This is a genomic window from Pseudomonas sp. OG7 (assembly GCF_014192825.1).
Taxonomy (GTDB): Bacteria; Pseudomonadota; Gammaproteobacteria; order Pseudomonadales; family Pseudomonadaceae; genus Aquipseudomonas; species Aquipseudomonas monteilii.
This window is the reverse complement of sequence record NZ_JACHYK010000006.1, coordinates 337,586-391,602: the sequence shown is the minus strand read 5'-3', so window position 1 is coordinate 391,602 and position 54,017 is coordinate 337,586. Positions and strand designations below refer to the sequence as shown.

Sequence of the window (54,017 nt, the reverse complement as noted above, 5' to 3'; positions counted from 1 at the left end):
TGGCAACGCTGCCGAATTCTGGCGAGGCGCTGTTGCCACCCATTACCCATCGTGCGGCCACCGGCATCAGGGTCAGGCCGATGGTGGTGATGACGATACCGGTCACCAGTGGCGGGAAGAACTTGGTGATGCGCGAGAACACCGGCGTGATCAGAAAGCCGATCAGCGATGCAGCCATGACCGCGCCAAGCACGCCCGGCAAGCCACCGCCACCCTCGCTGCTGAGGATCGCGCCCATGGTCGCCACACCGGCGAACGACACGCCCTGCACCAGCGGCAACTGGCAGCCAAAAAACGGCAGCCCCAAGGTCTGTAGCAGGGTGGCCAGGCCACCGGCAAACAGCGAGGCCGCGATCAGCATGCCGATTTCGGCACCGTTCAGGCCAGCGGCCTGCCCCAGGATCAGGGGTACCGCGACGATCCCCCCGTACATGGTCAACACATGCTGCAGACCATAGGCCAGGTTGGCACCAAGCCCGAGGTTTTCATCCTCGGGGCGCTTGGTGGGAGACGTGCTAGGGGACGTAGTCATGGAGCAGGCTCTCTGTTTATTGTTGTGTCGCTACTGTAGACATTTCCTGCAAATTATTGCCACAAAAATTGTATACAATATTTTGATCGGAGCGCGTACACGAGCGACCGCAGGGTGTGCGAAAACCCAATGCAGAAGGCGTACCAACTCATCGAAAACGGTGCTAGAGGGGTGTGTACAAAGTACTGCTACCCAGGCTTAAAGCTGTCTGGGTAGACAGGAAACATCATGTGGGAAAGCTATTAGCTAGCTAAGAGATTTCATTATTCGATGAGTTCGCGCAGCTCACGCATCATTTCGGTGCTGTCAGCCACGTTCAATTCCACAAGACGGTGCAAATGGGTCATCGAATCGACGTCGATGTAGAGGCAGATGAAGCCCAGGCGATCGGGTTCTTCGTGGCGCAACTCGACCTGCATCTGCACCTCGGTCACTTCATCGTTGAGCAGGATGTACGCTTCGAAGTCCTGGGTCAGGTCGGCATCCCACGGTTGCGGGCATTCGACCAGCAGCCCTTTGAGGGACAGGTCGAGCAGTTTCACCTCCCAGCAGCGTTCGCCCTGGCACAGCCGGGTCGGGGCGTCGAACTGGATACGCTGGAAGCGGCGGCGTTCGTCGTGATCGCTCATGGCATGGGTCCTCGGGTAGGTCCTAAGGTGACATCCTGACTATAGTTAGCGTGGTATGTGCATCAGGTACCGCAATCTGGCCGCAGAGGCTCTAGACCAAAGCAAGTGTGGCAATGCGCGATGACTGGCCCTAGACTCGGTGGGCGGTCTTTCCAATCCACCAGCTGGAAGCAAACCATGAACAACAATAATAGCCTGCTACGCCACCTTCCGTGGCTGGCGCTGGCAGTCATAGGGGCCTGCGCGCTGGGTGTGGTAGCCCTGCGTCGCGGTGAGGCGATCAACGCCTTGTGGATCGTGGTCGCGGCAGTGGCCATCTACCTGGTTGCCTACCGTTACTACAGCCTGTTTATCGCCACCAAGGTGATGCAACTCGACCCGCGGCGGGCCACGCCGGCGGTGCTCAACAACGACGGCCTGGACTACGTCCCGACCAACAAACACATTCTGTTCGGTCACCACTTCGCCGCCATTGCTGGCGCAGGCCCCCTGGTCGGCCCGGTGCTTGCCGCGCAAATGGGCTACCTGCCCGGCACGCTTTGGCTGATTGCCGGTGTGGTGCTGGCCGGTGCGGTGCAGGACTTCATGGTCCTGTTCCTTTCTACCCGCCGCAACGGCCGCTCGCTGGGCGACATGGTGCGCGAGGAGATGGGCCGCATTCCGGGCACCATTGCCCTGTTTGGCTGCTTCCTGATCATGATCATCATCCTGGCGGTGCTGGCGCTGATCGTGGTCAAGGCCCTGGCCGAAAGCCCGTGGGGCATGTTCACGGTGATGGCCACCATCCCGATCGCGATGTTCATGGGCATCTACATGCGCTACATCCGCCCGGGCCGCATCGGCGAAATCTCGGTGGTCGGTGTTGTATTGCTGCTGGCCTCGATCTGGCTGGGCGGTGTAATCGCTGCGGACCCGGTGTGGGGCCCGGCCTTCACCTTCACCGGCGTGCAGATCACCTGGATGCTGGTGGGCTACGGCTTCGTTGCCGCCGTGCTGCCGGTATGGCTGGTGCTGGCGCCGCGTGACTACCTGTCCACCTTCCTCAAGATCGGCACTATCGTTGGCCTGGCCATCGGTATCCTGATCATCGCGCCCGAGCTGAAAATGCCGGCGCTGACCCAGTTCACCGACGGCACCGGCCCGGTGTGGAAGGGCACCCTGTTCCCGTTCCTGTTCATCACCATCGCCTGCGGTGCGGTGTCCGGCTTCCATGCGCTGATCTCCTCGGGAACAACGCCCAAGCTGCTGGACAACGAAACCAACGCCCGCTACATCGGCTACGGCGGCATGCTGATGGAGTCGTTCGTCGCCATCATGGCCATGGTCGCCGCTTCGGTGATCGAGCCGGGTGTGTACTTCGCCATGAACAGCCCGGCTGCGGTGGTTGGCGCCGACGTGGCATCGGTGGCGCAGACGGTCAGCAGCTGGGGCTTCCTGATTACGCCTGAGCAGCTTGAAGCCGTCGCCCGTGACATCGGCGAGCACACCATCCTGGCCCGTGCCGGCGGTGCGCCGACCCTGGCGGTCGGTATCGCGCAGATCCTGCACCAGGTGTTGCCGGGTGAGAACACCATGGCCTTCTGGTACCACTTCGCGATCCTGTTCGAGGCGCTGTTCATCCTCACCGCGGTGGACGCCGGTACCCGTGCCGGTCGCTTCATGCTGCAAGACCTGCTGGGCAGCTTCGTGCCGGCCCTCAAACGCACCGAATCGTGGGGAGCCAACCTGCTCGCTACCGCGGGTTGCGTGGCACTCTGGGGCTATCTGCTGTACCAAGGTGTGATCGACCCGCTGGGCGGCATCAACACCCTGTGGCCGCTGTTCGGCATCTCCAACCAGATGCTGGCCGGTATCGCCCTGATGCTCGGCACCGTGGTGCTGATCAAGATGAAGCGTCAGCGCTACATCTGGGTCACCCTGGTGCCGGCGGTCTGGCTGCTGATCTGCACCACGGCTGCAGGCCTGATCAAGCTGTTCGACCCGAACCCGGCAGTTGGCTTCCTGGCCCTGGCCAAGAAATACAGCACCGCGCTGGACGCCGGCCAGGTACTGGCCCCGGCCAAGGACATCGGGCAGATGCAGCATGTGATCTTCAACGCCTACACCAACGCGGGCCTGACGATTCTGTTCCTGCTGGTGGTGTTCAGCATCCTGTTCTTCGCCATCAAGGTTGGCTATGCCGCCCTGGGCCGCAAGGAGCGTACCGACAAGGAAACCCCGTTCCAGGCACTGCCTGACGCGTAATCGAGAGGAATGCAGTCATGTTCAACGACCTGGGTCGACTGGGTAAATACCTGGGGCAGGCAGCCCGCCTGATGGTCGGCATGCCCGACTACGACAACTATGTCGAGCACATGCAGAAGACGCACCCGGACAAGCCGGTGATGACGTACGAGGAATTTTTCCGCGAACGTCAGGAAGCGCGTTACGGTGGCAAGTCCGGGCCCAAGTGCTGTTGAGCCTGCGACACGTGTGAACCTGTGGGAGCCTGGGTAACCGGCTCCCACAGTCATTTCAGCTTCAGGAGATTTACTGCGTGCAGACGCCTATTCCCGTAACTGTGCTCACTGGCTTCCTCGGTGCCGGCAAGACCACCTTGCTCAAGCACATGCTCAAGGCCGAGCACGGCCTGAAACTCGCCGTGATCGAAAACGAGTTCAGCGAGGCTGGCATTGACAGCCAACTGCTGGGCGACGAACCGGTGCAGGTGATGACCCTGGCCAACGGCTGCGTATGCTGCAGCATCCACGGCGACCTCACGCGCGCGCTGTACCTGCTGCTTGAGCGCCTGGACGCAGGCGAAATCGCCTTCGACCGCCTGGTAATCGAATGCACAGGCCTGGCCGATCCGGCGCCGGTGGCGCAAACCTTTTTCATCGACGAGGAACTGCGTGAGCGCTACATCCTCGACGGCATCATCACCCTGGTAGACGCGGCTCATGCGGAACTGCACCTGACCCAAACCATTGCCCAGGCCCAGGTCGGCTTTGCCGATCGCTTGCTGTTGAGCAAGACCGACCTGGTCGACGCGGCTGCGGTAGAAGCCCTGCGCGAACGCCTGGCCCGCATCAATGGTCGTGCCGCAATCCGAGTGGTCGAACACGGTCGCATCGACCTGGCTGAGCTACTGGATGTGCGTGGATTCAACCTCAACCCCGACCTGGGTGCGAACCTGAAACCCACCCTGCGCCCGGTGCTCAAGCCTGCTATATCGGACCGTATCTCCACGCTGGTGCTGCGCACGGAAACCGCGCTGGATATCGACCGCCTCAGCGACTTCATGAACGAACTGCTGGAAACCCACGGCAAGCAGCTGTTGCGCTACAAAGGCGTGCTGAACATTGCCGGCGAGGACCGCAAGCTGGTGTTCCAGGGCGTGCTCAAGCTCTACGGCTTTGACTGGGACGCCGAGTGGGCCGAAGGCGAGGCTCGTGAGAGCGTGATGGTGTTCATCGCCGATGAATTGCCCGAGGCTACGATTCGGGCTGGCTTCGAGGCGCTGGCTGCGGGCTGAGCCGGCGCGGCGTCGCTGCCTGGAACCACTGCGGCCATGAGCTGCGGTGGCGGGTTTCGACTTCGATGCAGGGGATCAGGCGCTCGGTGAGCACTGCAGTTTGCCGCACGGCCTTGGCCGTGCGGTACTTGATGCTGTGTATGCATTCACGGTCGCCGAACTCGCAGCGGTTCAGTGCGGTACCGCCGCAGGGGCCGTTGGCCAAGCCCTTGGGGCATGTTTCCGGGCAGATGTACAACGTGTCTTCCAGGCGGCAGCGGCCACAGGTGTCGCAGCCCACCAATGGCCGTTTCACTGCGCGCTCCACCTTGTGCAACACCTGTGCGCCAACGGGCGTGGACCACAGCCGCTGGCGCACCGCCCAGCCAAATGCCTTGCTCAGGCTATTGCGACGGCTGAACAGCAATGAATGCATGCCGTGCATCAGGTGATAGCGCGCTTTTTCTTTGAGTGAAGCATCGACCCTTGACTCGCCCTGGCGCCAACCCGCCTGCGGCGGATGGAAGGTGACTGCCGGCAGGCCGGGCATCTGCCAGCTGGCGCGCCACGCCGGCGCCCATTGATCCAGGGTGTGGATCCGGGCTTGCCAGTGTTCGATGCGGGCCTCAAGGGCCAGCAGTTGTTTGAGTTCGTGAACCCCTGACAGATGCACGCCGGCGTAACCCATCAGCTTCACGCCGATGATCTGCAAGGCCAGGCGGTCAACGCTGCGTGCCTGGGCAAAGGCCTTGGACTGCACGGTCTCCGCTTCGAGCATGTCGCGCATGGACGGTGTGACGGTAACACCAGCCACGTGGTCGAGCATCGCAGCGCGCCCGTGGGTAAGGCTCATCAGGCACGCCAGCATGGGCTTGGGCGTGGCCTGGCGGCGCATCCAGTGCATGGCTTCCTGGTGTTTATCCCCATCGAACCCCAGTTGCAGGGTGAGGAAGTCGGCGCCCGCTGCCAGCTTTTTCTCGGCCTTGAAATACTGGGCGCCGCCTTCTTCCTCGTGGTACTTGAACGGGTTCAGTGCAGCGCCCAGCAGCGAGTGTGGGCAAGCCTGGCGAGCGATTTGCAGGGCGGCGACCGACTCCAGATAACGCACCGGGCGCTGGCCAGGCTCGTGGCCGGGCAGGCGGTCGCCGGTCAGCAGTAACAGCTGGTCGAGGCCGGCGGCGTCCATGCGTTGCAACTGGGCGAGCAGGTGGTGGCGTTCGCGGTCCTTGCCGGAAAAGTGCGGCAGGGCAGGCACCGGGTTGCTGAACGAGGCGAGGGCGTCCAGCGGCGACATGTCCAGCGGGCTGCCAACACGATCGCCGATGGCCACGGTCATCGGCCAGCCACACAGGTGCGCACGGGCCATGATCGCTTCCATGGCGGCGAAGCGTTCTGTGGAAGGCTTGGGGACGAATTCCATCACGCAGACGAAGTTCTGTTCGCGCAGCGCGGTTTTCAGCAGGCTCATGTGGCCGGGTACCTGGTGTGGTCAGGGTGCCATTGTGCGGCACAAGGCGGACCGGGTCATGTCCGGATGCGCAGGATGGTGCTCTGATTGAGACATGAACATGATCATGAAGAAATCTTGAGTTCATCTCAAATTTAATGAGTTTGTCTCAGCGGTCCGCGAACCGGAAAATCCCCTCAATCATTTATGCATGCTGAAGGGACAAGACATGGCACTGGCACACAACCTGGGCTTTCCACACACCGGCTGCGACCATGAGCTGTGGCAGGTGCAGAAAGACGCCGGCATTGAACTGCTGCCAGTCGGCGACATTGCCTGGTACGGCCAGGTGTTGGCCGGTGACCACCAGCAGTTTGCCCCGAACTGGGAACAGCTTTTCGAGGCAGTAGCCCAAGCCACAGCCCTTGGCCATGCGGTCAAGCCGGTGTTGCTGGGCCCGTTGAGCTACCTGTGGCAGGCCAAAGCCAAGGCCGGTGATGTCGACAAGCTGGAGCTGCTCGACAGCCTGCTGCCACTGTATGACCAAGCTCTCAACCGCCTGGCTGCCCTGGGCGTTGAATGGGTGCAGATCGACGAACCGATCCTCGCCCTTGAGTTGCCGCAAGATTGGAAAAACGCCTACGAGCGCGCCTACAACATTCTTCAGCGCGCACCTTTGAAGAAGTTGATCGCCACTTACGCGGGTGGCCTTGAAGGCAACCTTGGCCTGGCCGCGAACCTGCCGGTCGATGGCTTGCACATCGACCTGGTGCAGGCGCCCGACCAGTACACCGCCATGCTCGACCGCCTGCCGGCCTACAAGGTGCTGTCGCTGGGCCTGGTCGACGGCCGCAATGCTTCGCCGTGCGACCTGGAAAAGACCTTGGACCTGCTGCGCGATGCCCACGAGCGTCTGGGTGAGCGGCTGTGGGTGGCGCCATCTTGCGCGTTGCTGCACAGCCCATTGGACCTGGCTGTGCAGAAGTGCCAGGAAGTGGCTGTACTGGTCAGGGCCCTGAATAACGCGCTGAAACAGGTCGCTATCGCCGCTTGATCCTCAATCCCCCTTGAATGTACTCCGATTCAAATCGACAGGGAGTGATGCGATGAGAGTTCTGGTAGTCGGCGCCAGCAAGGGCCTGTTCAACTCAGGCTGTGATCAACGTTCGATCGCCAGCGCCACCCCTTGCCCACCGCCAATGCACAAGGTGGCCAGGCCTTTCTTCGCATCCCGCTTGATCATCTCGTGCAACAGGGTCACCAGCACCCGGCAGCCGGATGCACCAATCGGGTGGCCCAACGCAATCGCCCCGCCATTCACGTTGACCCGTGCCGCATCCCATTCCAGTGCCTTGCCCACCGCCAGCGCCTGTGCGGCAAACGCTTCGTTGGCTTCGATCAGGTCCAGTTCGGCCAACTGCCAGCCGGCCTTTTCCAGGCAACGTTGGGTCGCGGAAACCGGCCCGATACCCATGATTGCAGGGTCTACGCCGGCACTGGCATAGGCTGCGATCTTCGCCAGTACCGGCAGTCCAAGGGCCTTGGCCTTGGCGGCGCTCATCAGCAGCACGGCGGCTGCCCCGTCGTTCAGGCTGGAGGCGTTGCCCGCAGTGACGCTGCCGTCTTTCTTGAACGCCGGGCGCAGTTTGGCCAGGGATTCAGCAGTGGTGTCCGGGCGTGGCTGTTCGTCGCGCGCAAACACTTTGGGCTCACCCTTTTTCTGCGGCATCACGATCGGCGTGATTTCGTCATCGAAACGCCCGGCCTCGATAGCCGCCACCGCCTTGCGCTGCGATTCTGCGGCAAAGGCGTCCTGCTGCTCTCGGCTCAGGCTGTACGTGTCCACAAGGTTCTCGGCGGTGATCCCCATGTGGTAGTCGTTGAAGGCATCCCACAAGCCGTCGGTGATCATGCTGTCGATCAGCTGGCCATGGCCCATGCGCTGGCCGGTACGTGCCGAAGGCATCACGTAAGGGGCAAGGCTCATGTTTTCCTGGCCGCCGGCAATCACCACCTCGGCGTCACCGCAGCGAATGGCCTGGGCCCCCAGGTGCAGGGCCTTGAGGCCCGAGCCGCAGACCTTGTTCAGGGTCAGTGCCGGAACACTGTAGGGCAGGCCAGCCTTGATCGCGGCTTGGCGCGCCGGGTTCTGCCCGGCACCTGCGGTGAGTACCTGGCCAAGGATCACTTCGTCGACCTGCGCCGGGTCCAGCCCGGTCTGTTCCAGCAGGCGCTTGATCACGGCGGCACCGAGGTCGACCGCAGGCACCGTAGCCAGGGCGCCCTGGAAGCTGCCGATGGCGGTACGGGTTGCGGCGACAATGACCACGTCGTTCATGTTGTTGTTCTCCGTGCGATGGGCGTAATGCCCAAGCATCGGTGGCTTTGGCTTATTTGTTAAGTTTGTTTTTCTTTCTGATTGATGTGAAAAGCAAATCAATGAGCACCAGGCGCGCTATCCAACTAAGCTGTTTCCCGTGCTGTTTTCACCCAACTGAATGGAGCTCATTCCCATGCGCATCCTGATAGCCCTGTTTATCCTGATCGGCAGCAGCACAGCATTCGCCGCCACCCAATGCACCACCGCTGACAAAAGCACCTGGCAAGACCAGGAAAAATTCCAGGCGCAGCTCAAGGAACAGGGCTACAAGATCAACAAGTTCAAGGTGACCGAGGGCAACTGCTACGAGATCTACGGTTTCGACAAGGACGGCCGCAAGGTCGAGATCTACCATGACCCGGTGACCGGCAAGGCGGTCAAGTCCGAGTACCACGATTGAACAGCAACGGCACGGTGCAGCTGTGGGACCCGCTCCTGCGGCTGTGCCATCTCTCGATCGCCGGTGTGTTCTTCGCTGATTACTTTTTCAACGAAGAAGGTGACGACTGGCACCAGTGGCTGGGCTACTACGCATTGGCCTGCGTGGTGTTGCGCCTGGTGTGGGGCTTTGTCGGGCCACGTAGCGCGCGCTGGGCTGACTTCTGGCCAACCCCGTCGCGTCTGGCGGGGCATGCCCGCAAGCTGCTGCGGGGGGAGCCTTGTCATCGCCTGGGGCATTCGCCGATTGGCGCCTTGGTGATGTTGCTGATGCTGACCGGCATTGTCGGCCTGGTCCTGACCGGATGGGCGTCGCAGGAGGTGGATGCCTTGTGGGGCGAGGACTGGCCGACTGATCTGCACAGCGGGTTGGCCGATGCCGTGCTGGTGCTGGTTTGCGTGCATGTGCTGGCGGCCGTTTACGAGAGCGTGCGCCTGCGGGAAAACCTGCCTTGGTCGATGATTACCGGGCGCCGTCGGCGCCGCGATTGAGTATGCCGGTGCCGGCCTTTTCGCAGCTAAAGCCGCTCCCACAGGAATTGCACAGACCTTGTGGGCGGCGCGGTCTCTGTGGGAGCGGATTTACCCTCGAAGATGCCGGGATAGAAGAACCCCGGTTTTGCATCCCCATGATCACCCCGTAATATGTGTCGGATAACCTGCGGGGGTAGTCTCACCCTCTGATCAATCGGAATCGCCTCAAACGGCGCTTCCCCGGCATAAACCTGACGAGGTACAGACATTGGCCATCATTCATCCTAAGGTTCGCGGTTTCATCTGCACCACGACTCACCCGAAGGGCTGCGAGCTCAACGTCCGTGACCAGATCGAAGCCACCCGCAAGCTGGGCGTGCGCGAGGATGGCCCGAAGAAGGTCCTGGTCATCGGTGCTTCCAGCGGCTATGGCCTGGCGGCCCGCATCACCGCAGCGTTCGGCTTCAAGGCCGACACCCTGGGCGTGTTCTTCGAGAAACCAGGCACCGAAACCAAGGCCGGCACTGCTGGTTGGTACAACGCCGCTGCCTTCGACAAGTTTGCCAAGGCCGAGGGCCTGTACAGCAAGTCGATCAACGGTGACGCCTTCTCTGACGAGGCCCGTACCAAAGTCATCGAACTGATCAAGAACGAAATGGGTGGCAAGGTTGACCTGGTCATCTACTCGCTGGCTTCGCCTGTGCGCAAGCTGCCGCAGACCGGTGAACTGGTGCGTTCGGCACTGAAGCCAATTGGCCAACCGTACAAGTCGACCGCCATCGACACCAACAAGGACACCATCATCGAGGCCAGCATCGAGCCGGCCACCGAGCAGGAAATCGCCGACACCGTCACCGTCATGGGCGGCCAGGACTGGCAGCTGTGGATCGACGCCCTGGCGGGCGCCGACGTGCTGGCCGAAGGTGCTCGTACCGTAGCCTTCAGCTACATCGGCAGCGACATTACCTGGCCGATCTACTGGCACGGGGCGCTGGGCCAGGCCAAGCAGGATCTGGACGAAACCGCCCTGCGCCTGGACCAGAAACTGGCCGGCGAACTCAAGGGTGGCGCCAACGTGGCGGTGCTGAAGTCGGTGGTCACCCAGGCCAGCTCGGCCATCCCGGTGATGCCGCTGTACCTGTCGATGGTCTTCAAGATCATGCAGGAGAAGGGCGTTCACGAAGGCACCCAGGACCAGCTGGACCGCATGTACCGCGACCGCATGTACCGTGCCGACGGTGCGCCGGCCGAAGTCGACGAGAAGGGCCGCCTGCGTCTGGACGACTGGGAACTGCGTGACGACGTGCAGAGCGCCTGCAAGGCCCTGTGGCCACAGGTGACCACCGAGAACCTGTTCGAGCTGACCGACTATGCCGGTTACAAGAAGCAGTTCCTCAACCTGTTCGGCTTCGAGCGTGCTGACGTCAACTACGACGAAGACGTGGCTACCGATGTGAAGTTCGACTGCGTCGAGCTGTAATCGGCGATAGCCTGTACCGGGCCGTTCGTGGGTTCACCTGCGAACGGGCCGGTACAGGCTATAAAATCTTTGCTAGCTTTGGCGCACAACAACAGGGAATGCGCCATGAGCAGCCTCACCCAACCCGCCACAGCCTTTCGCCACCCCGCAGCCGACGGTTACAGCCTCGGCGGTTTCTGCTGGCGCCACGCCCAGCCAGACCCCCAGCGCCCGCTGGTGATCATCAACGCTGCCACTTCGGTACGCTGCCGCTATTACTCACGTTTTGCCGACTTCCTGTTTGCCCAGGGCTGCGATGTGCTGACCTACGATTACCGGGGCATCGGCGAATCCCGCCCGGCTTCGTTGCGCGGTTTTCAGGCTTCATGGAGCGACTGGGGCAGGCTCGATTTCGAAGCCATGCTGGCGCATGCTGCAGCGCATTTCCCTGGCCAGCCGGTGGATGTGGTGGGGCACAGTTTCGGCGGCTGCGCAGTGGGCCTGGCGCCATCTGCCAGCCGGGTGCGCCGGGTGGTGATGGTGGGCGCGCAGTTCGCCTATTGGCGCGATTATGCGGCTGAGCAGCGCTGGCAGCTGTTTGGAAAATGGCATGTGGTTATGCCGCTGTTGACTCGGGTATTCGGTTACTTCCCCGGCAAGCGACTGGGTTGGCTGGAGGATACGCCATCTGGCGTGGTGCACGACTGGACCACACGAACCCCGCGTTACGAACACCGGCCCAGCGGCCGTGAACTGAAAACACCGCCGTTCGCCCAGGTGCGGGCAGCAACCTTGGCCATCAGCCTGACCGATGACCCCTTCGGCACCGTCGCGGCCACCGAGCGTTTGCTGAGTTATATACAGGGTGCCCGGCACCTGCGCATCGCGCCTGTGGATATCTCGGTCGAGGAAATTGGCCACTTCGCGTTCTTCCATGACCGCTTTCGCGAAAGCCTGTGGCCGGTGGCCTTGCAGTGGTTGCAGCAGGGAGGGCTGGAAGAAGGAGGGCCTGGCACCATCATGGATTGATGGTGGGCTCAAAATTTTGGGGCCGCATGGCGGCCCCGGCTATCTCAGCCCTTGCGCGCCAGAGGCTGCGCAGCAAACTTCACCCCAGCCAGCCCATGCTGGATCAGCGCACGGATATTGCCATGGTCACTGCCCTCAGGCGTGGCCAGCACATCCCGGTAGTGCTCGCCAAAGGCCAGCAGCGCTTCCTGGTCGCTCAGCCCTTCCAGCAGTGCCAGGCCCAAAGTCTTGCACGAACCTTCGTTCTGCCCAGCGGCATTTTCCACGCCACCATTGTTGAAGGCCTGAGGCTGGTAGCTGTAGTGGTCGGCAATGAACGCCAGGGTATCGGCAAATACATGCTGGCCGCTGGCCAGGCTGGCGCGCAGGGTGTTCAGATCAGTCACGAGGTTTTCCTTTTTCGAACGCCGCTTGTTGTTCGGCGCTGGCTTCTTTCTGGTGTTGGGCTTTCCAGTCGGCGTAGGGCATGCCGTACACCGCTTCGCGGGCGTCATCCAGGCTCAAGTCGAGCTGGCGCTCGTCCGCTGCGGCCTTGTACCACTTGGACAGGCAGTTGCGGCAGAAACCGGACAGGTTCATCAGGTCGATGTTCTGCACGTCGGTGCGCTTTTGCAGGTGTTCGACCAAGCGCCGGAACGCGGCGGCTTCGAGTTCGAGCTGTTGCTGTGGGGTCATGGGCTTCTCTCAAGTCATGCGGTTTTTCAGGTGGCGGCCACCGTTGATGACCACCTGGCTGCCGGTGCTGTACTGGCTGGCGAGCAGGTACTTGACGGTCTCGACCAGCGGGCCGGCGCCGGGTTCGAATTCCAGCAAGGCCTTTTTCAGGGTTTGCTGGCGGTAGGCTTCATCGCCCCCTTCCTTGAGGATCAGCAGCCCGGGCAGGATACCGTTCACATGCACCTTGGGCGCATATTTTTCGGCGAACGACAGCACCATGTTCTGCAGCGCGGCCTTGGTGGCGGCGTAGCCGATGTGGCTCTTGCTGCCGCGTGAGGACGTTTCGTCGCAGATGTGGATGATGTCGGCCTTGTCCACCTTGGCCAGCAGGTCGCCCAGGGCCAGGTTGAGGTGGTAGGGCGCTTCGACGTGCAGGCGGAACATGGTTTCGAGGTTGTCGAGCCCGTCATCCAGCCACAGCGAGGCATTGTGGATGATGGCCCGCAGGCCGTCGTAATGGCTGTGCAGGTGATCGATCAGGGCCTGGCGGTCGGCCGCCTGGCACAGGTCGGCCTGGAACTGCACGATGTTCGGGTGGGCCGTCTGTGGCTGGACACTGCGGCTGGCACTGACCACCGTATGGCCGGCCTGTGCCAGTTCAAGGGCCAAGGCCAGCCCGACGCGCTGGCTGGCTCCGGTAACGAGAATGGGGCTGTTCATGTTCGGGCGGTCAACTTGTCTGTCCTTTGGTTGCCCCCAGCATACCCGAACTGTTTCCCTATTGTATGGCCTGCCCTCAGCGGCTGCGCAGGGCGCCAGAGGGCGTTGGGGTGGCATGCAGCCAACCGGCCAGCAGGCGGGTGGACAGGGGGATGAACAGGTAGACCATCACGGGTGTCAGCGCCAAGGTGCTGAGCAGTACCCGGGGCACCAGGTCCAACGCTGCCAACCAGTGGCCGAATAGCAGGTTGAACAGCAACGAGACCGGGAAGAATGCCAGCCAGATCGCCACAGCCTGTTTCCAACGGGGTGGTTTTTGCACCATGTTGGTGCCAAACCAGTCGTCGATACCACTTACGCGCGCCTCTTTGGGGCGTTCGAACAGGCCGTTGCCGCGTTGCAACCAGGCCCGGCGCGAGGCGGAGTGCTCCCAGGCATGCAGGGTCGGCTCGTCGCTGAAGCGAAAGATGATCTGGAATTCGTCGCCATCGCGGGGCGGCGCAAGGATGCCCGAGCCAAGGTAGCCGGGAAAGTCGGTGGCCAGCTGCTCGCCTTCATGCAACCAGGCCAGCAAGTCCTGGTAGCGGCCATGGGCGGCGCGGCGAGACACCATCAGGGTGACGGGTGGGGTAGACATCGTGTATCTCCTGGCAACGGGGCTGGCGGGTAGCTGGCCCCTTTGGCTGTGTGGCCCGGGGTGGTGGGCAACACAGGCGTGCATGCAAGAATCGGGCACGGATTATCGCGTATCTGCAATATTCGGCAAACCCCGGGCGGCAAACGGTTGCACCCTGCGACTCGCGCCGTCGTAGTAGAATACCTGTTCAACTTCCGCACGCAGGGTACCCCTTGCAGATGAACGAACAGGGACGTAATCCAGTGATCGATGCGAGTTTTGAACAGCAGGAGCTGTTTCCAATTCGTGAAGTTTCCCGTCTGACCGGTGTCAACGCTGTGACCCTGCGGGCCTGGGAGCGTCGTTATGGCCTGATCCAGCCAATCCGTACCGACAGTGGCCACCGCCTGTATTCCCAGGCCGATATCGATGAGATCCGCCGTATCCTCGGGTGGCTGGAGCGCGGTGTGGCAATCAGCAAAGTGGGCAGTATTCTTGCGCGTGGCCATGCCCTTGCCGGCCAGGCCGGTGATGCGACGGACGCCTGGCTAAGCTGGCAGCACCAGATCCGCCTGGCGGTGCAGCGTTTCGACGTGGCGGGCCTTGATCTGCTTTTCCAGGAGGTTTTTGCCGCCAGCACCCTGGACCAGGTTTTCAGCGAAGTGTTCATGCCTGTGTGGCACGACATGGCTGTCCGCCAGGGCGGCTATGGGCAGGCCAGTGAATGGCTGTTCTTTGACCAGTTCCTGCGCGGCCGGGTCTTCGCTCGCTTGCAGCTTGCCCATGTGCCGCGTAGCCGCACCGTGCTGTTGGCGCCATTACCGGGGCAGTGCCATGAGCTCGAGCTGCTGGTCACCAGCTTGATCCTGGGCAGCGACGAAACAGGTGTGACCCCGTTGGCGAACGGGCAGCCACTGCAGGAGTTGGCGCTGGTTTGCGAGCGCCTGAAGCCGGATGCCCTGGTGCTGTTTTCCCATCAGCCGCTTACCGCAGAGCTCACTCGGCACCTGGCTCGCCTGGCGGCGGTATTGGACTGCCCGTTGTTACTGGCCGGTGAGGCGGCGGAAGTGGCACAGGCCAGCCTGGCTGGCAGTGCTATCGCCTGCCTGGGAGCGCAGGGTAGTGTCATGCGCCAGCGGTTGCGGCAGTTTCTGGCAGGTCAGCTAGATACCTGAGTGTGCAGGTCGGGGTGGGCCTGGAGGATGTAGTCGCGCAGACGCTCGATTTCTTCGGGCGGGCTTTGGCTGAGGTCATAAGCCGCCAGGTCCGGGCCAATACGCCGGCCCAGTACGCCGTGCAGTTCGATCGGGCTGATGCCGCCGGGGGCGAAGCGCAGTTCGAAGCGTGCGGGTGGCGAGGGCAGGTCACGGACTTCCAGCAGCACACCTTTGAAGGAAATATCACGTACCCACAGACCGCTGATCTCGTCATGGGCATCGAGCAGTGCGCTCGGCTGCTCCATCGACAGGCGCCAAGGGCGCAGCATGGGGCCGTCTTCGTAGATTTCCGGTGAACCCAGTTGCAGGTGCAGGGCGTGGAACTCGTCTTCTACCAATTGCAGGGGGAAGCTGATCTGTTGGTTGTTGAACTGGGCCTGCAAGGTAACCTGTTCGTTCGCCACCAGCCGGGTAAGCAGGCTCTGTATGCGGCGGTCGCCATTGACCAGCAGGCTCGACATGGAGTCGGCCACGTTCAAATGCGGCGAATGTTGCATGTTCTGGATGAAATCCAGCTCGTCCTGGGTCAGGAGCACGTCTGCTTGCATGATCGAACTCGGTGGTGGCGATTTCTTCATCGGGATTGACCGTGCATGGCGTACTTGGTTCAAGCGCGTTCGTCGGGTTTCGGACGAGCGCACAGTTCCGCCAGTTGCCGTTCCAGTTCGACCTGGCGGCTGACGTCTTTCTGGATACCGATGAAGTAGGTGCGCTGGTCAGCGGCGTGCCTTACCGGGGTAATCGACAGCTCGTTCCAGAAGGCGCTGCCATCCTTGCGGTAGTTGCGCAGCACTTCGCGACAGGGGCGGCCTTCGGCCAAGGCCCTGCGGATACGTGCGCGGCCAAGCTGGTCACGGTCGTCAGCCTGCAGAAAGCGGCAATCCTGATAGAGGATTTCATCGCGGCTGTAGCCGGTCAGGCGTTCGAAGGCGGCGTTCACGTAGATCAGGATGGTGTCGTCGCCTTCCTGTTCGGCAACCACGATCCCGTCATTGGACGCATCGACCATCGATTGCAGCAATTGCGCATTGATCATGTTCGGGCCATTGGGCAAGGAGGGGCTGAGGACGGCGACTTTGGTAGAGGCGGCCTTTTGCCAGCGCTGGATGCTAGTATCCTACGTTTTCACTCAGTTTCGGAATCCTCTACCCGATGAAAGTCGCCATTATTTCCGGATCGGTCTATGGCACCGCCGAAGAAGTCGCCCGTCACGCTGAAACGCTGCTCAAGGCAGCGGGCCTGGAGGCCTGGCATGCGGCACGTGCCACCCAGCAGGATCTTGAAGGTTTTGCCCCCGACGCCTTGCTGGCCGTGACCTCGACCACCGGCATGGGCGAACTGCCGGACAACCTCATGCCGCTGTACAGCACCCTTCGCGATACCTTGCCTGCGGCCTGGCGTGGTCTGCCGGGGGCGGTGATTGCACTGGGTGACTCCAGCTACGGTGATACCTATTGCGGCGGTGGCGAGCAGATGCGCGAGCTGTTTGCCGAATTGGGTGTGCGTGAGGTGCAGCCGATGCTGCGCCTGGACGCCAGCGAGACGGTGACCCCGGAGGCGGATGCCGAACCGTGGTTGGCTGAATTGGCAATCGCACTGAAAGCCTGACCCTAAGGCCGCATAAAAAAGCGCGTCAGGCGTGAGGTTCGCGCAACAATGCCAACCACGCCTGCGCCGCCCGTGACAGGTAGGCCCCACGTCGCCAGATAAAGGCGATGTCCCAGCGTAAATCCCCCGGCGAACGGAGCGGCAAACGCACCACCCCGGGGCGCTCCAGCGCTTTTGCCACCACTCGGGGCAGCAACACCACACCCTGGCCTGCCGCCACCAACGCCGCCAAAAAGTCTGCCTGGCCACTGCGGCCGCCTTCCTTCGGGGTAAAGCCCTGTTGCTGGCACGCCTTCAGCAGCCGGTCGTTGAGCACGAAACTGCGTTGATACAACAGGAACGGCGTATCGGCCAGTTGCCCCAGGTCCACCCCGTCCAGGCTCGCCAATGGATGCCCCGCCGGCAGCAGGGCATCCATTGGCTCGTTGCAGAACGGCTGGTAGTCGAACGTCTCATCGCTGGGTGTCAGGCTACCACCCAGTTCCAGCTCGCCACTCTTGACCGCCTGTTCGACACTGCGGCTACCGCCCTCCAGCAACTGGATCGCGATGTTTGGGTGACGTCGCCGGTATTCGGCAAAAAGCCCGGCGAACAAGGCGTCACTGCCCAACATCGGCAGACCCAGGCGTAGTTCGCCACGCTCCATCTGGTTGAGGTCGTCCAGTTCGTTGAGCAGCGCCTGGCGTTGGCGCAGCAGGGCTTCGCCGCGCTCCAGCACAATGTGCCCGGCCGCTGTCAGGTGCAGCTGGGAGGCCTGGCGTTCCAGCAGCGGCTGGCCCACATCTTGCTCCAGCTGCGCCACCTGCTTGCTCACGGCCGATTGACTGATGTGCAGGGTTTGCGCGGCCTGGGTAAAACCACCGCGGTGGACCACTTCGATAAAGCTGCGCAGCTGTTTGAATTCCATGCTCTGAATTCCATTCTGGAATGGCTATCAGTCTAACAATTCGCTTCTGGCCTAGGCAGCCAAATCTTAAAATGAGGGCCTGTCGAGGAACCCCCGTCATGAAACCCGCATTGTTGAAAAAAGCCCTGCGCCTGCTTGTCGAGCTGGCGATTCTTTGTGCCTTGTTTCTGCTGGGCGGCCAGCTTGCGACCTGGTTGGGTTGGCCGATCCCAGGTGGTGTGATGGGCCTGGCACTGTTGCTGATACTGTTCGCGTCCGGTGTGCTCAAGCCGGCCATGCTGCAACTCGGCGCCGGCTGGCTGATGGCCGAGATGCTGCTGTTCTTCATTCCGGCGTTGATGAGCCTGCTGGACTACGGCTCGTTGATCCGTGAGGAGGGCTGGCGCATCTTGCTGGTGATCGCCGTGAGCACGCTGATGGTGATGGTGGTGACCGCGCTCACCGTAGAACTGGTGTGCCGCTGGAGGTTGCGCCATGAGCCTTGAACCCATGCCGCTGTTCTGGCTGGCCCTGACCTTGCTGGCCTACCTGGGCAGCCGCTGGCTGTACCGGCGCAGCGGGCGCTACCTGCTGTCGCCGTTGATCCTGGTACCGGTGCTGTTGCTGGCGGTGGCGGTGCCGCTGCACACCGCGTATGCCGAATATGCGCGCAATACCCATTGGTTGATGAGCGTGCTTGGCCCGGTGACCGTCGCCTTCGCGGTGCCCATCTGGCAGCAGCGGGCGATGCTGGCGCGCCATTGGCCGGCGCTGATGGTGGGCATGGTCGCCGGCAGCAGTGCTTCGATCGCCAGTTCCTGGGGGCTGGCGCACCTGCTGGCGCTGGACAGCGCGACCAGCCTGTCGCTGGTGCCGCGTTCGATTACCACACCGTTTGCCATGCCGTTGGCCCATGACCTGGGGGGCGTACCAGAGCTGACAGCGGTGTTCGTGATGTTCACCGGTGTACTCGGCGCCATGTTCGGCGGCGCGCTACTGCGTTTGTTGCCGTTGCGCACGCCGCTGGCACGGGGTGCGTTGTTTGGTGTCGGTGCGCATGGCGCCGGGGTCAGCCGGGCACAGGAGGTGGGCCGCGAGGAAGGCTCGGTGGCCGGCCTGGTCATGGTGCTGACCGGCTTGCTGAACCTGTTCGCGGCACCGTTGCTGGCCCTGTTGCTCTGACCGTTCGTGCCACTGACTCGCACAGTCATCAAGCTGGCTGGCAACGCAAGTTCCAGCCAGTGGGCTGCTGGCTAGACTTTGCCTCGACATAGAGAGCACATGTATGTGCCGAGGTGACATGCAATGACCGCAGCCTTGCCCTATCCCGTCCCTATCACTTCACCGGGTTACTTCTGATGCCTATGGCCGAAATTCCATTGTGCGTCTGGCGTACCCGGGGACAAAGCTTCAACTTCCGGGGCCAGAGCATCCGCTACTGGACCGCAGGGCAAGGAGAGCCCCTGCTTCTGTTACACGGCTTCCCCACGGCCAGCTGGGACTGGCACTACTTGTGGGGGCCTTTGACCCAACGCTTTCGGGTGATCGCTTGCGACATGCTCGGTTTTGGCGACTCGGCCAAGCCGGTCGACCACGCGTACAGCCTGATGGAGCAAGCCGACCTGCAGCAGGCATTGCTCGGCCATCTGCAGGTCGACCAGCCGGTACACCTGTTGGCCCATGACTACGGCGGCAGCGTGGCCCAGGAACTGCTGGCGCGGCACCACGAACAGCGTGCCGAGATAGCCAGCTGCGTGTTCCTCAACAGTGGGCTGTTCCCCGAAAGCTGCCGCATGCTGCTGATCCAGAAACTGCTGCTTAGCCGGTTCGGCTGGCTGGTCGGGCGCTCGTTCGGGCGTGACGACCTGGTGCGCAACGTGACCCAGGTCTACGGCCCCTGCACCCACCCCAGCGAAAGTGCCCTGGATGATTTTTGGAGCCTGATCGCCGCCAACCGGGGCACGCGCATCCTGCACAAGCTGGTGAGCTATATCCCCGAGCGCAGGTTGCATCGCGAACGCTGGGTCGGGGCGATGCAGCGCAAAGGCGTACCCCTGCGCTTCATCAATGGCGTGGTTGACCCACTTTCCGGTGGGCACATGCTGGAGCGTTATCGGCAACTGGTGCCGGAGCCGGATACCGTGCAGTTGCAGGGCATCGGCCATTACCCGCACACCGAGGCGCCTGTGCAGGTCCTGCGCCACTACCTGGCTTTTCGTGAACAGCGGCTGAGCTATTACCCACAGAAAGTGGCGTGGTCCTGACCGGGCCTCATCGCCCTGCGTTATTGCCAGGCATTCAGCCTGCGTGAGCTTGATTGTCCGCCTGCCGTTGGCGGCGGACACTTGGCTGACCTGAACCTGCCTGGAGCCATGAGCATGAGCGAGCCTGTCCGTCTGCAAGATCGCGTGGTGATCGTCACCGGAGCCGGCGGTGGGCTGGGCCGCGCCCATGCGCTGCTGTTCGCCGCGCGGGGTGCCAGGGTCGTGGTCAACGACCTCGGCGGCTCTACCCACGGTGAAGGTGCCAGCGCTTCGGCCGCCGACCGGGTGGTGGAGGAGATCCGGGCCGCCGGTGGCACCGCCATCGCCAACCATGACTCGGTCAGCCAGGGCGCGCGTATCGTCGAGCAGGCCCTCGACAGCTTCGGCCGGGTCGATGTGCTGGTGAACAATGCCGGCATCCTGCGTGACAAGACGTTCCACAAGATGGACGACAGCGACTGGGAGCAGGTTTATCAGGTGCATGTGGAAGGGGCCTTCAAGGTCACCCGCGCCGCCTGGCCACACCTGCGCGAACAGAACTGGGGGCGGGTGATCTTCACCGCTTCTACCTCTGGCATCTACGGCAACTTCGGCCAGGCCAACTACGGTATGGCCAAGCTAGGCTTGTATGGGCTGACCCGCACTTTGGCAATCGAAGGGCGCAAGCACGGCATTCTGGTGAACGCCATCGCCCCTACCGGCGGCACCCGCATGACCGAAGGGCTGATCCCGCCTCAGGTCTTCGAGCGGCTCAAGCCGGAACTGGTCAGCCCGCTGGTGGTGTACCTGGGCAGTGAGCAGTGCCAGGGTACGGGCGAATTGTTCGAGGTGGGTGGCGGCTGGGTGGGCAAAGTGCGCTGGGAGCGCAGCCTGGGGGTAGGCTTTGATCCGCGCGAAGGCTTTACCCCGGAGCAGGTGGCGGAAAACTGGGCACGGATTGGCGACTTTGACGGGGCCGTGCACCCGCAGGACAGCTTGCAGGCGCTGCAGCAGATGATGGCGAACCTGCAGAAGTACCCACTCTAGAGCGCTTGCTGGGCACTTAGTGGGAGCGCATCAGCCAGCGAGAGCGCAGGTTCTTTCGGGGCAAAAAAAAAGGCCGCTGCAAGCCACAGCGGCCAATCGAGACGTTAGATCAAGGAGCTTCAAAATCTACGTCGGTGAACCTCGCAGACCTGAAAGGCGGGGGGGAAGAGCCCTTCATGCCGGCCAGTGAGTTAAGAATAAGCGCTTGATCCTGTGGGAAAAATAGCGGCTTATGACATTCACCTTTACGTATCGGGCAATAGTGCTGCAGGCGCTCACGCGGCCGGTGAATAGCCCATGCGCCAGCTGGTCTCGCGCGCAGCCGCCAGCAGCCTTTGCGCCGCCGGCCCATGTTCGTCGGCATGAAAAATCGACGTTGGCCCGACCACGGTCATCACGGCCACAACCTGCCCCAAGGCATTGAACACCGGTGCCGACAACGCATCCACACCTGGCATCAGCAGGCCGTGCACATGGTGCAACCCACGGTCGCGAATGCCGGCCAAGACTGCCTGGTAGTCTTCTGCAGTGTGTTGCAGGGCGGCCAGCTCGCGGTCGCGCAAGTCCACGGTCTCGCGCTCGGGCAGATAGGCGGCGAACACCAGGCCGGTAGAGGATGTAAGCAGCGGTAGCACCGAGCCGATTTGTGTGACCACGGTGACCGCCCGCACTGCCGGTTCAATGCTGACCACGGTCGCGCCCTGGTTACCCCACACGGCAATGAAGCAGCTCTCGTTCAGTTCATCGCGCAATTGCGACAGCGGCAGGGCGGCAATCTTCAACACATCGATGCTGCCCAGCGCCGCCAACCCCACCCGCAATGCTTCGCGACCCAAACCGTAGTGGTTGGTGGCGCTGTCCTGCTCTGCAAAACCACTGGCAATCAACGCCTGCAGGTAACGGTGCACCTTGCTCGCCGGCATTTGCACATGTTCCGCCAGGCGTGACAGCGACGTGGAAGGGGAGAGCTCTGCAAGCGCCTTCAGGATGTCGGTGCCGACCTCCGCCGAGCGGACTTTCTGCTTGCCGTTGTCGGCGGGGGAGCTGGCTTTGGTCATGGGCATCTGCTTCCGGATTCTTCAAGTCGGGCCTTTATAGCTTGACGCCAAGCGCGGGGCAAATTACGTTATTCGTAATCTGATTACGATAAAAACAATGCAGACGTGCTGCCACCCCACACCGGGCCAGCAGCCAGCTGCCCGCAACGGCTCGGCCAGAGCCCGGAGGCATCGATGAATCGCGACACCTCACCCGACCTTCACTACCTCAGCGGCTTCGGCAACGAATTTGCCAGCGAAGCACTGCCAGGGGCTTTGCCGGTCGGGCAGAACTCGCCGCAGAAGGCGCCCTATGGGCTGTATGCCGAATTGCTCTCGGGCACGGCGTTCACCATGGCCCGCAGTGAGCTACGCCGTACCTGGCTTTATCGTATTCGCCCGTCTGCACTGCACACACGTTTCGAGCGCCTGGCGCGCCAGCCGTTGAGCGGGCCGTTGGGTGGGATCAACCCCAACCGCCTGCGCTGGAGCCCGCAGCCGATCCCTGCCGAACCGACCGACTTCATCGAGGGCTGGCTGCCGATGGTGGCCAACGCGGCGGCGGAAAAACCGGCCGGTGTGAGTATCTACATCTACCGCGCCAACCGTTCCATGGAGCGTGTTTTCTTCAACGCCGACGGTGAACTGCTGCTGGTGCCGGAAATGGGCCGCCTGCGCATTGCCACCGAACTGGGCGTGATGGAAGTTGAACCGCTGGAGATCGCGGTGATTCCACGCGGCATGAAGTTCCGTGTCGAACTGCTCGATGGCCAGGCCCGCGGCTACATCGCCGAAAACCATGGGGCGCCGCTGCGCATCCCGGACCTGGGCCCGATCGGCAGCAATGGCCTGGCCAACCCGCGTGACTTTCTCACTCCGGTGGCGCACTACGAAGAGGCCGAAGGGCCAGTGCAACTGGTGCAGAAGTTCCTGGGCGAGCACTGGGCTTGCGAACTGCAACATTCGCCGCTGGATGTGGTGGCCTGGCACGGCAGCAACGTGCCTTACAAATACGACCTGCGCCGCTTCAACACCATCGGTACCGTCAGCTTCGACCACCCGGACCCGTCGATCTTCACCGTGCTGACTTCGCCGACCAGCGTACATGGCCTGGCCAACATGGACTTCGTGATCTTCCCGCCACGCTGGATGGTGGCCGAGAACACCTTCCGTCCGCCATGGTTCCACCGCAACCTGATGAACGAGTTCATGGGCCTGATCAACGGTGCCTACGATGCCAAGGCCGAAGGCTTCCTGCCGGGTGGCGCCTCGTTGCACGGGGTGATGAGCGCCCATGGCCCCGACGCCGAAACCTGCGAAAAGGCCATTGCCGCCGACCTGGCGCCGCACAAGATCGACAACACCATGGCTTTCATGTTCGAGACCAGCCAAGTGCTGCGCCCGAGCCAGCAAGCCCTTGAATGCCCGCAATTGCAGGCCGACTACGATAGTTGCTGGGCCACCTTGCCGAGCACCTTCAACCCGAACCGGAGATAACCCATGAACCACACTGCCAATGCCCGTAGCTGGGTCGAGCACGCCAACGGGCACAGCGACTTTCCGCTGCAGAACCTGCCGATGGGTATTTTCAGCCGGCCGGGTGAAGCCAAACGCTGTGGCGTGGCCATCGGTGACGCGATCCTCGACCTGGAAGCGGTGCTGGCCGCCGGCCTGTTCGACGGTGCTGCCAAGGCTGCCGTCGAAGCCACCCGCGGTGGCGCGCTGAATGCATTCTTCGCCTTGGGCCGCAGCGCCCGTGTGGCCCTGCGCGAGCGTTTGCAGGCCCTGCTTGGCGAGCACAGCGAACACCAGTCGGCATTGAAGCCGGCGCTGATCCCGGCCAGCGACTGCCAACTGCATGTGCCCGCGCAGATCGGTGACTACACCGACTTCTACGTCGGCATCGAGCACGCCAAGAACGTGGGCAAGCTGTTCCGCCCCGATAATCCGCTGCTGCCCAACTACAAGTACGTGCCGATCGGTTATCACGGCCGCGCCTCCACCATCCGCCCATCGGGCACCGATGTGCGCCGGCCCAAGGGCCAGACCTTGCCGGCCGGGCACACCGAGCCGAGCTTCGGCCCTTGCGCACGCCTGGACTACGAACTGGAGCTGGGCATCTGGATTGGCCAGGGCAATGACATGGGCCAGGCGATCCCGGTAGGCGACGCCGCCGAGCATGTGGCCGGCTTGTGCCTGCTCAACGACTGGTCGGCGCGCGATATCCAGGCCTGGGAATACCAGCCACTGGGGCCGTTCCTGTCCAAGAGCTTCATCACCACCATTTCCCCCTGGGTGGTCACTGCCGAGGCGCTGGAGCCGTTCCGCTGCGCCCAGCCGGCGCGCCCGGAAGGCGACCCGCAGCCACTGTCGTACCTGCTGGACAAGCGCGACCAGGCCGCCGGTGCCTACGATATCGAGCTTGAAGTGCTGCTGCTGACCCAGCGCATGCGTGAGCAGGGCGTTGCTCCACACCGCCTGACCCTGAGCAACACCCGCAGCATGTACTGGACCGTGGCGCAGCTGGTGGCGCACCACAGCGTCAACGGCTGCCAGCTGCAACCAGGCGACCTGTTCGGTTCGGGCACCTTGTCGGGGGCCACGCCGGGGTCGTTCGGCAGCCTGCTGGAGATCACCGAGGGCGGCAAGCTGCCGGTGGAACTGGCCAGCGGCGAGGTGCGCAAGTTCCTCGAAGACGGTGACGAAATCATCCTGCGTGCCCGCTGCACGCGCGACGGCGTGGCCAGCATCGGCTTCGGCGAATGCCGTGGCACGGTCATCGCGGCCAACTGAGGAGGGGCGGGCATGGAGCTGTACACCTATTACCGTTCCACCTCGTCCTACCGGGTGCGCATTGCCCTGGCACTGAAGGGGCTGGCTTACCAGTCCCTGCCGGTCAACCTGCTGCAGGGTGAGCAGCGTGGGGCGGACTATGTCGCCATCAACCCGCAGGGCCGCGTACCGGCCTTGCGCACCGATGGCGGTGAATTGCTGGTGCAGTCACCGGCAATCATCGAGTACCTGGAAGAGCTTTATCCACAGCCCGCGTTGCTGCCGGCCACGGCCGAGGCGCGTGCCAAGGTGCGTGGTGTAGCGGCAATCATTGGCTGCGACATCCACCCGCTGCACAACGTGAGCGTGCTCAACCGGCTGCGCCAGGCCGGGCAGGACGAGGGGCAGGTCAATCAATGGATCGGCCACTGGATCAGCCAAGGGTTGGCGGCAGTGGAGCAACTGATTGGTGATCAAGGCTTCTGTTTCGGTGATCGACCGGGGCTGGCGGATGTGTACTTGATCCCGCAGCTGTATGCCGCCGAACGCTTCAACATCGACCTGAGCAGCTTCCCGCGTATCCTGCGGGTTGCCGCAATGGCCGCCGGGCATCCGGCGTTCACCCAGGCCCACCCCGCCCAGCAGCCGGACAGCCCGGCTCAGTGAAGCGAACGGTTCGCCGCCGGAAGCTTGCCGATGCGTTCGGACAGCTTCAGGCGCTGGGCCGGATCTTCAGTCAGTAGCAGCGCATGCTCCAGGTCGAAGCGCTCGGCCTGTGGGCAATCCAGGTGCTGGTACAACGAGGCGCGGGTCATGTAGTCACTGACCTGCACCGGCCCCAACTGCATGACCCGTTCGGCATCGATCAACGCCGCCAGGTGGTTGTCGTTGCTGATGTGCAGCTGGCGCAGGTTGCGTGACAGGCGTTGCAGCATCTGCAGCGGGGTGGCACTGCGCATGTGCTCGGCCGTCAGCGCAACATGCGGCCCGAACTGGCGGGCCAGCAGCTCACGGCAATCGTTGGGGTACAGGCGCCGGCCACCGCAGGGATCCAGCAGGTGGTCGGCACCCGGTACACGCAGCAGGAAATGGCCAGGAAAGCCCACACCCTCCAGCGGAATGGACAGGCGCCCGGCCAGTTCCAGGGCGAGTATGGCCAGGGTCAGCGGTTGGCCACGGCGGCGTTGCAGCACTTTGTCCATCATCGCCGCCTGCGGGCGCAGGGGGTGGTACTCATCCTGCTGGAAGCCCAGCGCATTGAGCTGGCGCAGCAGCGGCTGGGCCAGTTCGCACAGTGGCAGCATCGGCAGGTGGGTGCTGATATCGCGCTGCAGGTCTTGCAGCACGGCAAGGCTGGCTGCGGGCTCGACACTCCGGTCGTGCTCGGCGGCAATCCACAATGCGGCTTCCAGCAGGGCGACAGGCTCGCGTTCCAGGCAGGCCAGGCAGGCTTGACGTGGCTTCATGGGGCTTCTCCACACACGCTTGAGTATTAGCCGTGGCGCGGGGTTTCGTCCAGTGGTCCGGCGGCGGCACCAGCTTCAGGGCGGTGCCTATACTGGAGGGAGCACCTCATGGGGGGCCTGTCGATGTTCGCTCTGATGCAAAGCACCCGTACCCAGTCCTTGCACCTGTTCAACGACCCGCCTACGGGTCTGAAAGCGGTTGTGGCGATCCACAGTGAGCAACTGGGCCCGGCCATGGGCGGGTGCCGGTACCTGCCTTATGCCGATGACGAAAGCGCCATGACCGATGCCATTCGCCTGGCCCAGGGCATGAGCTACAAGGCGGCGTTGGCGGGCTTGCCACTGGGCGGTGGCAAGGCGGTGATCATGCACAACCCGCATGTGGAAAACCGCGCCGCACTGTTCGAGGCCTTTGGCCGCTTCATCGATACCTTGCACGGACGCTTCATCATCGCCGTGGACAGCGGCACCTCGACCCTGGACATGGACTGCATTGCTCAGAGCACACCCCATGTGACCAGTACCACCGCATCGGGTGATCCCTCGCCACATGCGGCGATGGGGGTGTTCGCGGGTATTCGCGCCACCACCTCGTTCCGGCTGGGCAGTGATGACCTCAGAGGCCTGCGAGTGGCGGTGCAGGGCTTGGGCAATGTCGGTTTTGCGTTGGCGGAGCAACTGCATGCAGTGGGCGCGGAGTTGCTGGTCAGCGACCTGGACCCAGGACGTGTGCGGCTGGCGATGGAGCAGTTCGATGCCAAGCCTGTAACCAACGATGCGTTGATCAGCACCCCTTGCGACATCTTCGCCCCTTGCGGCGTGGGGCCGGTGCTGAACGGGCAAAGCGTGATGCAGTTGCGTTGCGCGGCGGTGGCGGGGGCGGCGAACAACCAGCTGACCACCTTGCAGGTGGCCGACCAGCTGGAGTCGCGCGGGATATTGTATGCGCCTGACTACGTGATCAATGCCGGTGGGTTGATCTACGTGGCGCTGACCCATCGTGGCGAGGATTTGGGCACCATCACCGCGCACCTGGCGCGGATACCGTCACGGCTGACCGAAGTGTTCGGCCATGCCCAGGCGGAGAAGCGTTCGCCGGCGCGGGTGGCGCAGATGTTGGCAGAGCGGTTGCTCTACGGCTGAATGCTGATGCTGGCGTTACTGGCCTCTTCGCGGGCTTGCCCGCGAAGCAGGCGCTGCCGATCTCACTCGGCAGCACCTCCTTCCAGCAACTCGGCCAACGCATCCGGCTGGCTCTTGAACGCCCGGGCAAACACATCGCGGTTCTTGGCCATGTAGATACCGGCTTCCTCAACCTGCTGCTCAGTCAGCGACGGCACCGCCTTGTGCAGCACTTCGGCCAGGCGCTCGGCCAGTTCGAGCATCTTGTCGTGACGGTCTGCTTCGGCCTTATCCATGAACAAGCGCTCCGGGTCGCGGCTGCTGCGGTACACCACTTCGACGGCCATTCATCACCTCTATGCCTTTTTTGCTGTTTGTGTTGCAGTTTACTGTATGCGCATACAGTAATGGCATTGCCATCATCGCGCAACCTGATTCTTCAGCCTGCCCACACGTGCCTTGCGGCAATCGGTCGCCTTCCAAGCCAAGGGCCTGGCCCTTTAACTGCATGGCACAAGCGTCACACCGGTGACGCATCATCCTTAAAGACGTATCGGGGAATGGAACATCGTGAACATCAAATGGGCAGACAAGCTACGCAAAGGCCTGCATGGTTCGGCCGACTCGCTGGGTAACCTGTGCGTCGAGGCCTTCCATTACCTGGCGCTGTTTGGCATTGGCGCGATTACCGCCTATGCGGCGGTGGTCACCTTCCTGGACATGCTCGGCAAGGGTGGGGTCAGTGTCGATGACATCCTGCTGCTGTTCATCTACCTGGAGTTGGGGGCGATGGTCGGCATTTACTTCAAGACCAACCACATGCCAATCCGCTTCCTGCTGTACGTGGCCATTACCGCGCTGACTCGCCTGCTGATCGGCGATGTCTCGCACCACAAGGCGCCGGACGAAGGGCTGCTGTACCTGTGCGGCGGCATCCTGTTGCTGGCGTTCTCGATTCTGGTGGTGCGCTACGCTTCGTATCGCTACCCCTCGACCAAGGTGCTGGATGCCAACGGCAAGGAAGTGGACGAGGGCAAGTAACCCTCAGTTGGCAACGACGTGGCGCGGCGCGTGACGAGCGTCGCGGGTTAGCGCGGCCAGCACTTGCATGGGGTTTTGACTGAATTCGATGGCCAGGCCCAGGCGAATGCTGTCGATCACCCGTTGCAGGCGCGCCGGGTCGTTGCGCTGGGCCTGGGTGATGAGGCGCTTGGCGACAACGCCGGCGTCGTCGGACAGGGTCAGCATGATGCTGCCGTCGAGGTTTGTGATGCTCAGGTTGACCCGGTATTCGGGGGCGAATGCAGCACTGATTTTTTCGAACGGGTTGTCCATGGTCGTGCTTCTGCAGTGGATGAGTGCAGAGGTTGACTGGCAACGCGGCGGCTTGGTTCAGTGCCGTTGATCGCTACAAACAAAAACGCCCGGCTTCAGGCCGGGCGTTTTGCTTTGACGATCAGGCGTCTGGGTCACTCAGCTCCAGGGCGCCGCGCTTGCTGCGCAACTTGCCGTAGAAGTGTTCCAGCGCGTGGGTGAGCTTGGTGGCGGCACCGTCGACTGCCTGGTCCAGCGAAGTGGCGGTGTGGGTCACGGAAATCGGTTGGTGGCCTTTTGGGCGAGCCTCCATCTGGCAGCGTTTGTCATGCGGTCCGGGCTTGGCGCCGTTCTCGTCGCGCAGGTGAACCTCGATGCGGGTGAGGTCTTCTTCGTAACGTTCCAGCGAGTTCTGCAGGGTACTGCGGACCCACTGATCGAGCCGGGCGTTGCCTTCGAAATGGTTGCTGCTGTTGACCTGGATTTGCATGATTCAATCCTTATTCAGCTTGCTCGCATGGAGGCGCGCCTAGGCCCTTGAGACCCTTGGAATTTCTGCGCCTCTTGACTCTAAGGTCAGGCAACTGCTGGATGAATTCAAGCCCTTTCTGAAAATAAATTTCTTGTTGCAAAAGGGGGCTACAAAGCGGCCCCCCATTTGCTACAGGTCAGAACTCCACCGACGTCTGCCCAGTGCACGGCCTGCTCGGCCACTTGCGGGGAAAACGAGGCGTTCACAGGGCGAAGTAGCAGCAGGCTTTGCTTATGAGAATTGAAATCATTAGTATTGCACCCCCGAAAATGCCCGGACCTTCGCCATGACGCGCAAAACCGCCGGCCTCCCGCTCAGTTACCGGCTGGGCGTTGCCTCACGTAGCCTTGCCGCGCTGCTGGGCGGCTACTTGCTGGCGTCGATGGCCAGCGTCTGTATTGCCTTGGTGGCGCCGTTGCCCAAGGTCGATGCCACGCTCACCGGCCTGCTGCTGTCGTTCGTCTTCTACCTGCTGGCGTTCATCTGGTGCTTCGCCTGCCGCAACGCCTGGCGTGCCTGGCTGGGTGTACTGGCGCCAAGCCTGTTGTTGGGCCTGATCAGCGGCGTCGCCTACTGGATGAAAAACCCATGAAAGAAGGCTTTCGCCAGGCGATGGCCTGGCTGCACACCTGGACCGGCCTGATCTTCGGCTGGCTGTTGTTCGCCATCTTCCTCACCGGCACACTGTCGTATTTCAAGGAAGAAATCACCCACTGGGCGCAGCCCGAAGTGCGCAGCCATGCTCTGGATCCGCTCAACAGCCTGGGTGTGGCCCAACGTTACCTGCAGGACAATGCCGGGCATTCTGGCACCTGGTTCATTCGCATGCCCAACGCGCGCGAGGCTGCCTTGAGCGTGGGCTACCGCGACCCCAATGGCGGGCCACGCGGGTTCGTGAGTAAAACCCTCGATACCCAGACCGGTCAGCCGGTTGAAGCGCGCGACAGCCGCGGTGGCGAGTTCTTCTACCGCTTCCACTTCCAGCTACAAATGCCTTACCCGTTCGGCCGATGGCTGTCGACCTTCTGCGCGTTCATCATGCTGTTGGGGCTGGTCACCGGCATCATCACGCACAAGAAGATCTTCAAGGAGTTCTTCACCTTCCGCCCCGGCAAGGGCCAGCGCTCCTGGCTGGACGGGCACAACGCGATCGGTGTGCTGGTGCTGCCATTTCACCTGATGATCAGCTACAGCAGCCTGGTGCTGTTCATGTACATGGTGATGCCGGCTGGCATCATGGCCAGCTATGGCAATGACACCGACAAGTACTTCAACGACCTGTTCGGCCGCGACGATGCGCCCAAGGCGGCCCATGTGGCTGCACCGCTGGTGCCGTTGCCCAGCCTGTATGCCCAGTTGCAGGCACTGCAACCCGGCGCGCGTATCGGCAACATCCAGGTGCAGAACCCGGGCGACAGCAATGCCCGTGTCACCTTCACGCAATCGTCTGCCGACCATGTGGCTTATCGGCGCAGCGCTAACTGGACCTTCGATGGCGCCAGTGGCGAGCTGCTGAGCCAGGGCAAGCCAGAGAGCGGGGCAATGATGACCGCCTTCAGTTTCGCCGGGCTGCACATGGGTAACTTCGCCGGCCCTTGGTTGCGCTGGCTGTACTTCTTTTTTGGTGTGGCCGGCACTGCGGTGATCGGCACCGGGCTGGTGATGTGGCTGGGCAAGCGTCAGCTCAAGCACGCCAAGAGCGAGCGCATACCGGGTGAGTTGCGCCTGGTCGAGGTACTCAATATCGCCAGCATGAGCGGCTTGCTGCTGGCGGTGGCAGGTTTCTTCTGGGCCAACCGCCTGGTCCCGATAGGCGTCGAAGGCCGGGGCGACTGGGAGGTCAATGCCTTCTTCATCGCCTGGGGCCTGTCGCTGGTGCATGCGGTACTACGCAGCGGGCGCAGGGCCTGGGGCGAGCAACTTGCGTTGGGTGCGCTGGCCTTTGCCTTGCTGCCGCTGCTCAACGGCCTGAGTACCCACCGCGGGCTGAACCATTCGCTGCAGGAGGGTGACTGGGCCATGGCCGGCTTCGACCTGACTGCCCTGGCCACCGGCCTGTTCCTGGCCTGGCTGGCGGGCAAGATGCTGCGCAGCCCCAAGCCGGTTGCCAAGCGCCCACGCGCAGTAAAAAAGCCGGGTACTGAAACGGCGGAGGCGAGCTGATGCTGGGTAACGCACTGATCGCATTCGCAGGTGTTGTGGCCCTGTGCCTGGCCATGGAAAAACACTTCAGCGACCTGCTCGGGCGCAAGCCGCGCCCTGGGCAATTGCGGCTGTTGCGCAGTGCTGGATGGCTGTTGCTGCTGTTATCGCTGCTCCTCAGCGTGCACTTGCGTGGCTGGGCCTACGGCCTGGTGGAGTGGACGGCGGTGATGATGGCCGGGGTAACCCTCTGGGTGTTCGGCCTGCCTTACCAGCCGCGCCTGCTGCTGGGCCTGGCCGCCGCCAGCGTGGTGCTCGGCCCGTTGCTGGCCGTGTTTGCCGTGTGAAGCCGTGAGCGAGCAGGGGGACATCATCGAGCCCGACGCCGACAGTGCCGGCGGGCGTGCACGTTTCGTCCAGGTGTTCCAGGCCCAGCGGGCACGCATGGAAGCCCTGGTCAGCCGACGGGTCGGCTGCCGCGCCACGGCATCGGACCTGGTTCAGGAGCTATTTCTGCGCTTCTGGCGGCGCCCCGAAGTGAAGGTCGAGGCGCTGGACACCTACTTGCTGCGATGCGCTGGTAATCTCGCAATCGACCACCTGCGCAGTGAAGGCAGCCGCGAACGCGTGGCCGAAGCCGCGTTGCCGGTGGACGAAGTGGCCACGGCCCAGGCGCCAGAGCAGGCCCTGGAAGTGGACCACGACCTGCAACGCATCGAAGCCGCCTTGCGCGCCTTGCCCGAGCGCACCCGGCAGATCTTTTTGCTCAACCGTATTCACGGCTGCAAGTACGGCGAAATCGCCAAGGCCATGCAACTGTCCCAGAGCACCGTGGAAAAGCATATGATGCGCGCCCTTGAAGCGTGCAAGGCCAGTGTTGCCGAGCCCGCGCCCACTCCACGCCGGCCAGGGAGCGCCCGTCGATGAGCAGCATGCCCCCCATTACCGAGGCGCAATCCCAGGCCGCCCTGCAGTGGCTCAGCCGCATCAACGAGCAGCCCGCGCAAGCCGAAGGTGCGGCGTTCAAGCGCTGGCTAATGGCCGACCCTGTTCACCGCGCCGCCTATGAACAGGCTCAGCTGTTGTGGCAGAAAAGCGCCGGCCCGGCGCAGCGGTTGGCCGACGAAGAACAGCAAGCCCTGCAACGTTACCTCGATGCCATGGCCAGGCCGCCGGCCCGTGGTCCGTGGAGGCGTGTGGCGGCGATGGCGATGGCGGCCTGCCTGGTGCTGGCCGTGGGTGTTGCCGGTGGCTGGCACCCGGGGTACTGGTTGCAGGACCTGCAGGCTGACTACAGCAGTGCCGGGCAGATTCGCCAGGTGACCTTGGCTGACCAGTCGCAGGTCACGCTGGATGCCGGTAGCGCCATTGCGGTCGATTTCGCCAAGGGGGAGCGCCGTGTGCGGTTGCTTCATGGCGCGGCGTTTTTCCAGGTGACGCATACCGGCGAGCCGTTCCTGGTTGAAGCTGCCGGTGGCGAGGTGCGGGTGCTCGGCACCCAGTTCGAAGTGCGTGAGCAGGGCGAGGGCGCCCAGGTGACGGTACGCAGTGGGCGTGTGGGGGTTAGCCCTGCGCAGGGCGGTTTGGCGCGCGAACTGACTGCCAACCAGCAGGTGAACTACAGCGCAGGCAGGATCGACGACACCCAGGTTGTGGACAGTGACAACCGCCTGGCCTGGCGCCAAGGCTGGCTGAACTACTACCAAGTGCCACTGGCGCAGGTGGTGGAAGACCTTGGGCGCTATTACCCGGGGCGCATTCTGTTGCTGGATGGTGAACTGGGGCAGCGCAAGGTCAGCGGCAGCTTCCCGGTGGACGAGCCGCAGTTGGCGCTGGATTCGCTGGGCAAGGTGATGGGCTTTTCGCGGCAGACCGTGCTGGGGCGTTTGACCCTGCTTCGGTAGTCGCCTGTACTGGCCTCTTCGCGGGCACAGGCAAAATATTTTTAAAAAACGGGTGAGGTAACAGGACGTGGCATCCGTGTAATGAGTGGAAGTGCGATTCATTCGCAGTCATCACCCTCTCACAGGTCAGCGTCCATGAAGTTCTCTCCGCGTTGCGTCCCTCTCTGGTTCGGCCTTGCCATGCTCCCGGCCGTTGCTGTCGCTCCCCTGGCCAGTGCCGCCGAGCAACAGCAGACCTATGCTTTCGCCCAGCCGGCCCAGCCCCTGGCCCAGGCGCTCAACGCCTTCAGCCGCACCACCGGCCAGAGCGTGGTCTACACCTTAGAACTGCCGGGCGTGCAGGCGCCGGCACTGAACGGCCGATTCAGCGCCGAACAGGCCCTGCAACAGCTGCTGGGCAGCACCGGGTTGGCCTGGCGCCGCGTCGATGCCCGTACTCTGACCCTCGAAACCGCAGACACTTCCGGCGCCCTCAACCTGCAGGCCACCACCGTGACCTCGCAAATGGACGTGTACAGCTATCAACCGCCGGCCACCGCCTCGATCATGCGCGGGCAAGGCCCGAACCAGGACATTCCCCAGGCCATCAACGTGGTACCGGCCCAGGTCATCCGCGACCAGGCTCCGCGCAACCTCGACGATGCCCTTTACAACGTCAGTGGCATCACCCAGGGCAACAACTTTGGCGGCACCTCCGACACGGTGATGAAGCGCGGTTTTGGCGACAACCGCGACGGCTCGATCATGCGCGACGGCATGCCCATCGTGCAGGGCCGCAGCCTCAACGCCAGTACCGAGCGGGTCGAAGTGCTCAAGGGCCCGGCCTCGCTGCTGTACGGCATCCAGGACCCTGGTGGGGTGATCAACGTGGTCAGCAAGCGCCCGCAGTTGCAGCAGTACAACGCCCTGACCGTCCGTGGCTCCACCTACGGCAGCGGCAAGAACGGCAGTGGCGGCGGGTTCGACAGCACCGGCGCGTTGGGCGACAGCAACTTCGCCTACCGCCTGATCGTCGACCACGAGGATGAGGACTACTGGCGCAACTACGGCGTGCACCGCGAGTCATTGGTAGCGCCGTCGCTGGCCTGGCTGGGCGAAGACACCCAGGTGGTGCTGGCGTACGAGCACCGCGAGTTTCTCTCGCCCTTCGACCGCGGCACCGCGTTCGGCAGCAACGGCCACCCGCTGAACATCCCCACCACCCGGCGCCTGGACGAGCCGTTCAACGACATGGAAGGGCGGTCTGACCTGTACCGCCTGGAAGTCGACCACCAACTGGCCGATGACTGGAAGCTGCACTTTGGCTACAGCTTCAACCGCGAGACTTATGATGCCAGCCAGGTGCGGGTGACCGGGGTCAACGAAGCCAAAGGCACACTGACTCGCAGCATCGACGGCACCCACAACGCCATGAGCCGTGACCAGTTCGCCACCTTGAGCCTGGTGGGCAACGTGGAGTTGGCCGGTATGCAGCACGACCTGCTGTTCGGCGTTGACCATGAAGACCGCAAGATCTTTCGCGGTGATCTGATCCGCCAGACTGCGCAATCCACGTTCAGCTATGTGAACCCGGTCTACGGCCAAGAGGTGGAGGGCACCACAGTAAGAGCCAGTGACAGTGACCAGACCGACAAGCTGCGCACCGATGCACTGTTCGTGCAGGATGCGCTGCACCTGGACGACCACTGGATCCTGGTGGCCGGTGCACGATTCCAGCAATTCGACCAGTACGCAGGCCGTGGCCGTCCGTTCACGGCCAATACCGATAACAGCGGCCAAGCCTGGGTGCCGCATGCCGGCATCGTCTACAAGGTGGATGACCAGCTGTCGTTCTATGGCAGCTACAGCGAGTCGTTCAAGCCCAACTCCAGCATTGCGCCGCTGACGGGCGGCGTGGTGCTGGACTCGTCGGTTGCACCTGAGGAAGGCAAGTCGTGGGAGCTGGGCGCCAAGCTAGACATGTCCGGTCGCCTGACCGGTACCCTGGCGGTGTTCGACATCACCAAGCGCAATGTGCTGGTTTCCAACTTTGATGCCACCACGAAAGAGACGGTGTACAGCAACGCCGGCGAGGTCAGCTCGCGTGGCGTGGAGCTCGACCTGACGGGGCAGCTGAGCGAGCACTGGAGCCTGATTGGCAGCTACGCCTACACGGACGCCAAGGTCACCAAGGACCCGGACCTGCAAGGCAACCGCCTGCAGAACGTGGCCAAGCACAGCGGTTCGTTGTCGGCCGTGTACGACTTCGGCAGCCTGTTCGGGGGCGACAAGCTGCGGATGGGCGCAGGTGCGCGTTATGTGGGTGAGCGGGCGGGCAACTCGACCAACACCTTCGACCTGCCGTCCTATACCGTGGCCGATGCGTTCGCCAGCTACGAGACCAAGCTGGATGAGCACAACGTGCGCTTGCAACTGAACGTGAAGAACTTGTTCGACAAGGTCTACTACAGCTCGGCGGTGAACCAGTACTTTGTGGCAATCGGGGATGCGCGGCAGGTGAGCCTGTCCAGCACCTTCGAGTTTTGAGCCAGCCTGTACCGGCCTCTTCGCGGCTAAAGCCGCTCCTACAGGGATCGCGCCCGCCTCAAGCGCAACGCTTTACCTGTGGGAGCGGCTTTAGCCGCGAATGGCCGAACGGTACTCGCCAGGTGTTGCGCCCAGCGCCTGGCGGAACCGGTTGCTGAAATGGCTGGCACTGGCAAACCCGCACATCAAGGCAATTTCCCCCAGCGGAATTTCCCCCAGCCGCAACAGCTGGCGGGCCCTGTTCAGCCGCCGGGCCAGCAAGTACTGGTGCGGCGGTAGCCCGAAACTGGTGCGGAACATGCGCGCGAAGTGGTATTCGGACAGGTTGCAGCGCAGGGCCAGTTCACCCAGGGTAATCGGCTGGTCCAGGTGCGCCTCGATGTACTCGACCATTTGCCGGCGCAGGTTCGGCGCCAACCCACCTTTCAGGCGCAGGCCCTGGCGCAGCCCGACCTGGCTGAGCAATGCATGGTCGACAATCTCGTGCGCCAGGCTGCTGGCCAGCAGGCGCTCGCCGGGCTCGTCCCAGTCCAGGGTGATCAGTTGGCGAAAGCGCGCGGCCTGTTGCGGGTCGTCGAGAAAGGTCGCTTCCTGTAATTGCAGTTCACGCGGCTCCCGGTCCAGCAGGCGCACGCAACCCAAGGCGAACTGCGCCTCGCTGACATACAGGTGCGCCAGGCGGATTGCACCATTGACCACCCAGTTCGATTCCTGCCCGGCCGGCATCACGCACAGCTTGCCCGGCGCGCCCTTGTCGGCCGGACGCTGGCGGCGGAAGGTACCGGTGCCGTCGGCGATGTAGCACGACAGGGTGTGATGGGTCGGTGCCTGATAATCGCGGGCATCATCCCGGTTGCTCCACAACGCCGCCGCCAGCCCATCGCCCAGGTGCGCGCTCAGCTCCAGCCGGGCGTGGGGGGAGGCGTGCATGGCGTTGAACACTTGCAGCTGCGTGAGTGGGGTCATGGGCGAATCCTCTTGCCAGCCATCCTACTGCGGCTGTGGTCGAGTGACATCCACCAGGGCAAGAAAAGCGCAAGTTTGTGCAAGCAGGCAAACGCTGATCGGAAGAACACTGGCGATCCCTGTGGGAGCGGGCTTGCCCGCGAAGCGCCGGGCACCGATCTTGAAAGGCCCAAGGAACCACCGCCATGAACCTGTCACTGTACCTGCTCACCGTCCTGATCTGGGGTACCACCTGGATCGCCCTGAAGCTCCAGCTGGGTGTGGTCGCGATCCCGGTCTCGATCGTTTACCGCTTCGCCCTGGCCGGGCTGATCCTGTTCGCCTTCCTGCTGCTCACCCGCCGCCTGCAACCCATGAACCGCCGTGGCCACCAGATCTGCCTGGCTCAGGGCCTGTGCCTGTTTTGCGTCAATTTCATCTGTTTCCTCAGTGCCAGCCAGTGGGTCGCCAGTGGCTTGATCGCCGTGGTGTTTTCCACCGCTACCCTGTGGAATGCGCTCAATGCACGGATCTTCTTCGGCCAGAAGATCGCCAGCAATGTGTTTGGCGGCGGTGCCTTGGGCCTGCTCGGGTTGGGGCTGCTGTTCTGGCCCGAGCTGTCACACCACACCGCCAGCCGCGAGACCTTGTACGGCCTCGGCCTGGCCTTGCTCGGCACGCTGTGCTTCTCGGCGGGCAACATGCTGTCGAGCATGCAACAGAATGCCGGGCTCAAACCCATGACTACCAACGCCTGGGGCATGGTCTACGGGGCGGCGATGCTGGCGGTGTTTTGTGTGGTCAGCGGCGTGCCGTTCAGCATGGAGTGGAATGTGCGCTACATCGGCTCGTTGCTGTACCTGGTGGTGCCAGGGTCGGTGATTGCCTTTACTGCCTACCTGACTCTGGTCGGGCGCATGGGGCCGGAGCGGGCGGCCTATTGCACGGTGCTGTTCCCGTTGGTGGCGTTGAATGTGTCGGCGGTGGCCGAGGGGTATCAGTGGACGGCGCCGGCCTTGTTGGGGCTGGTGGCGGTGATGGCGGGGAATGTGCTGGTGTTTCGCAAGCCCAAGGCCAAGGTGCCTGAGGGGATGGTGGTGGCCAAATAGGTAATGTGCTGCCTGCACCGACCTCTTTGCGGGCTCGCCCGCGAAGAGGTCGGTGCAGGCAAAATATGACTATCAGCCTTTCCACACCTGTGGATTCACCAGATCCCGCGGCCGCTCACCCAGCAGTGCCGCGCGCAGGTTGTCCATCGCCCGGTTGGCCATAGCCTCACGGGTTTCGGCAGTGGCTGAACCAATATGTGGCAAGGTCAGCGCATTGGGCAGTTTGAACAGCGGCGAATCGCTCAGCGGCTCCTTCTCGTACACATCCAGCCCGGCGCCACGAATGGTGCCGTTCTGCAGCGCTTCGATCAGCGCCGCTTCGTCCACCACCGGCCCGCGCGCGATGTTGATCAGGAAGGCGCTCGGCTTCATCAGCTTCAGCTCTCGCGCACCGATCAACTTGCGGGTGGTCTCGGACAACGGCACCACGATCACCACGAAGTCCGCTTCTGCCAGCAACTGCTCCAGGCTGCGGAACTGCGCCCCCAGCTCTTGCTCCAGCGCGGTTTTACGGCTGTTGCCCGAATAAATGACCGACATGTTGAAGCCAAAGCGACCACGGCGGGCAACGGCGGCGCCGATGTTGCCCATGCCGACGATACCCAGCGTCTTGCCATGTACATCGCTGCCGAAGTGCGCTGGGCCCACGGTGGCCTGCCAGTTGCCAGCCTTGGTCCAGGCATCCAGCTCGGCGGTGCGGCGGGCGCAGCCCATGATCAGCGAGAAGCCCAGGTCGGCGGTGCTTTCGGTCAGCACATCCGGGGTATTGGTCAGGGCGATACCGCGTTCGTTGAAGTAGTCCAGGTCGTAGTTGTCGTAGCCGACCGACACGCTGGACACCACCTCCAGCTTGCCTGCGCCTTCAAGCTGGGCACGGCCTAGCTTGCGGCCAACGCCGATCAAGCCGTGGGCCTCGGGCAGGGCTTCGTTGAACTGGGCATTGATGTCGCCGAGCTTGGGGTTCGGCAAAATGACGTTGAAGTCTTGCTGCAGGCGCTCGGCCATGGCCGGGGTGATACGGCTGAAGGCCAGGACGGTCTTTTTCATCGGGCAACTTCTCTGCAAGGCGGTGGTGGATATTGGTTAGCAACCTACCATTGTCCACCCCCGCCATGCAGCAGCTTTTTAGTTGGCGATCAGCACCTGATGGGTTTTCAGGTCCGCCTCATGGGCGGCGAGAATCTCCGGCAGGGAATTGCGCAAGTACTCGACCCAGGTCTTGATCTTGGCATCCAGGTACTGCCGCGACGGGTAGATGGCGTACAGGTTCAGCTCCTGCAGGCGGTACTCGGGCAGCACCCGTACCAGGCTGCCATCACGCAGACCGTCGATGGCCGAGTAGATGGGCAGCACGCCCACGCCCATGCCGCTGCGGATCGCGGTCTTCATGGCATCGGCGGTATTCACCATGAACGGCGAGCTGGTGATGTTGACCATCTCCTGGCCTTCCGGCCCGTCGAACAGCCACTTTTCCAGCGGGATCACGGGGCTGACCATGCGCAGGCAGGCGTGCTTGAGCAGGTCTGCCGGCTTTTGCGCACTGCCGTGGCGGGCGATGTAGCCGGGCGAAGCGCAGACAATGCTGTAGGTGATGCCCAGGCGTTGGGATACGAACCCCGAGTCGGGCAGTTCGGTGGCCAGCACGATGGACACGTCATAGCCTTCGTCCAGCAGGTCGGGTACGCGGTTGGCCATGGTCAGGTCGAAGGTCACGTCCGGGTGCGATTCGCGGTAGCGGGCGATGGCATCGACCACGAAGTGCTGGCCCACCCCGGTCATCGAGTGCACCTTCAGCTGCCCTGCGGGGCGCGCATGGGCGTCGCTGGCCTCGGCCTCGGCTTCTTCCACATAGGTAAGAATCTGTTCGCAACGCATCAGGTAGCGCTTGCCGGCCTCGGTCAACGCAATGCGGCGGGTGGTACGGTTGAGCAGCCTTGTTTGCAGATGGGCTTCCAGGTTGGAGACCGCCCGCGACACGTTCGCGGTGGTCGTATCCAGTTGCGCGGCGGCAGCGGTAAAGCTGCCAAGCTGGGCTACGCAACTGAAAGCACGCATGTTTTGCAGGGTGTCCATGGGTCACTCTCGATGTAGAGGACAAAATTGTGTCACGAAGTAACGATAAAAAGCTGAAAATTTGCCTTCGACCAAAGGCGGATTATCGCTGTTTTGGTAACAAAGATTCGCAGGAATCTGCGCTTATCGCCAGTGCTGCCGCCCCCTAGAATTGCCCGGCCCCTTCACCTCTTCCTCGGGAAATCGCAGCTGTGCCGCGTCGCATCATCAGAACGCTCAATGCGTTCAGTGCCTGTGCCCTTGCCCTCACCTTGAGTGGCTGTATCGGAACCTGGGGCATCGCCCCGCAAAGCAAGACGCTGCAAGCCAATACCCTGACCACCGACGCGGCCATACGCGAAGCCGCGACCGATGCCCACTGGCCCGACCAGCAGTGGTGGCACGCCTATGGCGACCCCCAGCTGGACCGCTGGGTAGCCCTGTCCGTGGCCGGCAGCCCAAGCCTGGCCATGGCCGCCGCGCGGGTGCGCGAAGCCAAGGCCATGGCGGGTGTGGTCGAGTCGGCAGAAAAACTGCAGGTCAATGGCCAGGCCACGCTCAAGCGCCACAACTGGCCTGAAGACCAGTTCTACGGCCCTGGCGCGCTGTCTGGCGCCAACACCTGGGACAACAATGCCGCCTTCGGTTTCAGCTACGCCCTCGACCTGTGGGGCCGCGAACGCAATGCCAGCGAGCAGGCGGTGGATCAGGCGCACATGAGCGTGGCCGAAGCCCGCCAGGCGCAGCTGGAACTGCAGAACAACGTGGTGCGTGCCTATATCCAGCTGAGCCTGCACTTTGCCCAACGCGATATCGTCAAGGCCGAACTGGAGCAGCAAGAGCAGATCCTGGCCTTGGCCAAGCGCCGCCTGGACGCGGGCATCGGCACCCATTTCGAAGTCAGCCAGGCCGAAGCGCCGCTGCCGGAAACCCACCGCCAGCTCGACAGCCTGAACGAAGAAATCGCCCTGACCCGCAACCAGCTGGCTGCCTTGGCCGGCAAGGGGCCGGGGGAGGGCGCACAGTTGCAGCGCCCGACCCTGGCCCTGGCTGCACCACTGAAACTGCCCTCCAACCTGCCTGCCCAACTGGTCGGCCAGCGCCCTGACGTGGTTGCCAGCCGCTGGCAGGTGGCCGCGCAGGCGCGTGGCATCGACGTTGCTCATGCCGGCTTCTTCCCCAACGTCGACCTGGTCGGCAGCCTGGGCTTCATGGCCACCGGCGGCGGCCCGCTGGAGTTCCTCACCGGGCGCAAGTTCAACTACAACGTCGGCCCGGCCATCAGCCTGCCGATCTTCGACGGTGGCCGCCTGCGCTCGGAGCTGGGCGTGGCCTCGGCGGGCTATGACGTGGCGGTGGCGCGTTACAACCAGACCGTGGTTGGCGCGCTCAAGAACATCTCCGACCAGCTGATCCGCCGCGAGTCGATGAAAGAACAGTCGCATTTCGCTGCCGAATCCGTTGCTGCTGCGCAAAAAACCTACGACATCGCCATGGTCGCCTTCCAGCGGGGTCTTACCGATTACCTGAGCGTGCTCAATGCGCAGACCTTGCTGTTCCGCCAGCAGCAAGTGCAACAGCAGGTGCAGGCCGCCCGCCTGATCGCCCATGCCGAGCTGGTCACCGCGTTGGGCGGTGGCCTGCAGGCCGGCCAGGATGTGCCGAAAGAGGAACGCCAGGCCGCGCCGAAAACCCCGGCCACCCTGGCCATTTTCGACAAGAAGCCGGATAACGCCGAATGAGCACTTCCAGTTTGCCCATGCGCTGGCTGCAAAGCCTGGAATGGCGCCGGGGCTTCTTTGCCTGGGCGCGCACCGACGGTGTGACCTGGGTGTACATCTTCAAGGTGCTGGCTGCCGCCTTCATCACCCTGTGGCTGGCCATGCGCCTGGAGCTGCCGCAACCGCGCACGGCCATGATCACCGTGTTCATCGTCATGCAGCCGCAAAGCGGGCATGTGTTCGCCAAGAGCTTCTACCGAGTGCTCGGCACCCTGGCCGGCTCGGCGATGATGGTGGCGCTGATCGCCATCTTCCCGCAGAACACCGAGCTGTTCCTGCCCAGCCTGGCCTTGTGGGTGGGCCTGTGCTCGGCCGGCGCCATGCGCTACCGCACCTTCCGCGCCTATGGCTTCGTGCTGGCCGGCTACACGGCAGCGATGATCGGCCTTCCGGTGCTGCAGCACCCCGATCAGGCGTTCATGGCAGCGGTATGGCGGGTGCTGGAAATTGCCTTGGGCATTCTGGTATCGACCTTCGTCAGTGCCGCGATCCTGCCGCAGTCGGCCAGTGCCGCCATGCGCAACGCCCTGTACCAGCGCTTTGGCGTATTCGCCGGGGTAGTGGTGGAAGCCCTGCGCGGTGACAGCCAGAAAGACCGTTTCGAAAGCAGCAACGTGCGCTTCGTCGCCGAGGCCGTGGGCCTTGAGAGCCTGCGCAACGTCACTGCCTTCGAAGACCCGCACATGCGCCGCCGCAGTGGCCGGCTGGTGCGCATGAACAGCGAGTTCATGGCCATCACCACACGCTTCAATGCCTTGCACCGTTTGCTCGAACGCCTGCGTGCTCGTGGCCCCCTGCAGATCGTCAGTGCCATCGAACCGGGCCTGAACACCTTGGTGGAACTGTTACAGCCCTACGTGGGCCGGGCGTTGACCGATGCCGATGCACTGCGCCTGACCCTGGAGCTGGCCGCCTACAAGGAAGGCCTGCAAGCCCAGGTGCGCGGGCTGCGAGCCGAGTACCTGGCGACCGAACCCAGCGAGGCCGACCTGCTCGACTTCCATACGGCGTTCGAGCTGCTGTACCGCTTTGTCGACGAAATGTTCAGTTATGCCGAAACCCACGCTTCGTTGGCGGCGCACAGGCACGAGCGTGAACAGTGGGACGAGCCCTATGTGGCGCAGACCAGCTGGCTGGTGTCGCTGGCCGCCGGTGTGCGTGCCTCGGCGGTGCTGTTGCTGCTGGGCAGTTACTGGCTGCTCAGCGACTGGCCCAGCGGCGCCATGATGACCTTGATCGCCACCGTCACCGTGGGCCTTTCGGCGGCTTCGCCCAACCCCAAACGCATGTCGTTCCAGATGGCTTGCGGCACGGCTATCGGCGCTTTTGTCGGCTTCTTCGAAACCTTCTTCGTGTTCCCCTGGATCGACGGTTTCCCGCTGCTGTGCATGGTGCTGGCGCCGGTGTTCGTACTCGGCGCGTTCCTTGCCTCGCGCCCGGCTTACGCCGGTTATGGCCTGGGCCTGCTGGTGTTCTTCGCCATCGGTTCGGTGCCGAACAACCTGACGGTGTATGACCCTTACACGTTCATCAACGACTACATCGGCATGGTCATCGGCATGTTCGTCTGCGCTGCTGCTGGCGCGATCATCCTGCCGCCCAACAGCCGCTGGCTGTGGAGCCGGCTGGAGCAGGAACTGCGTGAGCAAGTGCTGTTCGCCATCAGCGGCCGCCTGCGCGGCCTTGGGTCGGCCTTTGAAAGCCGCACCCGCGACCTGTTGCACCAGGCCTACGGCCTGGCGGCCGGCAAGCCGCAGGTGCAAAGCCAGCTGATGGGGTGGATGTTCACCGTGCTGGAAATCGGTCACGCCGTCATCGAGCTGCGCAAAGAGCAGGCCCGTGCGCCGGTGCACCCGGCCTACGCCGAGTCACAACCGTGGCGCCAGGCCATCCGCGTGATGGGCCGCGCACTGGCAAGGCTGTTCTTGCAGCCCAGCGCCAGCAACCACGAACGCGCACTGGTGGCGGTGGACCACGCCATCGCTCGCGTGCAAGCCACCGACGAGCCATTCGCCCGGCACTTCGATACCTCGGTGCTGCGCCGTGCGCAAAGCTACCTGCATTTCATCCGTTCTTCCCTGCTTGACCCACAATCGCCACTGGCACCGGCGAAAGGACTGCACCATGCCCCGTGAAATCGCCTTCCATGGCGTGTACATGCCCACCATGACTTTGATGTTCCTGTTCGCCCTGGGCCTGGCCTGGGGCCTGGACCGGTTCATCGCCAGCCATGATGGCTACCGCTTCTTCTGGCACCCGGCGCTGCTGCGTCTGAGCCTGTTCGTCTGCCTGTTCGGCGCCATGGCGCTTACTGTCTACTGGTGAGAATCCTTCGATGAAAAAGTTCTTCAGCCTGATCGCCACCCTGCTGGTGCTGGTCGCCGCCGTGGCCATCGGTCGCCAGTTGTGGCTGCACTACATGACCACGCCCTGGACCCGCGACGGCCGCGTGCGTGCAGACATCATCAACGTCGCCGCCGACGTGCCCGGCTACGTGGTGGACGTCCCGGTCAAGGACAACCAGCGGGTGAAGAAGGGCGACCTGCTGATCCAGATCGACCCCGAGCATTACCAATTGGCAGTCGACCAGGCCAAGGCTCTGGTCGCCTCGCGCAAGGCGACCTGGGAAATGCGCAAGGTCAACGCCAAGCGCCGGGCCGACATGGACAACCTGGTGATTTCCAAGGAAAACCGCGACGACGCCAGCAACATCGCCAACTCCGCCCAGGCCGATTACCAACAGGCCCTGGCCGAGCTGGCTGCAGCCGAGCTCAACCTCAAGCGCACGCACATCGTGGCCACGGTGGACGGGTACGTGACCAACCTGAATATCCACAAGGGCGACTATGCGCGCACCGGTGAAGCGGTGATGGCGGTGGTCGACGAGAACTCGTTCTGGGTGTACGGGTTCTTCGAAGAGACCAAGCTGCCCCACGTGAAGGTGGGTGACCAGGCCGAGCTGCAGATGATGAGCGGCGAGCGCATCAAGGGCCATGTAGAGAGCATCGCCCGCGGCATCTACGACCGTGACAACCCGCAAAGCCGTGAGCTGATTGCCGATGTGAACCCGACGTTCAACTGGGTGCGCCTGGCGCAGCGCGTGCCGGTGCGGATTCACATTGATGAAGTGCCGGAAGGGTTTTTGCTGGCGGCGGGGACGACCTGTACGGTGGTGGTGAAGCCGAGCGAGGGGTAAGTGTTGTTCACGGTTGCTGTGCGACTTCCCTCAGCAACTGATCCCAATCATCGGGAGGGTGGCCGTTGTCGAGCATTTTCTGGAAGACCTTGTAAGCATCGTCATGACTTTCATAAGCCCGCTTGCTTGATTCGTCATTGACCCAGGCCAGCACGATGATCCTGCTGGGGGTGTGGTAGCGAAAGAACAACCGGTACTGCTGAAAGAACTTTGCCCGAAACCAGTGCTTGTGACCCTCGCCCAGCGTGGCGCCTTGGCGGTATTCAGATTTGGTCGGGTCCTGAGGGATCACATCAAAAGCCAAACGCTTGATCGCCGCCAGCCGCTTATAGGTATTTCTTTCCGTGTAACCTGTTGGGTCTTTCTGCATCTGAGCATGAACTTGAGTGCTCAGTGCCTCCAGTTTGGCCAGGAACAGCGGGTGGGCAAATACAGTCCATCCATGAATAACCAGAGGCTTCCTGCTCGCATCACTCATTCATCATCCGCCGACAGAGGTTGATCCAGGTCGACCTCTGCGTCGCCGACAAGCTTGTCGAGACGCGCGATGAGGTCAGCATCGACAACCTGCAGCCGTTGAGGGTTGGTGGCGATATCGTGTGCCAGGAAATCCAGAAATTTGCCCAGTACCGGATCGCTCTCGGTTGCTTCTGCACGGGTGAGTATCACCTCACCGTCAGGGCGAATCGAGTAATGGATCTTGTCACGTTTTTTCAAGCCCAAGGCGCGCCGTACTGTTTCGGGAACAGTGGTCTGATAGCGATCGGTCAGTGTGGACTCGACGTCGAGAGTGGTTGCCATGGGCAATGTCCTTTTGAGGGGAAGCTATGCATTCCAAGGTAATGCGAATGCATTGCCTGGTCAATGCAAGTGCATTACCCCTCTGATGGGCGGTCAGGCTACTCCCACCAACACCGGAACCTTCACCCGGTCAATCACCTTCGCGCTGATCGACGGATCCAGCATCCGCCCCAGCCGCGACAGGTGACGGTGGCCCATGATGATCAGCTCGCAGTTCTGCTCCTGCGCCTTGGCCACGATCACTTCGACCGGTTGCCCGGCCACCATGCAGCCCTGGCTGGCGAAGCCGGCTTGCTGCAACTCGCGCACGGCCTGGGCGACGGCGTGGTCGGCATGTTGCTGTTCCTCGCAGGCGGCGGGGTATTCCTCCAGCTCTTCGGTTGTATAGGGGGCGGGTTGTTCGTGGACGGCGAAGGTGGAGTCGATGGCCAGCAATACGTGCAGTTCGTGTTCGCCGGGGCGGCAGTAGCGGCGGGCGAGGGTGAGCAGGGCGCTGGAAGCGGGGGAGGCGTCGATGGCGATCAGGACGGGGGTGGGCATTGGGGATCCTTGTACAAGGCTGGCTGAATGGTTGCCTGTCCGGGCCCTTTCGCGGGTTTACCCGCGAATGGGCCGAACCTGCCATGCAATATTTTTGGCCCAATCCACTTCCGGAATAAATGTCCCTCCACGCACGAGCGCATTGCGTCTGGTGCAATCCACCAACCTGCTACCATCGCCATCCCCACAGCTGCCACGGAAAACGGCCATGCAACTCCCGGACATGAACCTGCTTGTCGCCCTCGATGCCCTGCTCGATGAGGGCAGCGTGGTGGGCGCGGCGCAGCGCATGAACCTGAGCCCGGCAGCGATGAGCCGTACCCTGGGGCGCATTCGCGAGGCCATGGGCGACCCGATTCTTGTGCGTGCCGGCCGTGGCCTGGTGCCGACGCCGCGCGCGTTGGCCCTGCGCGAGCAGGTGCATGGCCTGGTGGAGCAGGCCGGGCAGGTGTTCCGCAGCCGAGACGATGTCGATCTGGTTAACCTGGATCGTGCCTTCAATATCCGCACCAACGATTTGTTCATCGCCCTGTACGGCGCCCAACTGCTGCGCATGATGCTGGCCCAGGCACCGCGCACGGTGTTGCGGTTCGTCCCGGAGGGCAGTGGCGACGATGATGCGGTGCTGCGCAATGGGCACATCGACCTGATCATCAGCTCGGCCGTAGAACTGGGCCCGGAAATCAAGGTGCAGAGCCTGTTCAACACCTATTTCGTGGGCCTGGCGCGCGTAGGGCATCCGATCTTCGACGCCCCTATCACCCCAGAGCGCTTCGCCGCCTACCCGCAGATCAGTGTATCCCGGCGTGGCCGCGCCAATGGGCCGATCGATGTGGCGCTGGCCAACCACAAGGTGGAGCGGCGGGTAGCGCTGATCACCACCAGCTTCCACTCGGCCATGTTTTCGTTGCCGGATTCGGACCTGATCCTGCCGATACCGGCCAATATCCTCAACAGTGTGCAGCGCCTGAAATTGCCACTGCGCTCGTTCGAGATCCCGGTGCCGTTGGAAAAGGTCAATGTGAAGCAGGCATGGCACCCGCGGTTCGACAACGACCCCGCGCATCGTTGGCTACGCCAGACGTTGAAAGCATGCGGCAGTATTGATCCGTGATTTTCATGACAATTGCGTCTGGCGCAATATAAAACTGCCAACAAGTCAGTTTTCGTCAGCATTCGACCTTCTTAAACTTGCTCCAGCCTCGAAATTGTTGCTGGAGATGTAATTTCATGAGTTCCCTGACCGCACCCTCTGCGGCGTTGGCCGCCGCCCCCGCGCCGGCTGCACCTGCGCAGACGGCGTTCGGCGTGCAGGTGGTGGTGGGGCTGTTCGGTGTTTTGCTGGCCGTGCTGTGTGCGGGCCTGAACGAGTCAGTCACCAAGATTTCCCTGGCCGATATCCGCGGTGCCATGGGTATCGGTGCCGATGAAGGCGCCTGGCTGCTGGCGGTGTACAGTGCCGCCTCGGTCTCGGCCATGGCCTTTGCGCCGTGGCTGGCCACCACCTTCTCACTGCGGCGCTTCACCATGAGCGCCATTGGCCTGTTCGCCGTGCTTGGCCTGCTGCAACCGTTCGCCCCCAACCTACATAGCCTGATGCTGCTGCGTGTACTCCAGGGCTTTGCCTCGGGTGCCTTGCCGCCGATGCTGATGAGCGTGGCGCTGCGCTTTCTGCCGCCGGGCATCAAGGTCTATGGCCTGGCCTGCTATGCACTGACCGCCACTTTCGGCCCCAACCTTGGCACCCCGCTGGCGGGGCTTTGGACCGAGTACGTCGGTTGGCAATGGGCCTTCTGGCAGATCATCCTGCCCTCGCTGCTGGCCATCGTCTGCGTGGGTTGGGGTCTGCCGCAAGACCCGCTGCGCCTGGAGCGTTTCAAGCAGTTCGACTGGCGCGGTGTGTTGCTGGGCCTGCCCGCCATCAGTTGCATCGTGCTGGGCCTCTCGCTGGGTGACCGTTGGGGCTGGTTCGATTCGCCGCTGATCTGCTGGCTGCTGGGTGGTGGCCTGCTGCTGTTGGTGCTGTTCATGTTTAACGAGTGGTCCGAGCCGCTGCCGTTTTTCCAGTTGCGCATGCTGCAGCGGCGCAACCTGAGTTTCGCCTTGGTGACCTTGGCCGGCGTGCTGATCGTGCTGTCGGGCGTAGGCAGTATCCCGTCGGCCTACCTGGCGCAGATCCAGGGCTACCGCCCGGCACAGACCAGCCCGCTGATGATGCTGGTGGCGATGCCGCAACTGATCGCCCTGCCGCTGACGGCAGCGCTGTGCAACATCCGCGCGGTGGACTGCCGCTGGGTGCTGGGCATTGGCCTGGCGATGCTGGCGGTGTCGTGTGTCGGCAGCAGCCTGCTGACCAGCGAGTGGATCCGTGGCGACTTCTACCCGTTCTACCTGTTGCAGGTGTTTGGCCAGCCCATGGCGGTGCTGCCACTGCTGATGCTGTCCACCAACGGGATGACCCCACAGGAAGGCCCGTTCGCCTCCAGTTGGTTCAACACTGTCAAAGGCCTGGCTGCAGTCATCGCGGGTGGCTTGCTGGATGCACTTGGGACCCTGCGCCGGCACTTCCATTCCAATCACCTGGTGGACAGCCTGGGCAACGCCCCGCTGGTCGACGACAGCGCTGCGGGCCTGGCCCGGCGTATTCACGACCAGGCGCTGGTGCTGACCTCTGCCGACCTCTACCTGGTCATGGCTGGCATCGCCGTGGCCCTGATCTGCCTGATTCCTTTCGTGCCTACCCGGGTCTACCCGCCGCGCGCGGTGGCCTGAACCCTGGATGAATTCGAGACCCGCTGAAATGACTAACAACCGCAAGACCCTGTTCATTGGCTCGGTACTGGCCGTGGCCGTTCTGGCTGGCATTGTCGGCCCCTGGATGTTCGGCAGCGACCACCGCCAGAGCACCAACGATGCCTACGTCATTGCCGACTACACCGTAGTTGCGCCCAAGGTTGCAGGCTTCATCAAGGACGTGCTCGTAGAAGATAACCAGCAGGTCACAGCCGGCCAGTTGCTGGCGACCATCGACGCCCGTGACTACCAGGCCGCCCTGGATGCCGCTCAGGCCCAGTTGCTGGTGGCTCAGGCGCAAAGTGCCGATGCCCGCGCCACGCTCGAGCGCCAGGCAGCATTGATTGCCCAGGCCGAGGCGGCGGTGAAAGCGGCCCAGGCCGAAACAGCGTTCGCCGACCATGAAGTCAACCGCTACAGCCGCCTGGCCGAGCAGGGCGCCGGTACCGTGCAGAATGCCCAGCAGGCACGCAGCGGCGTCGACCAGGCCCGCGCTCGCCTGGCCAATGCCCAGGCGGCGCTGGTGGCGGCGCGCAAGCAGGTGGATATCCTTACTGCCCAGGTGGCCAGCGCCGATGGCCAGCTCAAGCGCGCTGAAGCAGGCGTGGAAAAGGCACAGCTCGACCTGTCCTACACGCGCATCACGGCGCCGGTGGACGGCATGGTCGGCGAGCGCGCCCTGCGCGTGGGCGCCTACGTCAATCCCGGCGCACGCCTGTTATCGGTGGTGCCGTTGCAGCAGGCCTATGTGGTCGGCAACTTCCAGGAAACCCAGCTGACCCATGTGCAGCCGGGGCAGCCGGTGAGTATCAGCGTTGACACCTTCTCCGGTGAAAAGCTGCAAGGCCACGTAGAGAGTATCGCCCCGGCTACCGGCGTGACCTTCGCTGCGGTCAAGCCAGACAACGCCACCGGCAACTTCACCAAGGTTGTGCAGCGCATCCCGGTGAAGATCGTGTTCGATGACGGGCAGCCGTTGCTCTCCCGCTTGCGGGTGGGCATGTCGGTGGAAGCGACCATCGATACCCGTGGCGACAAGCTGGATGGCAAAGAGGTAAGTGCACGATGAAACCTGCATTACGCTTGAGCCCCTTGGTGCTGGCCGGGTTGATGGCCGGTTGCACGATGGGCCCGGACTTCCTGCGCCCCGACAGCCGGGCACCGCAACAGTGGGCGCCGCTTCAAGGCCAGGCAGCATCCAGCCAGCCGCAAGCCGAACCGCTGGAGCTGCGCTGGTGGGAAACCTTTCATGACGGACAGCTCAGCGCGTTGATCCAGCGCGTTGCCGAGCGCAACCTCGACCTGCAGATGGCCAGCGCCCGCCTGCTGCAAAGCCGCGCCTTGCGCAGCACCGTGGCCGCCGATGGGGTGCCATCGGTAGACGCCAACGCTGGTTACAGCCGCGCTCGTAACAGCGCCGAAGGCTTGAGCGACCCTTCCGGTAAAGCGGGTAAAGAGGCGTTCAACCTTTGGCAAGGCGACCTGGTGGCCGGTTGGGAACTGGACCTGTGGGGCCGCGTGCGGCGCCAGGTCGAGGCTGCCGATGCCACGGTCGAAGTGGCCGAGAACGACCGCCGTGGGGTGCTGCTGGCCTTGCTGTCGGAAACCGCCGGCAACTACATTCAGCTGCGAGCGGTGCAGCACACGATTGATGTGACACAGGACAACCTCAAGGTTGCCCGGCACAGCCTCAAATTGTCCGAAGACCGTCAGGCCGAAGGTGTTGCCACTCGGCTCGACGTGGCTCAGGCCAGTGCCCAGGTGGCGTCGATCGAGGCCCGCCTGCCAAGCCTCGAAGCCCGGCGTGATGACCTGATCAACGCCCTCAGTCTGCTCGCCGCAGAACCGCCACGCAGTCTGCAGGCTGAATTGCTGCAAGGCGGTGAACTGCCTGCGCCACAGCAAAAGTTCGCCATCGGTTTGCCGTCCGAACTGGCCGAACGCCGCCCGGACATTCGCCAGGCCGAAGCGCGCCTGCATGCTGCCACCGCCAGTATTGGTGTGGCCAAGGCTGATTTCTATCCGAGCATCCGTTTGTCGGGCAGCGTCGGCTTCCAGGCCATGCAGTTGTCTGATTTCGGCGGCTGGGATTCGCGCCGCTTTGCCTTCGGGCCACAGTTGTCGTTGCCGATCTTCGAGGGTGGCCGGCTCAAGGGCACCTTGGAACTGCGCGAGGCGCAGCAGCAGGAAGCGGCGCTGAACTACCGCAAGGTGGTGCTGGGCGCCTGGCATGAGGTCGACGATGTGCTTCGCCTGTACAACGCCAGCCAGTTGCGCCGTGACCACCTGGCCGAGGCTGTGAGGCAGAACCGCATCGCCCTGGAAACCGCCCAGCGCCAGTACGTGGAAGGGGCAGTGGACTTTCTCAATGTGCTGACGGTGCAGGGTGCATTGCTGGCCAGCGAGGAGCAGTGGATCGACAGCTCGGCGGCGGTGTCGCAGGCGCTGGTGGGGTTGTACAAGGCCCTGGGTGGTGGCTGGCAGGCGTTTGATGAGCAGCCGGTGAGGAAAGCATAAAAAGCGGGGCCGCTGTGCGGCCCATCGCCGGTACTGGCAAAAGAAAAATCAAAGCGGACGCAGCAGCCCAAACCGCTTGCGCAATGCCCAATCCAGCACCCGCCGAGGCAGTAACCGGGCCATCAGCGGCAGCGCCGTACTGCCATTCCCCAACCGCACCACAGCGGGTACGGGTGACTTGCCAACGGCCGCCAGTACGCCTTGGGCAAATACCGCCGCCGAAGTCGGCTTGTCCTGCGAAGCCCGCGCCCGTGCCTGTACATGCTCACGCAACGGCCACCACGCAGAGTCCGCCGCCAGCACCTGCTCCGCCTGGCGTTGGGCATTGTTGGCAAATTGCGAGGCAATCGCCCCGGGCTGCACTTGCATAACATGCACACCGAACGGTGCAAGCTCCAGGCGCAAGGCATCGCTCAAGGCATGCACCGCCGCTTTCGAGGCGCAGTAGGCACCGGCGAACGGTGTGACCAGCACGCCGGAAACACTGCCGATGTTCACCACTGTTCCTCGTGAGCGGCGTAGCAACGGGAACAGCGCGCGGGTTACACCCACCACGGCGAACACGTTGGTTTCGAACTGCTGGCGCAGGGCGTCCACGCCACCGTCGAGCAACGGCCCCATGGCGCCGTAGCCGGCGTTGTTGATCAGGATGTCGAGGGTTTCGAGCTCCTCGGCCAGGCGGGCCAGGGCCTCGCTGTCATTTACGTCCAGCTGCCGCGCGGTAAAACCGGCGGCGCTTAACACTTCAACATCCTCCGCTTTGCGCGCAGTGGCCCAGACGTGGAGGCCGGCATCGCGGAAGGCGTCGGCCAAGGCGCGGCCGATGCCGCTGGAACAACCGGTGATCAGAACGGTGGGCATGGGGGAGGCCTTTGATTAATTGGCGAAGGTGCCTTGCAGGTGTTCGGCACGGAATTCCAGCGTTTGCGGCCGGTACCCGGACCGCAGCGGTGGCAATGGCAGGCAGTCTTTCCACTCGGCCCCCGGTTGCAATTCACCCGGCCCTCGATAGCGTGGGGCGTTGTAGGTGTTCTCGGCCAGGTTCACGGTATCGCCCGGCGCATACGCCGCCACCCGCCAGCGCAGTTCGGTGAGCGGCACCTTGTTGCCGTTCTTCATGCGTACTTGCAACGCACGGTCGGCAGGGCATTGTTCGGGGGCATAAACGAGGCGCAAGTCCAGGCGGGCCAGTCGTGAGGTTTCGCGGTTGTCCTGCCAGACGACAAACAACGCCACCAAACCCAGGCCACACACAGCGGCCAGCGAGATCGGCAAAGCCTTGGCCGGGTAGCGCAGCAGCAGCACCAGCCAGGTGAGGATGAGGAAGGCACCGATGATCATGGGGCGTGCAGACCTTGGTTGCGCGGGTCTGACCATCGTAGCCTGAAATGGGAAAGGGCCGCAAAGCGGCCCCTAGGTGTTACTTATTGCGCGATGGTCTTCACTGAAACCCCACGCTCTGCCGGTGTCGATGTGCGCCCGTATACATCCTCGAAGCGCTCGATGTCATCCTCACCCAGGTAGCTACCCGACTGCACTTCGATGATCTCCAGCGGGATCTTGCCCGGGTTGCGCAGGCGGTGGATCGAGGCAATCGGAATGTACGTCGACTGGTTCTCGGTCAGCAGGAACACGTTCTCGTCACACGTCACCTCGGCAGTGCCAGACACCACGATCCAGTGCTCGGCACGGTGGTGGTGCATCTGCAGCGACAGGCTGGCGCCTGGCTTGACGGTGATGTGCTTGACCTGGAAGCGGCCGCCCATGTCCACCGAGTCGTACGAGCCCCACGGGCGATACACTTCCAGGTGGTTCTGGGTTTCCGTGCGGCCCTGTTCGTCAAGGGTCTTGACCATCTGCTTCACGCCCTGGACCTTGTCCTTGTGGGCAATCATCATGGCGTCCTTGGTCTCGACCACCACGATGTTTTCTAGGCCGATCACCGACACCAGCTTGCCGTTGCCATGGATCATGCAGTTGCGGCTGTCCTGCACCACCACGTCGCCTTTGGTGACGTTGCCATCCTCGTCCTTCTCGTGCACCTCCCACAGCGACGACCAGCAGCCCACATCGCTCCAGCCGGCCGACATCGGCACCACGCAAGCGCGCTGGGTTTTTTCCATCACCGCGTAGTCGATGGAGTTGTCCGGGCAGCAGGCGAAGGTGGCTTCGTCGATGCTCAGCACATCGCCGTCCTCCTGGCTGCGCTCCAGGGCCAGCACGCAGGTGTCATAGATGTCGCCGTCGTGCTTTTTCAGCTCTTCGAGGAAGCGGCTGGCGCGGAACAGGAACATGCCGCTGTTCCAGAAGTAGCCACCGGCCTGGACGAACTCGGCGGCGCGTTTTTCATCGGGTTTTTCAACGAACTGTGCCACCCGCGCCACGCCTTCGGGCAGCAGTGCATCCTGGCTGGAGCGGATGTAGCCGTAGCCGGTTTCCGGTTTGGTCGCCGGTACGCCGAACAGCACCATTTCGCCACGCTCGGCGGCCACGGTGGCCAAAGCCAGGGCGCGTTGCAGCGCCTTCTGGTCATCGATCACGTGGTCGGCGGGCAGTACCAGCATCAGCTCGTCACGGCCTTCGTTGACCAGCT

General features: G+C 63.1%; 59 protein-coding genes (2 of these 59 running past the window's edge). 34 read left to right on the top strand and 25 right to left on the bottom strand.

What is annotated here, in order from left to right; translation table 11 throughout:
• Both FHW75_RS17385 and FHW75_RS17380 read right to left on the bottom strand, forming a co-directional pair.
• On the bottom strand, positions 1-532 hold the 5' end (the start) of the coding sequence (locus FHW75_RS17385) for a nucleobase:cation symporter-2 family protein (protein ID WP_019098815.1). 986 nt of this gene lie to the left of the window's left edge; 532 of the gene's 1,518 nt are visible here — the first part of the coding sequence; the start codon lies at positions 530-532; its stop codon lies off the left edge, out of view.
• Positions 533-795: 263 nt separating this feature from the next.
• Positions 796-1,161 carry a PilZ domain-containing protein gene (locus FHW75_RS17380; RefSeq protein WP_019098816.1) on the bottom strand — a complete coding sequence of 122 codons (366 nt, stop codon included), beginning with the start codon at positions 1,159-1,161 and terminating at the stop codon, positions 796-798.
• A gap of 177 nt (positions 1,162-1,338) precedes the next feature.
• On the opposite strand from FHW75_RS17380, the gene FHW75_RS17375 reads away from it, so the two are divergent.
• The 3 genes from FHW75_RS17375 to yjiA all read left to right on the top strand — a co-directional run bounded on the left by FHW75_RS17375 (position 1,339) and on the right by yjiA (position 4,675).
• A complete protein-coding gene (locus FHW75_RS17375; protein ID WP_019098817.1) occupies positions 1,339-3,405 on the top strand; it encodes a carbon starvation CstA family protein in 2,067 nt (688 codons plus the stop codon).
• A 17-nt stretch (positions 3,406-3,422) separates the two neighbouring features.
• A complete protein-coding gene (locus FHW75_RS17370) occupies positions 3,423-3,620 on the top strand; it encodes a YbdD/YjiX family protein (protein WP_016713459.1) in 198 nt (65 codons plus the stop codon).
• Positions 3,621-3,697: 77 nt separating this feature from the next.
• Positions 3,698-4,675: a GTPase gene (yjiA, locus tag FHW75_RS17365; RefSeq protein ID WP_025753997.1), complete on the top strand. Its 978-nt coding sequence runs from the start codon at positions 3,698-3,700 to the stop codon at positions 4,673-4,675.
• Here yjiA and FHW75_RS17360 read toward each other — a convergent pair.
• Positions 4,635-6,122 carry a methylenetetrahydrofolate reductase C-terminal domain-containing protein gene (locus FHW75_RS17360; RefSeq protein WP_183674119.1) on the bottom strand — a complete coding sequence of 496 codons (1,488 nt, stop codon included), beginning with the start codon at positions 6,120-6,122 and terminating at the stop codon, positions 4,635-4,637. The genes yjiA and FHW75_RS17360 overlap by 41 nt on opposite strands.
• A gap of 208 nt (positions 6,123-6,330) precedes the next feature.
• On the opposite strand from FHW75_RS17360, the gene FHW75_RS17355 reads away from it, so the two are divergent.
• The gene (locus tag FHW75_RS17355; protein WP_019098819.1) at positions 6,331-7,155 is read left to right on the top strand and encodes a 5-methyltetrahydropteroyltriglutamate--homocysteine methyltransferase; all 825 of its coding nucleotides are present in this window, start codon (positions 6,331-6,333) and stop codon (positions 7,153-7,155) included.
• Positions 7,156-7,260: 105 nt separating this feature from the next.
• Here the strand turns inward: FHW75_RS17355 and FHW75_RS17350 are convergent, their stop codons facing one another.
• Positions 7,261-8,439 carry an acetyl-CoA C-acetyltransferase gene (locus FHW75_RS17350; protein ID WP_019098820.1) on the bottom strand — a complete coding sequence of 393 codons (1,179 nt, stop codon included), beginning with the start codon at positions 8,437-8,439 and terminating at the stop codon, positions 7,261-7,263.
• Between the two features lie 175 nt (positions 8,440-8,614).
• Between FHW75_RS17350 and FHW75_RS17345 the strand changes: the two genes are divergently transcribed.
• From FHW75_RS17345 to FHW75_RS17330, 4 genes are all read left to right on the top strand, one after another.
• The gene (locus FHW75_RS17345) at positions 8,615-8,881 is read left to right on the top strand and encodes a PepSY domain-containing protein (RefSeq protein WP_016713464.1); all 267 of its coding nucleotides are present in this window, start codon (positions 8,615-8,617) and stop codon (positions 8,879-8,881) included.
• Positions 8,878-9,411, top strand: coding sequence for a cytochrome b/b6 domain-containing protein (locus tag FHW75_RS17340; protein WP_019098821.1), 534 nt, complete (start codon positions 8,878-8,880; stop codon positions 9,409-9,411). The genes FHW75_RS17345 and FHW75_RS17340 overlap by 4 nt, the downstream gene beginning before the upstream one ends.
• Positions 9,412-9,661: 250 nt before the next feature.
• The gene (gene fabV, locus FHW75_RS17335; RefSeq protein ID WP_019098822.1) at positions 9,662-10,873 is read left to right on the top strand and encodes an enoyl-ACP reductase FabV; all 1,212 of its coding nucleotides are present in this window, start codon (positions 9,662-9,664) and stop codon (positions 10,871-10,873) included.
• 105 nt (positions 10,874-10,978) lie between these two features.
• Complete coding sequence (locus FHW75_RS17330; protein ID WP_019098823.1) at positions 10,979-11,881, top strand: alpha/beta fold hydrolase; 903 nt, start codon at positions 10,979-10,981, stop codon at positions 11,879-11,881.
• A gap of 44 nt (positions 11,882-11,925) precedes the next feature.
• On the opposite strand, the gene FHW75_RS17325 is transcribed toward FHW75_RS17330, so the two are convergent.
• The 4 genes from FHW75_RS17325 to FHW75_RS17310 form a co-directional block, all read right to left on the bottom strand.
• Positions 11,926-12,267 carry a HopJ type III effector protein gene (locus FHW75_RS17325; protein WP_019098824.1) on the bottom strand — a complete coding sequence of 114 codons (342 nt, stop codon included), beginning with the start codon at positions 12,265-12,267 and terminating at the stop codon, positions 11,926-11,928.
• The gene (locus FHW75_RS17320) at positions 12,260-12,556 is read right to left on the bottom strand and encodes a DUF1244 domain-containing protein (RefSeq protein ID WP_019098825.1); all 297 of its coding nucleotides are present in this window, start codon (positions 12,554-12,556) and stop codon (positions 12,260-12,262) included. Before FHW75_RS17320 ends, FHW75_RS17325 begins: the two co-directional genes overlap by 8 nt.
• Before the next feature lie 9 nt (positions 12,557-12,565).
• Entirely contained in the window at positions 12,566-13,258 is a 693-nt protein-coding gene (folM, locus tag FHW75_RS17315; RefSeq protein WP_025753993.1) for a dihydromonapterin reductase, read from the bottom strand.
• Positions 13,259-13,334: 76 nt separating this feature from the next.
• Entirely contained in the window at positions 13,335-13,895 is a 561-nt protein-coding gene (locus tag FHW75_RS17310) for an antibiotic biosynthesis monooxygenase (RefSeq protein WP_019098826.1), read from the bottom strand.
• 218 nt (positions 13,896-14,113) lie between these two features.
• On the opposite strand from FHW75_RS17310, the gene FHW75_RS17305 reads away from it, so the two are divergent.
• A complete protein-coding gene (locus FHW75_RS17305) occupies positions 14,114-15,049 on the top strand; it encodes a MerR family transcriptional regulator (RefSeq protein WP_183674117.1) in 936 nt (311 codons plus the stop codon).
• On the opposite strand, the gene FHW75_RS17300 is transcribed toward FHW75_RS17305, so the two are convergent.
• Together FHW75_RS17300 and FHW75_RS17295 are read right to left on the bottom strand one after the other, a co-directional pair.
• Positions 15,034-15,639: a hypothetical protein gene (locus FHW75_RS17300; RefSeq protein ID WP_025753992.1), complete on the bottom strand. Its 606-nt coding sequence runs from the start codon at positions 15,637-15,639 to the stop codon at positions 15,034-15,036. The two genes, FHW75_RS17305 and FHW75_RS17300, sit on opposite strands and share 16 nt — an antisense overlap.
• A 59-nt stretch (positions 15,640-15,698) precedes the next feature.
• Positions 15,699-16,127 carry a PAS domain S-box protein gene (locus FHW75_RS17295; protein WP_016713473.1) on the bottom strand — a complete coding sequence of 143 codons (429 nt, stop codon included), beginning with the start codon at positions 16,125-16,127 and terminating at the stop codon, positions 15,699-15,701.
• A gap of 116 nt (positions 16,128-16,243) precedes the next feature.
• Here FHW75_RS17295 and FHW75_RS17290 point away from each other — a divergent pair, with 116 nt between their 5' ends.
• On the top strand, positions 16,244-16,699 hold the full coding sequence (locus tag FHW75_RS17290; protein ID WP_019098828.1) for a flavodoxin: 456 nt from the start codon (positions 16,244-16,246) through the stop codon (positions 16,697-16,699).
• Between the two features lie 25 nt (positions 16,700-16,724).
• On the opposite strand, the gene FHW75_RS17285 is transcribed toward FHW75_RS17290, so the two are convergent.
• Complete coding sequence (locus FHW75_RS17285) at positions 16,725-17,606, bottom strand: LysR family transcriptional regulator (protein WP_019098829.1); 882 nt, start codon at positions 17,604-17,606, stop codon at positions 16,725-16,727.
• A gap of 98 nt (positions 17,607-17,704) precedes the next feature.
• Between FHW75_RS17285 and FHW75_RS17280 the strand changes: the two genes are divergently transcribed.
• The 4 genes from FHW75_RS17280 (at position 17,705) to FHW75_RS17265 (ending at position 20,875) form a co-directional block, all read left to right on the top strand.
• Complete coding sequence (locus tag FHW75_RS17280; RefSeq protein WP_016713476.1) at positions 17,705-18,091, top strand: CidA/LrgA family protein; 387 nt, start codon at positions 17,705-17,707, stop codon at positions 18,089-18,091.
• The gene (locus FHW75_RS17275; RefSeq protein WP_183674115.1) at positions 18,081-18,767 is read left to right on the top strand and encodes an LrgB family protein; all 687 of its coding nucleotides are present in this window, start codon (positions 18,081-18,083) and stop codon (positions 18,765-18,767) included. Before FHW75_RS17280 ends, FHW75_RS17275 begins: the two co-directional genes overlap by 11 nt.
• A gap of 176 nt (positions 18,768-18,943) precedes the next feature.
• The gene (locus FHW75_RS17270) at positions 18,944-19,849 is read left to right on the top strand and encodes an alpha/beta fold hydrolase (RefSeq protein WP_019098831.1); all 906 of its coding nucleotides are present in this window, start codon (positions 18,944-18,946) and stop codon (positions 19,847-19,849) included.
• Positions 19,850-19,963: 114 nt separating this feature from the next.
• Positions 19,964-20,875, top strand: a complete 912-nt coding sequence (locus tag FHW75_RS17265; RefSeq protein WP_016713479.1) for an SDR family oxidoreductase — start codon at positions 19,964-19,966, stop codon at positions 20,873-20,875.
• 275 nt (positions 20,876-21,150) lie between these two features.
• On the opposite strand, the gene FHW75_RS17260 is transcribed toward FHW75_RS17265, so the two are convergent.
• Entirely contained in the window at positions 21,151-21,933 is a 783-nt protein-coding gene (locus tag FHW75_RS17260) for an IclR family transcriptional regulator (protein WP_016713480.1), read from the bottom strand.
• A gap of 174 nt (positions 21,934-22,107) precedes the next feature.
• On the opposite strand from FHW75_RS17260, the gene hmgA reads away from it, so the two are divergent.
• Genes hmgA through maiA form a run of 3 tightly spaced genes read left to right on the top strand, consistent with a single transcriptional unit; the run spans position 22,108 to position 25,350 of the window.
• Complete coding sequence (gene hmgA / locus FHW75_RS17255) at positions 22,108-23,409, top strand: homogentisate 1,2-dioxygenase (protein ID WP_183674113.1); 1,302 nt, start codon at positions 22,108-22,110, stop codon at positions 23,407-23,409.
• Positions 23,410-23,412: 3 nt separating this feature from the next.
• Entirely contained in the window at positions 23,413-24,705 is a 1,293-nt protein-coding gene (gene fahA / locus FHW75_RS17250) for a fumarylacetoacetase (protein WP_016713482.1), read from the top strand.
• A gap of 12 nt (positions 24,706-24,717) precedes the next feature.
• Positions 24,718-25,350, top strand: coding sequence for a maleylacetoacetate isomerase (gene maiA / locus FHW75_RS17245; protein WP_019098834.1), 633 nt, complete (start codon positions 24,718-24,720; stop codon positions 25,348-25,350).
• Here maiA and FHW75_RS17240 read toward each other — a convergent pair.
• Positions 25,344-26,150, bottom strand: coding sequence for a SirB1 family protein (locus tag FHW75_RS17240; protein ID WP_019098835.1), 807 nt, complete (start codon positions 26,148-26,150; stop codon positions 25,344-25,346). The genes maiA and FHW75_RS17240 overlap by 7 nt on opposite strands.
• A 123-nt stretch (positions 26,151-26,273) precedes the next feature.
• Here FHW75_RS17240 and FHW75_RS17235 point away from each other — a divergent pair, with 123 nt between their 5' ends.
• A complete protein-coding gene (locus FHW75_RS17235; RefSeq protein WP_183674131.1) occupies positions 26,274-27,293 on the top strand; it encodes a Glu/Leu/Phe/Val dehydrogenase in 1,020 nt (339 codons plus the stop codon).
• Positions 27,294-27,355: 62 nt separating this feature from the next.
• Here FHW75_RS17235 and FHW75_RS17230 read toward each other — a convergent pair whose 3' ends face one another.
• Positions 27,356-27,619: a YebG family protein gene (locus tag FHW75_RS17230; protein ID WP_016489064.1), complete on the bottom strand. Its 264-nt coding sequence runs from the start codon at positions 27,617-27,619 to the stop codon at positions 27,356-27,358.
• A 223-nt stretch (positions 27,620-27,842) separates the two neighbouring features.
• On the opposite strand from FHW75_RS17230, the gene FHW75_RS17225 reads away from it, so the two are divergent.
• Positions 27,843-28,313: a phosphate-starvation-inducible protein PsiE gene (locus tag FHW75_RS17225; RefSeq protein WP_183674111.1), complete on the top strand. Its 471-nt coding sequence runs from the start codon at positions 27,843-27,845 to the stop codon at positions 28,311-28,313.
• Positions 28,314-28,316: 3 nt separating this feature from the next.
• Here the strand turns inward: FHW75_RS17225 and FHW75_RS17220 are convergent, their stop codons facing one another.
• The gene (locus FHW75_RS17220; protein WP_025753990.1) at positions 28,317-28,607 is read right to left on the bottom strand and encodes a DUF3509 domain-containing protein; all 291 of its coding nucleotides are present in this window, start codon (positions 28,605-28,607) and stop codon (positions 28,317-28,319) included.
• A 121-nt stretch (positions 28,608-28,728) separates the two neighbouring features.
• Positions 28,729-29,076, bottom strand: coding sequence for an HPF/RaiA family ribosome-associated protein (locus tag FHW75_RS17215; RefSeq protein WP_016713489.1), 348 nt, complete (start codon positions 29,074-29,076; stop codon positions 28,729-28,731).
• 328 nt (positions 29,077-29,404) lie between these two features.
• Here FHW75_RS17215 and FHW75_RS17210 point away from each other — a divergent pair, with 328 nt between their 5' ends.
• The 6 genes from FHW75_RS17210 (at position 29,405) to FHW75_RS17185 (ending at position 35,690) form a co-directional block, all read left to right on the top strand.
• Positions 29,405-29,710, top strand: coding sequence for a DUF3649 domain-containing protein (locus FHW75_RS17210; protein ID WP_019098838.1), 306 nt, complete (start codon positions 29,405-29,407; stop codon positions 29,708-29,710).
• On the top strand, positions 29,707-31,281 hold the full coding sequence (locus FHW75_RS17205; protein WP_025753989.1) for a PepSY domain-containing protein: 1,575 nt from the start codon (positions 29,707-29,709) through the stop codon (positions 31,279-31,281). The genes FHW75_RS17210 and FHW75_RS17205 overlap by 4 nt, the downstream gene beginning before the upstream one ends.
• Complete coding sequence (locus FHW75_RS17200) at positions 31,281-31,607, top strand: DUF3325 domain-containing protein (protein WP_019098840.1); 327 nt, start codon at positions 31,281-31,283, stop codon at positions 31,605-31,607. Before FHW75_RS17205 ends, FHW75_RS17200 begins: the two co-directional genes overlap by 1 nt.
• Before the next feature lie 4 nt (positions 31,608-31,611).
• Positions 31,612-32,187: an RNA polymerase sigma factor gene (locus FHW75_RS17195; RefSeq protein WP_025753987.1), complete on the top strand. Its 576-nt coding sequence runs from the start codon at positions 31,612-31,614 to the stop codon at positions 32,185-32,187.
• On the top strand, positions 32,184-33,164 hold the full coding sequence (locus FHW75_RS17190; protein WP_028614284.1) for a FecR family protein: 981 nt from the start codon (positions 32,184-32,186) through the stop codon (positions 33,162-33,164). The genes FHW75_RS17195 and FHW75_RS17190 overlap by 4 nt, the downstream gene beginning before the upstream one ends.
• A gap of 135 nt (positions 33,165-33,299) precedes the next feature.
• Positions 33,300-35,690: a TonB-dependent siderophore receptor gene (locus tag FHW75_RS17185; RefSeq protein WP_183674109.1), complete on the top strand. Its 2,391-nt coding sequence runs from the start codon at positions 33,300-33,302 to the stop codon at positions 35,688-35,690.
• A 90-nt stretch (positions 35,691-35,780) separates the two neighbouring features.
• On the opposite strand, the gene FHW75_RS17180 is transcribed toward FHW75_RS17185, so the two are convergent.
• Complete coding sequence (locus tag FHW75_RS17180; protein ID WP_019098844.1) at positions 35,781-36,656, bottom strand: AraC family transcriptional regulator; 876 nt, start codon at positions 36,654-36,656, stop codon at positions 35,781-35,783.
• A 185-nt stretch (positions 36,657-36,841) separates the two neighbouring features.
• On the opposite strand from FHW75_RS17180, the gene FHW75_RS17175 reads away from it, so the two are divergent.
• Positions 36,842-37,744 (top strand): DMT family transporter, encoded by a 903-nt coding sequence (locus FHW75_RS17175; RefSeq protein WP_183674107.1) that lies wholly within the window; start codon positions 36,842-36,844, stop codon positions 37,742-37,744.
• Positions 37,745-37,816: 72 nt separating this feature from the next.
• On the opposite strand, the gene FHW75_RS17170 is transcribed toward FHW75_RS17175, so the two are convergent.
• On the bottom strand, positions 37,817-38,791 hold the full coding sequence (locus FHW75_RS17170) for a D-glycerate dehydrogenase (protein WP_025753982.1): 975 nt from the start codon (positions 38,789-38,791) through the stop codon (positions 37,817-37,819).
• Between the two features lie 78 nt (positions 38,792-38,869).
• Positions 38,870-39,817: a LysR family transcriptional regulator gene (locus tag FHW75_RS17165; protein WP_016713499.1), complete on the bottom strand. Its 948-nt coding sequence runs from the start codon at positions 39,815-39,817 to the stop codon at positions 38,870-38,872.
• Positions 39,818-40,008: 191 nt separating this feature from the next.
• On the opposite strand from FHW75_RS17165, the gene FHW75_RS17160 reads away from it, so the two are divergent.
• From FHW75_RS17160 to FHW75_RS17145, 4 genes are read left to right on the top strand one after another with little or no spacing between them, the layout of a single operon-like run.
• Positions 40,009-41,538, top strand: a complete 1,530-nt coding sequence (locus FHW75_RS17160; RefSeq protein WP_019098847.1) for an efflux transporter outer membrane subunit — start codon at positions 40,009-40,011, stop codon at positions 41,536-41,538.
• Positions 41,535-43,712, top strand: coding sequence for an FUSC family protein (locus tag FHW75_RS17155; protein ID WP_019098848.1), 2,178 nt, complete (start codon positions 41,535-41,537; stop codon positions 43,710-43,712). Before FHW75_RS17160 ends, FHW75_RS17155 begins: the two co-directional genes overlap by 4 nt.
• Positions 43,702-43,902, top strand: a complete 201-nt coding sequence (locus FHW75_RS17150) for a DUF1656 domain-containing protein (protein ID WP_009685040.1) — start codon at positions 43,702-43,704, stop codon at positions 43,900-43,902. The genes FHW75_RS17155 and FHW75_RS17150 overlap by 11 nt, the downstream gene beginning before the upstream one ends.
• 10 nt (positions 43,903-43,912) lie before the next feature.
• Entirely contained in the window at positions 43,913-44,773 is an 861-nt protein-coding gene (locus FHW75_RS17145; RefSeq protein ID WP_016713502.1) for an HlyD family secretion protein, read from the top strand.
• Positions 44,774-44,780: 7 nt separating this feature from the next.
• On the opposite strand, the gene FHW75_RS17140 is transcribed toward FHW75_RS17145, so the two are convergent.
• The 3 genes from FHW75_RS17140 to FHW75_RS17130 form a co-directional block, all read right to left on the bottom strand.
• The gene (locus FHW75_RS17140) at positions 44,781-45,251 is read right to left on the bottom strand and encodes a type II toxin-antitoxin system YhaV family toxin (RefSeq protein WP_183674105.1); all 471 of its coding nucleotides are present in this window, start codon (positions 45,249-45,251) and stop codon (positions 44,781-44,783) included.
• Positions 45,248-45,574 (bottom strand): type II toxin-antitoxin system PrlF family antitoxin, encoded by a 327-nt coding sequence (locus FHW75_RS17135; protein WP_019098850.1) that lies wholly within the window; start codon positions 45,572-45,574, stop codon positions 45,248-45,250. Before FHW75_RS17135 ends, FHW75_RS17140 begins: the two co-directional genes overlap by 4 nt.
• A 93-nt stretch (positions 45,575-45,667) precedes the next feature.
• A complete protein-coding gene (locus FHW75_RS17130; RefSeq protein ID WP_019098851.1) occupies positions 45,668-46,114 on the bottom strand; it encodes a universal stress protein in 447 nt (148 codons plus the stop codon).
• Between the two features lie 208 nt (positions 46,115-46,322).
• Between FHW75_RS17130 and FHW75_RS17125 the strand changes: the two genes are divergently transcribed.
• The 4 genes from FHW75_RS17125 to FHW75_RS17110 all read left to right on the top strand — a co-directional run bounded on the left by FHW75_RS17125 (position 46,323) and on the right by FHW75_RS17110 (position 51,424).
• Positions 46,323-47,228, top strand: coding sequence for a LysR family transcriptional regulator (locus FHW75_RS17125; RefSeq protein WP_019098852.1), 906 nt, complete (start codon positions 46,323-46,325; stop codon positions 47,226-47,228).
• Positions 47,229-47,344: 116 nt separating this feature from the next.
• The gene (locus FHW75_RS17120; RefSeq protein WP_019098853.1) at positions 47,345-48,886 is read left to right on the top strand and encodes an MFS transporter; all 1,542 of its coding nucleotides are present in this window, start codon (positions 47,345-47,347) and stop codon (positions 48,884-48,886) included.
• Positions 48,887-48,914: 28 nt separating this feature from the next.
• Positions 48,915-49,976 (top strand): HlyD family secretion protein, encoded by a 1,062-nt coding sequence (locus tag FHW75_RS17115; RefSeq protein ID WP_019098854.1) that lies wholly within the window; start codon positions 48,915-48,917, stop codon positions 49,974-49,976.
• Complete coding sequence (locus FHW75_RS17110; RefSeq protein WP_027609117.1) at positions 49,973-51,424, top strand: efflux transporter outer membrane subunit; 1,452 nt, start codon at positions 49,973-49,975, stop codon at positions 51,422-51,424. The genes FHW75_RS17115 and FHW75_RS17110 overlap by 4 nt, the downstream gene beginning before the upstream one ends.
• A gap of 48 nt (positions 51,425-51,472) precedes the next feature.
• Here the strand turns inward: FHW75_RS17110 and FHW75_RS17105 are convergent, their stop codons facing one another.
• The 3 genes from FHW75_RS17105 to FHW75_RS17095 all read right to left on the bottom strand — a co-directional run.
• Positions 51,473-52,285 (bottom strand): SDR family oxidoreductase, encoded by an 813-nt coding sequence (locus FHW75_RS17105; RefSeq protein ID WP_027609118.1) that lies wholly within the window; start codon positions 52,283-52,285, stop codon positions 51,473-51,475.
• Positions 52,286-52,300: 15 nt separating this feature from the next.
• Positions 52,301-52,765 carry a hypothetical protein gene (locus FHW75_RS17100; RefSeq protein WP_025753977.1) on the bottom strand — a complete coding sequence of 155 codons (465 nt, stop codon included), beginning with the start codon at positions 52,763-52,765 and terminating at the stop codon, positions 52,301-52,303.
• An 83-nt stretch (positions 52,766-52,848) separates the two neighbouring features.
• A protein-coding gene (locus tag FHW75_RS17095; RefSeq protein ID WP_025753976.1) for a mannose-1-phosphate guanylyltransferase/mannose-6-phosphate isomerase crosses the window boundary here: on the bottom strand, positions 52,849-54,017 show its 3' portion. It continues 286 nt past the right edge of the window; the window shows 1,169 of its 1,455 coding nt (coding positions 287-1,455); its start codon lies off the right edge, out of view; its stop codon occupies positions 52,849-52,851.

Excerpts from the sequence above, each read along its gene's own strand:
- FHW75_RS17145 (WP_016713502.1), top strand. The coding sequence starts at position 43,913 with ATGAAAAAGTTCTTCAGCCTGATCGCCACCCTGCTGGTGCTGGTCGCC.
- FHW75_RS17185 (WP_183674109.1), top strand. The coding sequence starts at position 33,300 with ATGAAGTTCTCTCCGCGTTGCGTCCCTCTCTGGTTCGGCCTTGCCATG.
- FHW75_RS17290 (WP_019098828.1), top strand. The coding sequence starts at position 16,244 with ATGAAAGTCGCCATTATTTCCGGATCGGTCTATGGCACCGCCGAAGAA.
- FHW75_RS17170 (WP_025753982.1), bottom strand. The coding sequence starts at position 38,791 with ATGAAAAAGACCGTCCTGGCCTTCAGCCGTATCACCCCGGCCATGGCC.
- FHW75_RS17130 (WP_019098851.1), bottom strand. The coding sequence starts at position 46,114 with ATGCCCACCCCCGTCCTGATCGCCATCGACGCCTCCCCCGCTTCCAGC.
- FHW75_RS17140 (WP_183674105.1), bottom strand. The coding sequence starts at position 45,251 with ATGAGTGATGCGAGCAGGAAGCCTCTGGTTATTCATGGATGGACTGTA.
- FHW75_RS17270 (WP_019098831.1), top strand. The coding sequence starts at position 18,944 with ATGCCTATGGCCGAAATTCCATTGTGCGTCTGGCGTACCCGGGGACAA.
- maiA (WP_019098834.1), top strand. The coding sequence starts at position 24,718 with ATGGAGCTGTACACCTATTACCGTTCCACCTCGTCCTACCGGGTGCGC.
- FHW75_RS17265 (WP_016713479.1), top strand. The coding sequence starts at position 19,964 with ATGAGCGAGCCTGTCCGTCTGCAAGATCGCGTGGTGATCGTCACCGGA.
- FHW75_RS17285 (WP_019098829.1), bottom strand. The coding sequence starts at position 17,606 with ATGGAATTCAAACAGCTGCGCAGCTTTATCGAAGTGGTCCACCGCGGT.
- FHW75_RS17375 (WP_019098817.1), top strand. The coding sequence starts at position 1,339 with ATGAACAACAATAATAGCCTGCTACGCCACCTTCCGTGGCTGGCGCTG.
- folM (WP_025753993.1), bottom strand. The coding sequence starts at position 13,258 with ATGAACAGCCCCATTCTCGTTACCGGAGCCAGCCAGCGCGTCGGGCTG.
- FHW75_RS17260 (WP_016713480.1), bottom strand. The coding sequence starts at position 21,933 with ATGACCAAAGCCAGCTCCCCCGCCGACAACGGCAAGCAGAAAGTCCGC.
- FHW75_RS17240 (WP_019098835.1), bottom strand. The coding sequence starts at position 26,150 with ATGAAGCCACGTCAAGCCTGCCTGGCCTGCCTGGAACGCGAGCCTGTC.
- FHW75_RS17305 (WP_183674117.1), top strand. The coding sequence starts at position 14,114 with ATGAACGAACAGGGACGTAATCCAGTGATCGATGCGAGTTTTGAACAG.
- FHW75_RS17165 (WP_016713499.1), bottom strand. The coding sequence starts at position 39,817 with ATGGACACCCTGCAAAACATGCGTGCTTTCAGTTGCGTAGCCCAGCTT.
- FHW75_RS17190 (WP_028614284.1), top strand. The coding sequence starts at position 32,184 with ATGAGCAGCATGCCCCCCATTACCGAGGCGCAATCCCAGGCCGCCCTG.
- FHW75_RS17330 (WP_019098823.1), top strand. The coding sequence starts at position 10,979 with ATGAGCAGCCTCACCCAACCCGCCACAGCCTTTCGCCACCCCGCAGCC.
- FHW75_RS17235 (WP_183674131.1), top strand. The coding sequence starts at position 26,274 with ATGTTCGCTCTGATGCAAAGCACCCGTACCCAGTCCTTGCACCTGTTC.
- FHW75_RS17280 (WP_016713476.1), top strand. The coding sequence starts at position 17,705 with ATGAAACCCGCATTGTTGAAAAAAGCCCTGCGCCTGCTTGTCGAGCTG.
- FHW75_RS17350 (WP_019098820.1), bottom strand. The coding sequence starts at position 8,439 with ATGAACGACGTGGTCATTGTCGCCGCAACCCGTACCGCCATCGGCAGC.
- FHW75_RS17300 (WP_025753992.1), bottom strand. The coding sequence starts at position 15,639 with ATGCAAGCAGACGTGCTCCTGACCCAGGACGAGCTGGATTTCATCCAG.
- FHW75_RS17125 (WP_019098852.1), top strand. The coding sequence starts at position 46,323 with ATGCAACTCCCGGACATGAACCTGCTTGTCGCCCTCGATGCCCTGCTC.
- FHW75_RS17210 (WP_019098838.1), top strand. The coding sequence starts at position 29,405 with ATGACGCGCAAAACCGCCGGCCTCCCGCTCAGTTACCGGCTGGGCGTT.
- FHW75_RS17320 (WP_019098825.1), bottom strand. The coding sequence starts at position 12,556 with ATGACCCCACAGCAACAGCTCGAACTCGAAGCCGCCGCGTTCCGGCGC.
- FHW75_RS17200 (WP_019098840.1), top strand. The coding sequence starts at position 31,281 with ATGCTGGGTAACGCACTGATCGCATTCGCAGGTGTTGTGGCCCTGTGC.
- FHW75_RS17370 (WP_016713459.1), top strand. The coding sequence starts at position 3,423 with ATGTTCAACGACCTGGGTCGACTGGGTAAATACCTGGGGCAGGCAGCC.
- FHW75_RS17155 (WP_019098848.1), top strand. The coding sequence starts at position 41,535 with ATGAGCACTTCCAGTTTGCCCATGCGCTGGCTGCAAAGCCTGGAATGG.
- FHW75_RS17355 (WP_019098819.1), top strand. The coding sequence starts at position 6,331 with ATGGCACTGGCACACAACCTGGGCTTTCCACACACCGGCTGCGACCAT.
- FHW75_RS17150 (WP_009685040.1), top strand. The coding sequence starts at position 43,702 with ATGCCCCGTGAAATCGCCTTCCATGGCGTGTACATGCCCACCATGACT.
- hmgA (WP_183674113.1), top strand. The coding sequence starts at position 22,108 with ATGAATCGCGACACCTCACCCGACCTTCACTACCTCAGCGGCTTCGGC.
- FHW75_RS17120 (WP_019098853.1), top strand. The coding sequence starts at position 47,345 with ATGAGTTCCCTGACCGCACCCTCTGCGGCGTTGGCCGCCGCCCCCGCG.
- FHW75_RS17180 (WP_019098844.1), bottom strand. The coding sequence starts at position 36,656 with ATGACCCCACTCACGCAGCTGCAAGTGTTCAACGCCATGCACGCCTCC.
- FHW75_RS17215 (WP_016713489.1), bottom strand. The coding sequence starts at position 29,076 with ATGCAAATCCAGGTCAACAGCAGCAACCATTTCGAAGGCAACGCCCGG.
- fahA (WP_016713482.1), top strand. The coding sequence starts at position 23,413 with ATGAACCACACTGCCAATGCCCGTAGCTGGGTCGAGCACGCCAACGGG.
- FHW75_RS17175 (WP_183674107.1), top strand. The coding sequence starts at position 36,842 with ATGAACCTGTCACTGTACCTGCTCACCGTCCTGATCTGGGGTACCACC.
- FHW75_RS17295 (WP_016713473.1), bottom strand. The coding sequence starts at position 16,127 with ATGATCAATGCGCAATTGCTGCAATCGATGGTCGATGCGTCCAATGAC.
- FHW75_RS17205 (WP_025753989.1), top strand. The coding sequence starts at position 29,707 with ATGAAAGAAGGCTTTCGCCAGGCGATGGCCTGGCTGCACACCTGGACC.
- FHW75_RS17115 (WP_019098854.1), top strand. The coding sequence starts at position 48,915 with ATGACTAACAACCGCAAGACCCTGTTCATTGGCTCGGTACTGGCCGTG.
- FHW75_RS17275 (WP_183674115.1), top strand. The coding sequence starts at position 18,081 with ATGAGCCTTGAACCCATGCCGCTGTTCTGGCTGGCCCTGACCTTGCTG.
- FHW75_RS17135 (WP_019098850.1), bottom strand. The coding sequence starts at position 45,574 with ATGGCAACCACTCTCGACGTCGAGTCCACACTGACCGATCGCTATCAG.
- FHW75_RS17380 (WP_019098816.1), bottom strand. The coding sequence starts at position 1,161 with ATGAGCGATCACGACGAACGCCGCCGCTTCCAGCGTATCCAGTTCGAC.
- FHW75_RS17220 (WP_025753990.1), bottom strand. The coding sequence starts at position 28,607 with ATGGACAACCCGTTCGAAAAAATCAGTGCTGCATTCGCCCCCGAATAC.
- FHW75_RS17345 (WP_016713464.1), top strand. The coding sequence starts at position 8,615 with ATGCGCATCCTGATAGCCCTGTTTATCCTGATCGGCAGCAGCACAGCA.
- FHW75_RS17310 (WP_019098826.1), bottom strand. The coding sequence starts at position 13,895 with ATGTCTACCCCACCCGTCACCCTGATGGTGTCTCGCCGCGCCGCCCAT.
- FHW75_RS17360 (WP_183674119.1), bottom strand. The coding sequence starts at position 6,122 with ATGAGCCTGCTGAAAACCGCGCTGCGCGAACAGAACTTCGTCTGCGTG.
- FHW75_RS17105 (WP_027609118.1), bottom strand. The coding sequence starts at position 52,285 with ATGCCCACCGTTCTGATCACCGGTTGTTCCAGCGGCATCGGCCGCGCC.
- FHW75_RS17100 (WP_025753977.1), bottom strand. The coding sequence starts at position 52,765 with ATGATCATCGGTGCCTTCCTCATCCTCACCTGGCTGGTGCTGCTGCTG.
- FHW75_RS17110 (WP_027609117.1), top strand. The coding sequence starts at position 49,973 with ATGAAACCTGCATTACGCTTGAGCCCCTTGGTGCTGGCCGGGTTGATG.
- FHW75_RS17230 (WP_016489064.1), bottom strand. The coding sequence starts at position 27,619 with ATGGCCGTCGAAGTGGTGTACCGCAGCAGCCGCGACCCGGAGCGCTTG.